Source organism: Neisseria sp. (assembly GCF_030527965.1).
In the GTDB taxonomy this organism is placed as follows: domain Bacteria; phylum Pseudomonadota; class Gammaproteobacteria; order Burkholderiales; family Neisseriaceae; genus Neisseria.
Map to the genome: position 1 here is coordinate 1 of NZ_JAUMZU010000016.1, position 57,671 is coordinate 57,671.

Below are 57,671 nucleotides of genomic sequence, written 5' to 3' on the forward strand. Positions count from 1 at the left end.
CACATAAACCACCACAAAATAATCAATCCCTTTGTTTAACAACAGCATTTTGTTTCTCAGAAATCAAATTTTTCACATACTACCTTTCTCTTCAAATTTGTCTTTATCAAAGAATTAAGAAATTGATTTTTTCGCTTACAAGCCGTTTTATTGGTATGATGCGCTGAAATTTTATTTCCATTTAATTTTATAGGCGTAAAAATGTCTGTTTATACTAGTGTTTCCGATGATGAGATGCGCGACTTGCTGGCACTTTATGATTTAGGCGATTTTATTTCTTTACAGGGAATCGCCCAAGGTGTGACGAACAGTAATTATTTTGTAACCACTTCGACAGGCCGTTTTGTTTTAACGGTTTTTGAAGTATTGAAACCGGATGAGTTGCCTTTTTTCTTACTATTGAAACAGCATTTGAGCAACCTAGGGGTTGCCTGCCCGACACCGCTTCGACGTAAAGACGGTCGATTTGACTCGGTTGTTGCGGGAAAGCCTGCCTGTATTGTTAGCTGCTTAAACGGAGGGGATACAAGCTGGCCAACGGAAAAACAATGTTACAACACGGGTGCGATGTTGGCTCAGATGCATCTGGCCGGCCAGTCTTTTCCTATGCACATGGAAAACCCGCGCTACGCTTCATGGTGGAAGACATCTGCCAAACAATTGCTACCTGTATTAGATGCACACGATGCGGAATTATTGCAATCTGAAATCGCGTATCTTGATGCTTGCCCAAACGACCATTTGCCACGCGGGATTATCCATGCGGATTTATTTAAAGACAATGTATTATTAAATGGCGATGAAGTGGCAGGGTTTATTGATTTTTACTATGCCTGCGACGGTAATTTCATGTATGACTTGGCTATTGCGATTAACGATTGGGCTCGAACTGCAGACAATGTTATCGATAAGAAATTGAAATCTGCTTTTTTAAACGGGTATGAAAGCATCCGGACGATTACTAACGAAGAGCGTGCTTATTTTCCGACTGCCCAACGGGCAGGTTGTGTTCGTTTTTGGGTGTCCCGTTTATTGGATTTCCACTTTCCTCATGAAGGAGAAATGACTTTCATTAAGGATCCGAATGTTTTCCGTAACCTTTTATTATCGATACATTGAATAATAAATAGGCCTGCCTGAACATTTTTCAGACAGGCCTATTTAATAGAAAAGGCTGAACTAATGTGCCGCACCGCCACCTGAAGCAAAAGGCGGTTTAGCCAGCCAAACTATGACGATTAGCCCTAAAAATAGTAAAGCCCCAGCCCAAAATATTTCATTCGAGCTAATGATAAAACTTTGTTGGGAGATGGAGCGGGTCAAGCTGGCATAGGCTTGCTCTTGCGTCATACCAGCTTTCATCATATTGCTTATTGCCGCCTGGCTCGCATCAGAATAAGGATTCACATATTCGGTTAAACGGGTGTGATGTAGTGCTTCGCGCCGTTCCCATAACGTAGTTGAAATCGACGTACCAACACCGCCTGCCAGAACACGCAAAAAATTTGACAAGCTGCTGGCAGAAGCCACCATATAACCTTGCATTCGCGACAATGTAATGGTGGTTAACGGCATGAAAAACATGGCCACACCAAGCCCTTGCCAAAACTGCGGCCATAATGCGTTTTGAAAATCCATACCGGCATAAAAATCGGTCCGCCACATGAAGCAACTAGCAAAAACGATAAAGCTGATGGTAACCAGAATCCTCATATCAAGCCGCCCTCCGAATCTACCGATAACGGGAGACAACAATACCGGCAAAATACCAACGGGCGCCGCCGCCAGCCCAGCCCAAGTTGCGGTGTAGCCCATTTGAGTTTGCAGCACCATGGTCAGCAATACCAAAGTGCCCATATACACCATAAAACCGAGCGAAGTGGTAATTACCCCTACTGTAAAGTTTCTGTCTTTAAACAGAGTCAAATCAACGACCGGATTTCGTTCTCCCAACTCCCATACGACGAAATAAGACAGACACACCACAGCTACTATCGCTAAAACAATAATCTCAGAGGACGCAAACCAATCTAATTCCTTCCCCCGATCCAACATCATTTGCAACGCACCGACGCCAAAAACCAAAAGCACCAATCCGATTTTGTCGATTGGTTGCCGTCTGATTTCTGTTTCACGGTCTTTTAGAATGCGCCAAGAAATGAACACGGCGGCGATACCGATAGGAATATTGATAAAGAAAATCCAACCCCAATGCCAGTTATCCGAAATCCAGCCGCCTAAAATAGGGCCGAAAATCGGCGCCACCACCACCATAATACTCCACAACGCCAATGCCTGCGTACGCTTTGTAGGCTGGTAACAGGCCATAAGCAAGCTTTGTGACAAAGGAATCATCGGCCCTGCCAGCAAGCCCTGCAATATGCGGAAAAAGATAAGCATTTCCAAGCTATGCGACATTCCGCACAGCCACGACGTAACGACAAAACCAACCACCGCCCCAACAAACACCCTTACTTCGCCGAAGCGCCTCGCTGCAAATCCCGTCAAAGGCACGGAAATCGCGTTAGCCACTGCAAACGAAGTAATCACCCACGTTCCTTGCGTTGTAGCCGCACCCAAATCACCGGCGATAACCGGCACCGCGACATTGGCAATCGTAGAATCCAATACTTCCATAAAAACGGCCAGCGACAGGGAAAGCGTGATTAAAACCAGCTTAAGGCCTTGCAAAGGGGGATAATTCATAAGAATAACAGCCTGAATGTTTTCAGACAGGCATTAATTAGGTTTACCCTCATGCCTGTCTGAAAATTTATTTTGAATACTTTTCGAACACCTGATTGATCAATGTTTGCACCGGAGCCCAATCAACCGCATCACTTTCCGGCTCCTCTTGACTCTTACGTGCTGCCGTTGCCATCAGCGGCCCGCTGCTGTCGATGGTGCTGACTTGAACATTCATTGACAAACCCACACGCAAAGGATTGTTCGCCAACTCTTTAGGCAACAAGCTGATACGCACCGGCACACGTTGCACGACTTTAATCCAGTTGCCGGTGGCATTTTGCGCAGGCAATAAAGAAAACGCACTGCCGGTACCGGCAGAAAGACCCATCACTTTGCCATGATAAACCACTTTTTTACCATACACGTCTGAAGTCATGGTTACCGGCTGCCCGATGCGCATCTTGCTCAATTGCACTTCCTTGAAGTTGGCATCCACCCACAAATCATTAACCGGCACCACCGCCATCAAAGGCGTACCCGCCGCAACCAACTGGCCTACCTGCACATTGCGCTTAGCCACCTGACCATCAACCGGCGCCCGAATTTGAGTGCGCTGCAAATTCAACCAAGCGTCTTTAATGTGGCTAACAGCCGTTTGCACCGCCGGTTGTTGCCGCAGCGGAATATTCTTACCCAAAGCCGCCTGAGCCGATTCACGCTCTGCCTCCACCGCCTTCAAAGCCGCCCGAGCCTGAACCACCGCAGCCCTTGCGTGACTTAATTCTTCACCTGACACAGCATCGGTTCCGGCCAATGATTCGCGACGACGCAAATCAACTTGTGCTTTAGCCAAATCAGCTTTACGAGCCAAGACTTCCGCTTTACTCTGAGTGCTTACCGCCGTTTGCTGTTTATTCTGGCGAATGGCTTGGATTAACTCGTTTTGAGCCCGTTCGTAAGCAAGCTGGTAATCGCTATCGTCAAGCGTGACCAAAACATGCCCTTTTTTCACGATTTCCGTATCATCCACCGTAACTTTGCGTACCGTTCCGGCCACTTGGGGCGTAATCTGCACCGAATACCCCGCCACATAAGCATCATCGGTAGATTGCTCATGTTGCCAAACCAGAAAATACATCACGGCAAACCCTAAAGCCACCACAATAAACAACAAAGTCAACAGGGTCAGGTTACGCTTGCGACGACTGGGCATCTTTCTAATTTGCTTTGCTTTCTCTATCGGTAAGGCTTCGTTTTCTGCATTACTCATTGGTATTACCCGTTATATTCATTTTATCTGTTAACCGAGCAGATTTTCAGACAGGCTATAGAATGCCTGTCTGAAAACGCCGAATCATCGTACTATTCTTCAAAACCACCGCCAAGCTGCGCATGCAGATTGCTCCACGCAACCAATACCTGCATCTGTTTATCGGAAAGCGCCGATTGCTGGGCCAACACGCCATCCTGCTTCTGATAATAAGCCATTTTGTTTTCCAAACCGGCTGTTACCCGCCTTAATGCGCTGGCCGAAATCTTACGGCCGATTTCTGCAACCTGTTGCGCCATAGCATATTGCGTTTTCAAACTTTGATAATCACTAATCGCATCAGCTGCCATTCTCATCGCGTCCAACACCGTTTGGTCATACACCGCCACCTGCTCGTCAAATTCGGCACGCCGCTTCGCCAGCTGCGAACGCAACGCCCCCCCAGTAAAAATAGGCAGATTAACCGAAGGCAGCGCACCCAGCATACCAGAATTACTGCGCACCAGATTGAACGCATCAATATGCGACAAGCCGGCCAAGAACTTCAACTCGACATTCGGATAAAAATCAGCTTTAGCCGCCCGAATATTCTGACTGCGCATATTCAGCAATTCCCGCTGGGCCGCAATATCAGGACGCTTACCCAATAAGTCAGCCTTCAAACCATCAACCCGAACATTCGGCACCTCCGGCATAAGCAAAGGCTTTTTACCATCCAGAGCATTCGGCATTTGACCAATCAACACCGCCAAACCGTGCCGTACACGCTCCGCTTCCTGATCCAACTTCTGTTTCGCCAACATCAATTGCTGGCCGGCTTGTTGCTGCGCATAAACAGCAGAAGGCGCCAGAATCTGGGCTCGGATGCGGTCTTGCAATAATTTCTCGATTTGTTTTGAATTATCAATACGCTGGTTCAGAATATCTTGTTGCGAACACATATTCTGCCAAGCAAAATATTGAGCCACCACCGCATTGGCCAATAAAATTTCCGTTTGCCTTGCTTCATAATGAACAGCGTTCTGCCGCCCCAACGCCGCCTCTATCTGTGCTTTGTTTTTACCCCAAAAATCAAACGACCACTTCGCCTGCACTGCAGCCTGAGCCAACAATAAGCTACGGTCAGACTGAGCAAAACTGGACGGAGGCCGCTTGGAAAGCAAAGTACCGACGCCATTTGCACCGATACCCACTTGTGCTTTATCCGCAGCATCCAATATGCCCAATTCCGCCTGAATCTGATCAAAACGCGCCTGTGCGTTGCGCAATGAAGGAGCATTTTTCAAAGCCAGCTCAACATACCGATTCAACTGCGCATCTTTCAGAGCCAACCACCAGTTTTCACGGGCGGCAAAAGTCTGCCCCTCAGGAAGCGGATGCACGGAAGGGCTGGCCAACGGCACCTCTGCAAGCGGTTTGGCGCAACCGGCCAGCAAACATAAGACGATTATCCCCAAACTGGATTTTATATTGCTTACTTTCATCTCAAACCTATAAGAAAAGCTGCTGCTACGATACTATCATAACAACAGCCTTTCATCCAAAATACTGCCGGATGCAAATTATACACCCAAACTGGTCAGAACTTTGCCTAATAATAACTGCAATTGATCAAATTCTTCATTACTGAAGTCTTTCCATAAAGGGGCATAACCTTTATTCATATAAGGTTGTACTTCTTTAATGAAATCTTCGCCCGCTTTAGTTAGTTTCAATACAATCTGACGGCGGTCTTTTTCATTCATACTCCGCTCAATCCAGCCGCGTCCGACCATTTCATCAGATAGGCGCGTCGCACTCGTCCGAGTCAAATCCATCAGATCACTCAGCCTTGAAGGTAAAATTTCATGATTAGGACTGATGTATACGGATAAAATAGCAAACCATAGGTTTTCATTAATGCCGTATTCTTTCAACAGTTCGTTTTGGCGGCTGCTCAAACGATCCGATGTAATGCGCAGCAGACGCATGATATGCGCTTCACGCTCGGAAAAATCAGGCAATTGCTCGGATAATTTCTTTAAGGCTTTAACCAGCCCGGTTTGGGAAAAACTCATGATAATGCTCTCGTCTTGTATCGGTATGAAATAATATGCTAAGCGTGTTTATATTTTGAATTTCACGCCTGACTTTATTGATGTAGCGATACTAACTACTGTATATTATTTTTGCCAATAATCACGACATACGGCCTTAGTTTTCTATCAAACGGTTTACTTTTTTTTAACAAAACCTTTAATCTTATTTATATATCCGCTTATCGAAAACCACCTGACTTACTCATTCTGATTATCCTGTTTCAAACAAACCTGCCGGCTCGGTTTGGTAAAAATAATTCCTTGCAAAATCTATTGGTTAATCTAAAATACAGCCCTTCCCTGTGGTTCGCAAACTCCCACATTAAAAAACTAAGGAATCAAAAATGACCCGACAAATCGACGAATTGGGCGGCATTACCTTACTAGGCAGCCAGAAAACCCAATACCCCAACGGCTACACGCCTGCCATTTTGGAAGTATTCAACAATAAACATCCGGAAAATGATTATTTCGTTAAATTCACCTGTCCTGAATTTACCAGCCTCTGCCCCATAACCGGCCAACCCGATTTTGCCACTATCCATATCCGTTATATTCCCGATGTCAAAATGGTGGAAAGCAAATCGCTAAAACTCTATCTTTTTGGTTTCCGCAATCACGGCGACTTTCATGAAGACTGTATCAACATCATCATGAAAGACCTGATTGCCTTAATGCAGCCTAAATATATCGAAGTTTTCGGCGAATTCACGCCGCGCGGCGGCATAGCCATTCATCCGTTTGCCAATTATGGCAAGCCCGGTTCACGGTTCGAAGAGCTGGCACAAACCCGCTTATTCAACCACGACATGCAATAACCGAAGGAAAAATATGTATGAATTTTCTCTTGCGCAACAGCGCAAGGCATTGCAATGGCTGGCTCTTTTTCACATCGGCATCATTGCCATCAGTAATTATCTGGTGCAATTTCCATTTACTATTACCTTACCAAACGGCTATGAAATTCACTCTACTTGGGGCGCCCTAACTTTCCCTTTCATTTTTCTGACCACCGATCTGACAGTACGGATTTTCGGCCAGCGCTTGGCTCGCCGCATTATTTTCTGGGTAATGCTTCCCGCATTATTGTTGTCGTATGTCGTTTCGGTTGTTTTTCAAAATGGCACTTGGACCGGCTGGCAGGCCTTATTGTTATTCAATTTATTCGTCTTTCGTATTGCTTTAGCCAGCTTCTCGGCCTATGCCGTCGGCCAACTGCTGGATATTTTCGTATTCAACAAACTGCGCCGTTTAAAAGCTTGGTGGTGCGCACCGACCGCTTCCATGTTTGCAGGCAATGCGATTGATACGCTGCTGTTTTTTGCTGTTGCCTTTTATGCCAGCGACGACCCCTTTATGGCCGCCAATTGGCCGCAAATCGCCTTTGTCGATTATCTGTTCAAACTGGTGATTTGCATCCTGCTCTTCTTACCCGCATACGGTTTCATCTTGAACCTATTGGTTAAGAAACTAACCACACTACACCCGTCGCCAGCGTCAAACCCAACCGTTTTCCGTGAAAAATGAATCGGCATAAACGATTACACTCAAAAAGCACAATGCCTATCTGAAAATAATTTCAGACAGGCATTGTCAAGAAAAAACCTGTTTGAACTCAAACAGGTTTTGCTTTTATAGAAATCGTAGTGTTTTACTCGTCAGCACCGGTATAAGGGCGAACGCTTACGGTTCTGCGGTTTAATCGGCCTTTAACGGCGAATTCTACATAACCATCTACTTTTGCAAACAGAGTGTGGTCTTTACCCATACCCACATTGTTGCCTGCATGAAATTTGGTGCCGCGTTGGCGCACAATAATGGAACCTGCGGGAATCAACTCGTTACCGTAGGCTTTAACGCCCAAGCGTTTGGCTTCTGAATCGCGACCGTTTTTAGAGCTACCGCCAGCTTTTTTAGTTGCCATGTGTGTTTACTCCTTAAAGATTAAAAATTAAGCAATGGCCACAATTTCAATTTGAGTGAAATTCTGACGGTGGCCTTGGCGTTTTTGGTAGTGTTTGCGGCGACGCATTTTGAAAATGCGGATTTTTTCGCCACGACCGTGTGCAACCACTTTAGCCGTTACTTTTGCGCCTTCAATAAAAGGAGCGCCTACTTTTACAGATTCGCCGTCAGCAATCATCAAAACTTCGGTCAGTTCGATTTGGCTGTCGAGTTCGGCTGGTATCTGTTCTACTTTCAATTTTTCGCCAACGGAAACTTTATATTGTTTGCCGCCGGTTTTTACGACCGCGTACATACTCAACTCCATGAGATTTTAAATGAAAAATACTGCGCTAAAACACAGAACCAGAAATTTTATTCTTATTGACAGATTTTGTCAAAGATTTATTTGAAATCCGCAAGATAAGCCTCTTTAATGCAATCGGGGAAGGTTGCTGATATAATTGCGCGCTGTATTTGAATACTGCCGAAACCCTGTGCTGCGGGGTCAATGCCGAAACCGAAAACTCATCATGCTCGAAAACCTGCCTTATTTCCAAAAAAATCTTGAGTCCGACTTAAGCCGCGTCAACGTTGTTATCAACCGGGCGGTACAGTCGGAAGTGGCGCTGATTTCACAAATCGGCACCTACATTATCAGCGCCGGAGGCAAGCGCCTGCGTCCGATTATTACCATTTTGGCAGGGAAATGCTTGGGCTACGACCATGATAAGCTCTATTCACTCGCAGCCATGGTGGAATTTATCCATACTTCCACTTTGCTTCATGACGATGTGGTAGACGAAAGCGAATTGCGCCGCGGCCGAAAAACCGCCAATAATCTTTTCGGCAATGCCGCTGCTGTATTGGTAGGCGACTTTCTGTATACAAGAGCCTTTCAGCTGATGGTCGGCTCCGGCAGCATGAAAATATTGGAAGTGATGGCAGACGCAACCAATATCATCGCGGAAGGCGAAGTCATGCAATTGATGAATATCGGCAACACCGATATTACCGAAGCAGAATATGTTCAGGTCATCCAATATAAAACCGCCAAATTATTCGAAGCCGCCGCTCAAGTAGGCGCGATTCTGGCCGGTGCATCTGCCGAACAGGAGCAAGCACTGAAAGATTATGGCATGTATATCGGTACTGCTTTTCAAATTGTCGACGACATTCTGGATTATTCGGGTGACACGGCTGAGATTGGCAAAAATGTGGGCGACGATCTGGCTGAAGGCAAACCAACGTTGCCGCTCATCTACCTGATGCGGCAAGGCAGCGCGGAAGCAGCGGCAGACATACGCAACGCACTGCAACACGCAGACCGCAGTTATTTTGAAAAAATTCATGATTACGTTGTTCATTCCGATGCATTGGCTTATTGTGCCGAGCAGGCTCGCATTGCGGTCAACCAAGCCACTGCCTGCCTTGACCAATTGGCTGACAACGAAGTAACTCGAGCCATGCGTGCTTTAGCTGAAGAATCTCTGGCACGCATCTCTTAATACGCTTTCTCTCGCCGTAGTTCAACGGATAGAACGTATGCCTCCTAAGCGTAAAATACAGGTTCGATTCCTGTCGGCGAGGCCATTATGTACAAGGCTGTCTGAAAAAGTTCAGACAGCCTTTATTATCCATTCAAACAAAAGTAAGGAGAAACCAGCCTATGCAACACCTGTTAGCCCAATTGGTCGAACTGGAAACCGAGCTGCATCATCACAGCATTTTATGCCCGGTTGAGCGCCTGCACGCGCTGTTACACCCTCAATTTCACGAAATCGGCCAGTCCGGCAACCCTTACTCGCGGGAAACTGTTATCAATTATCTGTCAGGCTGCACCGAGGCACCGCCCACCCGTTCGTTTCACCATGCCTTGCAACCGCTCGGACCCCGACAAGCTCTACTAACCTACCTGTCCGCTCTCACTGATGCCACGGGCCAAACCGCCTACACTTGGCGCTCATCCATCTGGATAAACGATAACGAAAACTGGCAACTGCTTTATCATCAAGGCACGCCGGCCTCCGTTGCGTCTATCGAAACCCTGCGCACACAAGGAAAGCTAAGCGAATAAATGCTGATAAGCGCTGAAAACCAACACGGTTATAAAGTTTAACAACAAAATAAAATGCCTGTCTGAAAACAAAGCAAACACATTTTCAGACAGGCATTTCTTAAAACAACACTTCGCTGAAACTTACCCTTGACCGAAACGACTGTTTAAAGCTTCAGGCGAAAATAAATATTCTCCGTCGGCAGTAACCAACACCGGTACACCTACCGACTCCGTCCCCCTTCGCGAGGCATAAGCATCCGCCGTATCGCGCATTTGCAGAAAACGCTTCAGGTTGCTCATACTCTGCGTGATGTCGATTGCCTCATACTCCACGCCGACCTCTTGCAAAGCAACATCAAACGCCGGCGTATCCGGGCACAAACTGCTGAAAAAATAAAAATTCGTCATATTTTAATCCTCCCGATTAACCGGCTGAAACGGCAGATAAACATCGAAACGGACACTCTTGCCGGTATATTGATAAGCAGGCTGTTCTCCATTCAGAAACAGACCCAAACGCGGACGTTTCACCACCACCCGTTTCCGAGCGATTTCACGTGCCGTACACAGCAAGGCTGCCTCGTCATCAGCCAACCCAACCAAATCATGAAAATAAGCCATTTCTTTTTTCACGGCGGCAGACTTTTGCCGTTCCGGATACATTGGGTCCAAATACACTACATCCGGAGCGCCATATTCTCTAGCCGCAGCGGGCATCAGTTCAATTGCATTTCCGGCCTGCAAAAAAATGTTCGCCACAATATCGGCCGTTTCATCTTCTTTTGCCGCCCGCGCCAAACCGTCGGCCAACAAGCAAGCCACAACGGGATTACTTTCAAATACCCTCACTCGCAACCCCAGCGAGGCCAACACAAAAGCATCCCGCCCCAATCCGCCCGTAGCATCCCACACCACAGGCGAGGTCGTATGAGCAACAGCCCGCGCCAACAATTCGCCGCCACCTTTAGTTCGCCGATAATGAGCCACGCCCTCGGTAAAATCGACCCGTACCCGCCCTTTCTCACCAACCTTGCACAAAGCCAGCCCTTTCGCATCAGCCAACACATATTGTCCTTGTTGGGGCGGCTCTTTTTGTCGCGACAGGCCGAAAGACTCCGCACGCCGTACGAGCGACTCTTCTGCATCAGTTAAACAAATCAAAGGAATCATCCATTTTCCTTTTACCCTTATAGCAAAACATCATCGAATATTTTTCAGACAAGCTAAAGCAAATCAAGCAAGCCACAATGCCTGTCTGAAAAATATTGACGACCCAATTTAATTTATCCGCCACAATAAACGGCCATCCCGTTTCTGGCATGGCCGTCAGCATATCACCGTATTAACGCTTACTCGATAGACAAACGTTCCATCCGGTAACGCATCGAACGGAAACTGATGCCAAGCAATTTAGCCGCTTGCGTACGATTGAAACGCGTTTCCTGCAAAGCCTGCAAAATAATACTGCGCTCCACTTCATCCAGATAATCCTGAATCTGAGTCTGCCCCGTTACAAAAACAGGCGTATCGGGTCGGATTTCACGCGCATCGGAAGCTGCCTGAACAGCAGCAGGTTTCGTTTCCGAAACACCGTCTCCTCCTCCACCGGCAAACGACTTGAATACCGCTGCTTCTTCGCTGTCTTCCTCTGCCGGCAAATCGACGCGCGCCACACCGGTTGGTGCGTGTATCTGCAAATCATCCACCTGGATAATATTACCCACCGTCAACGCCACCGCACGCTCCAAAATATTTTCCAGCTCCCGGAAGTTACCGGGATAGCTGTAGCTCAACAGCGCATCCTGTGCTTTGGGGCTCAGTTTATAAGTTATCTCCCCAATACGGTGTTTGTTTAAAAGACGGAAAATCAGCGGCCCTAAATCTTCGCGCATCTCCCGTAGCGGCGGCATATGCAAAGTAACCACATTCAAACGGTAATATAAGTCTTGGCGGAAAGCACCGGTTTCCACCAACGCTTCCAGATTCTTATGTGTGGCGCATACGATACGCACGTCCACATGAGTTTCCTGCGCATCACCAATACGGCGCACCGCTTTTTCCTGTATTGCACGTAATAATTTTACCTGCATACCCAAAGGCAAATCTGCCACTTCGTCTAGAAAAAGCGTCCCGCCGTGAGCATGTTGGAAAAAACCCATGCGGTCGGAATCAGCGCCGGTAAAACTGCCTTTTTTATAACCGAAAAATTCACTTTCCATCAGATTTTCAGGAATCGCACCGCAGTTGACCGCGATAAACGGATGCTCCCTGCGCGCCGACAACTCATGAATGCTTCGCGCCGCTTGTTCTTTACCACTACCCGATTCGCCGGAAATATAAACCGGCACACCGCTACCCGACAGACGTCGGATTAAATGCCGTACTTCCACCATCTGCGGAGAAGTACCCAATAAGCGAGGCATGTCAGGATCACCGCTAACGTCTTGTTCCTGCATTTCACGCTCACGCTGCATTGCCCTCGATTCAGTGGTACTGAGCAAACGCTGGCGCAAAGATTTCATTCCCTGAGTGACTTCAGCCGGTTTACCTATCGCAGCCGAAGTCCCTTTCCTTGAGGAAGATGGCGTTCCGCTGGAAGAAGCCGCACGCGGAAACGGGCGGGAAGCCGGCGTTGCAGTCGCTGGCTTAGGTGGCGGGAGTGATGATGAAGAAGAAGGGGCTGGAGTCGGCGTTGCTTGGGAAATCGATACCGGTTCATTTACCTTGACCGCCGACTTCACCAAAGAACGCAATTGCGACAGCGTAATGGGTTTTTGCAAATAATCAAACGCCCCCGACTTCAACGCCTCAACTGCCTGATCCGCATTACCGAAAGCCGTAATCACCGCCACCGGGGTATCCAGCATCAACTCGTTAATGTATTGCACCACTTCCAAGCCGGAACCGTCGGGCATACGCATATCAGTGAGAACTAAAGAATAATCTTTGCTGCTCAATTTTGATTTGGCATCAGGCACACCCACAGCAGTATCGACAGACAAACCCATTTTCATCAGGGTCATTTCCATCAAATCTCGAATGTCCGCCTCGTCATCAACCACTAATACAGGTTTTTGCAGATTATGCTTCATCATTGCTCTCGTCCCTAGGTAAAATCAATTCGAAACCGTTCATTTCAGGATGATAATGCAGCTGCCCCAAGTTGGCATGCGCCAGCTCACGCGCCACATAAAGCCCCAAACCGGTACCGGTTTTTTCCGTAGTGAAAAACGGTTCGAACAAATGATTGCGCACTTCCGCCGATACGCCGGATCCATTGTCTGACACCACAATGGAAATATGCATTTTCCCACTCGGCCTGATCAGCACCACGATGGCTTGTTTATCTTTCCGGCTGTGCCGCCATGCGTTGTTACACAGATTCCACATAATCTGCTGCAAATGCATCGAGTCGGCTACGACGGACAAATTATTACCGTCCATATTCATACGCACGCAACCGATGGCATCCGGATTATTCAGCGTAAACTCCTGCTTGAATGCCAGCCAGAATTTCATCATATTGATGTTTTCACGGCTAATGTTGTCTTTTTTATTAAGCGAGGTAACGTCTTCCAGCATCTTATCGATTCGGCGGATATTACCGTCGATAATATCGTGTAATTTGGTATTCGCAGGATCTTGCATACTTTCCTGCAGCAAATCATTAGCGTGTCGGATAGCAGACATCGGATTGCGGATTTCATGCGCCAGATTGGCGGTAAGCTGACCTAAAGAAGCCAACTTAGTTGCCATAGCTTCCGCAGCAACTTCCCGTAAAGAACGGATAAACAGCATCAGCAATTCAGTTTTTTCGTTGCGCTGCACCAAAGGAACAGCTCGCACGCGCATGGAATGCTGGTGCAAATGAATGTCGGTTTCAAAGCTTTTTTCTGGCGCATGCTGCCATTGTCGGATTAAATCGCTGAAAATAATCTCATGACTGTCAATAGCCAAACTTGGAAAGTAAGTTTTCGCTTGAGCGTTAAACAACCAAATCCGCTGATCCACATCAAGCACCACCACCGCTTCCTGAACTCGGTTCAGAACCAACTTATTCAATCCGCTGACCCGATTGAATGCCTGCTTATGCTTATCAGCCGAATCGGTTGCCACTTTTATCCGATCAACCGACAAAGCAGTCAACCCTGCCACCAAATAGCTCGCACCGATTAAAAACAAACCGACGATAGACGACCGAACATCCATGCCATCCCATTGATTATCGAACAGATTGAGAATAACCTGATCACGCAGTAGCAAACAGAAGATAATCAACAGAGCCGCATAAGAAGCATAGAGAATGGGATAGCGCCCATGGCTCAACAAACAAGAAGTGGCGACAAACGGCAAAACCAATGCACCGAATCCCATACCGATACCGCCGGTCATATACACCAGCAGCATAATCATGGAAATATCGGCTACCGCACCGGCATTGGGCAACGATGTATTCTGACGCTGCCATTCCGGTTTAAGCAACGTCAGTATCACGATACCACCATAAATGGCTGCCCACGTGTAAAACTCCACCGGTTGGAACAGATTGCCAAGCTTGCCGTTTCCAACGTGGAAATAATCAGAAACCACTTGCAGCACCAGTAACGAAACAATGATCGTCACCCTTGCCAGATTAATCAAAACCGGCAAACGCCCCATCTGCTGCTCCCAATTCTTCCGGGAATATAGCTGCGCCTTTGCGTAACTCATATGTATTCTCTAAAATTTGATTGCGGCTAACCAACCGCTTTGTAAGTTTATTTTTATCCGGAATAACTTGTTTTTAAATATTATTCCCCGACGCTGACGATACTACCGGACACATCCAACAGCTTTCCTTTTCGTCCACGTTTATTTTCAATATCCTTCATGCGCAAGCGCTCCGTTTTTTCCCCACCTCGTTTGCCTTTGATACGCACTGTAACCTCAGGGCTACCAACCACCGCCGTAATAACGAGCGGAACGCCATCGGCCAGATTCATCAATTGCAAGCCGCGGCCTTTGGCCATTACTTTCAATTCACCCAACTCAAAAGCCAGCAATCGATTGTCTGCCGATGCCAAGACAACCTTACAATCGGGATTAATCAACGATACGGCAAAAACAGGAATCGGCGGCAATACGCACTCTCCCGACTCCACTGACATAACGACTTTACCCGCTTTAATCCGGCTAATCATATCGCCGAGTTTGGCAATGAAGCCATAACCGCCGCTATTGCTCAGCAGATAATGTTGTTCAGGCAGGCCTGTCAACATCGCCACAACTTTAGCGCCGGATTGCAACTCTATCAAAGAGCTGACTGGAACACCGTCTCCCCGTCCACCGGGAATTTCCGCCGCATCCAGTGTATAAGTACGTCCCTGCGAATCCAATACCACCACCGGCCAAACGGTTCGGCTCTCCAACACCTGCTTTAAGCTGTCGCCTTCTTTGAACACGGTCTGACTCAAATCCAGATTATGGCCGGCACGGCTGCGTATCCAGCCTTTTTCCGACAAAATCAATGTAATCGGCTCATCCGCCGTGGTTTGCTTGGCCGCGGCACGCTCGGCTTCTTTAACCAAGGTTCTACGGCTATCGCCGAATTGTTTCATATCGGAACGCATTTCCTGAATGATGAGCTTGCGTTTAGCGCCCTCATCTCCTAGCAAATGGTTCAGGTTATCCCGCTCCTCCTTCAGCCCTGCCAACTCTTGTTCCAGTTTGAAGCCTTCCAAACGAGCCAATTGGCGCAAGCGGATTTCCAGAATGTCTTCTGCTTGTATTTCAGACAGGCCGAAAGCAGCCATCAAGTCCGCTTTCGGTTCGTCGGATTCACGGATAACACGGATAACTTCATCGATATGCAAAAAGGCAATCATGCGTCCGTCAAGGATATGGATGCGCTTTTCCACTTGAACCAAGCGATATTGCAAACGGCGCGTTACCGTTGCTACTCGAAAATCCAACCATTCGCGCAAAATGGTTTTCAAGTCTTTCTGAGCCGGACGGTTATCCATTCCCATCATGACCAGATTGACCGGTACATTGCCTTCCAAGCCCGTACGTGCCATCAGTGTATTCATAAAACCGACCGGATCAATACGGCTCGATTTGGGTTCAAACACCAATCGAACCGGGTGTTCACCATCACTCTCGTCACGCACTTTATCCAACAAATCCAACATGAGCTTTTTGATATTAAGCTGTTCTTGGCTGAGTTGCTTTTTGCCCGACTTCGGTTTGGGATTGGTCTGCTCCTCGATTTCGGCCAAAATTTTCTGGGCGCCGGTATTGGGCGGCAATTCGGTTACAATCGCCCGCCATTGACCGCGTGCCAATTTTTCGATTTCATAACGCGCACGTACGCGCACGCTACCCTTACCGGTTTCATAGATATGCAGCAAATCACTTTTCGGCGTGATAATCTGCCCACCACCTGCAAAATCGGGACCTTGTATATATTCCATGAGTTCCGATGTCTGCATGGTAGGCTTTTTCAAGAGGGCTATCGCCGCTTCGGTTACTTCACTCAAATTATGTGGTGGAATTTCGGTAGCCATCCCCACTGCAATACCTGAAGCACCGTTAAGCAAAACAAATGGCAACCGCGCGGGCAATACGATGGGTTCATCGAACGCGCCGTCATAATTGAGTACAAAATCTACGGTACCCATATTGATTTCCGACAACAACAATTCGGCAATCGGCGTTAAACGCGCTTCGGTATAGCGCATCGCTGCTGCCCCGTCACCGTCACGCGAACCGAAATTGCCGACACCGTCGATTAAAGGGTAACGCAAGGTAAAATCCTGCGCCATGCGCACCATGGCATCGTAAGCCGAAGCATCGCCGTGCGGATGGTATTTACCAAGAATTTCCCCCACAACCCGGGCTGATTTGACAGGCTTAGCCCCGGAAGCCAATCCCATGTCTTTCATTGCATAAAGTATGCGCCGCTGGACCGGCTTCTGCCCGTCGCCCACATCCGGCAACGCACGCCCTTTAACCACGCTCATGGCATATTCGAGATATGCGCGTTCGGCATATTGGCCTAAGCGCAAATAGTCGTTACCGCTTATCACGGAGGCGTCTGGCAGATCATTCATACGGATAATTTATGTATTGGTTTCAAAGGCAAAATATTGTTTATTGTAATGCAATTTAGCTTATTTTGCCGAATTTAAACGGTAGCACGCTGTTTTTTGCAAGCTGGTTTGTTGGTTCCGTGCCTATTTTAAATAGTTATAATATAATTACCAATGATTTATATTAAGAATGTTACTGAAACTGCTTGTCATGAAAAATTACAACAAGCTACATTCCTATAACGAGTAATGTAGCAAAATGTGAACATATGATAACATCATATAAAGATATACAAAACAATCTATCGGCAAATTAAACCGTTTTATCGAATTTCTTATGCAGTCTGTTTCATATTTCCCCATACAACCACTGCCGGCAGGCAGCCTTGACATTATCGGCGACGTACACGGCGAATTCAGCGCCCTGCAAACCTTACTGGCTCACTTAGGCTACCGTGCCAACGGCAGCCATCCGGCAGGCCGGCGTTTGGTTTTTGTCGGTGACTTATGTGACCGAGGCCCCGACAGCCCGGCCACGTTGGCTTGGTTCAGACAGGCTTGTGAAGCCGGCGGTGCGCTCATGGTGCTTGGCAACCATGAATTAAACTTATTGGCGCAAGAGCCGAAAGACGGCTCCGGCTGGTTTTTCTCCGAACGCGAAACCAAAGACGGCCTGCTTTACGCACCGTGGCATCGCATGTCTGAAGAAGCCAAACCGGCATTAACGGATTGGCTGGCAACCATGCCTTTAGTATTACAGCGTGATGATTTACGCATCGTTCATGCGGCTTGGCTGCCGCAGGCCGTTGAGCAAGTTCAGACAGGCATGGCAACCGACGAAAGCTTAATTGATGCTTATCAGCGCTGGGACAACGAATTGAATCAATCCTTGCACAGCGCCGATTGGTATGCAGCCTATCTACGCGAACAAGCCGATTATGCAGGCTTGCTGGATAATCCGCAGCAAACACCACCGCCTATGCCAGCCACAGCTCAATTTGAATACCAGCGCAGCCGCTTGCATCCGGTACGCGCGCTGACCAGCGGAGTGGAAACGCTTGCCAAACAACCTTTTTACGCCGGTGCTCGCTGGCGGTTTACCGAGCGTGCGGCTTGGTGGGATAACTATACGGACGATATTCCGGTGGTTATTGGTCATTACTGGCGCCACTGGCAACCTCAGCCTTCAAGCCTGATGCCCGAGCCTGCCAACGCATGGTTCGGCGCGCGGCATAATGTGTTCTGCGTTGATTACTCTGTTGGTGCGCGCTGGCGCGACCGCCGTGCCGAACCACCGGTATCGCCGTCACAATCGCACTTCCGCCTCGCTGCATTGCGCTGGCCGGAAAAGGTTTTGATGTTTGACAACGGCGAAACCGTTGCAACCATTTAAACCGTTTAAAGTTTAAACCGTTTAAAGTGCAAAATGCCTGTCTGAATATTTTCAGACAGGCATTTTTTAAGCACCACCTTGCGTATCGTAAAGTTTCGCCGCTACTTATTCCACAACGATTTTCGGGAAACGGCCGCTGAAATCGCGCCCTTTGCCGGCAATGGCCAGCGCAACTTGCCAAGCAGCGTCGGTGTAGATTTTGGCAATTTCAGGATGATTTTCCTGCAACGCCAGCGCGCGGCCTTCGTCCATCGCTTCGCGCACCGGCAGCGCCAACGGCAACTGCCCCAGTAACGGCACGCTCAGCTTCTGCGCCAACATCTTGCCGCCGTCGCTGCCGAATACCGCTTCGCTATGGCCGCAGTTGCTGCATATGTGAACCGACATGTTTTCCAGCACGCCGAAAATCGGAATATTCACCTTCTGAAACATATCCACGGCCTTACGGGCGTCAATCAACGCAATATCCTGCGGTGTCGTTACCACAACCGAGCCGGTTACCGGGATTTTCTGCGACAAGGTCAGCTGCACGTCGCCCGTACCCGGTGGCAAATCGATAAAAAGATAATCCACATTATCCCATTCGCTTTGAAACAAAAGCTGCTGCAAAGCCTGCGACAGCATCGGCCCGCGCCATACGACTGCTTGATCCGTATCCACCAAAAAGCCAATCGACATCACCTGCACCCCACCGTCGGCCACCACCGGAATCAGCTTCTGATTGGCCTGATCCGGCTTGATGCCGGCTACACCGAGCATCGTCGGCTGGCTCGGGCCGTACAAATCCGCATCCAACACACCAACCCGCGCGCCCATCCTCGCCATGGCTACCGCCAGATTGGCAGCCGTCGTCGACTTGCCCACGCCGCCTTTACCCGAAGCAATCGCAATGATGTTTTTCACGCCTTTTATGGTGGCTACGCCCGGCTGAACCTTATGCGTGGCGATTTCCGTTTTAATCTGCAAATGCAAAGTCTGTGCCACACCCGCCTGCGACAAAGCCTGCCTGATGGCGGTCGCCAATTCGTTGCCGATATGCGCTGCCGGAAAATCGAATTTCAGAACCAAATGCAGGCCATCTTCCGCTTCTTCAATGCTTTCCAATGCCTTGCAGCCGCCCAGCGTCAATTCGCAATCGGGTATGGCAATCGGTTCCAGAATAGAATGCAATGTTTGATGATTCATTATTTTTCAACCTTATCTCAATGTGTGTACTATTATTGTGGTAGGATTGTACACCTGACCATAGCGGCTGACGAAGCAAATCATTCGATTAACCTCGCTTCTTTCAGACAGGCATCTATCTGCCTGCATCAATCAATAAAAGCCGCCCGGCTTACTCACAATAAAAAATCAAACCAATAAATACAAAAATTGTCTATTTCAGAGAGTCGACATCATGAAACCATTCATTTATCTCGCCATCAGCGGCGCTTTGTTTGCCGCCATGCCTGCCCTCGCCGCTTCCTGTCTCATCCACGATCCCGCCGGCCTGCCCATCAATGTACGCTCAAGCCCCGACGGCAGCGTGCTCGGCAATCTTAAAAACGGCACCCGCGTACAAAGCGACCTTTCACGCGTCGGCAGTTGGGTGTATATTTCTTGGGACAAACCCGCACTGAACAGCTCATACAGCGGTTGGATTTACCGATCGTTTTTACGCTGCGGATAATTTCTCGAAAGGAACCTATCATGCGAATGCTGCATACCATGCTGCGCGTTGGCAACCTTGAAAAATCGCTGGCCTTCTACCAAGAAGTATTAGGCATGACGCTTCTACGCAAAAGCGACTACCCCGACGGTCGCTTCACATTGGCATTTGTCGGCTATGGCGATGAAAAAGACCATACCGTGCTCGAGCTGACCCATAACTGGGATACCGAGCAATACGATTTGGGCAATGCTTACGGCCACATCGCCATCGAAGTGAGCGACGCTTATGCAGCCTGCGATGCCGTACGCGCCAAAGGCGGCAAAGTGGTGCGCGAAGCCGGCCCGATGAAACACGGCACCACCGTTATCGCTTTTGTGGAAGACCCCGACGGCTACAAAATCGAATTCATCCAAAAAGGCAGCGGCAACGACACCGTAAAATACAGTTGAATCGATTCATCGGCAAGCAACAAAAAACCTGTCTGAAAACATTCAGACAGGCTTTTTTTCAGACAGGCATTACCAATAGCCCAACATCTTCCACCAAATACCGCCGATCACCACAAACACAACGATATTAACAACGCTCATGATAAAACCTGCTTTCCACCATTCGCCCAAAGTCGTATAACCCGAGCCGAAAATCACCGGCGACGTTCCCGTTGCATAGTGCGTCAGCGTCATCATCAGGCTGGAAACAGCGGCCATTATCAGGGCAAACGCCATCGGCGGTGCATGCAATGCCAAACCTGCGCCGTAAAATGCGCCGAACATCGCAGTGATGTGAGCAGTAGTGCTGGCAAACATATAATGCGCATAAAGATAAGCCAGCATCAACAACGCGCAAGCGCCCATCCAACCCAAGCCCATCTGCGAAATCAAATTTTCCAGCGTGCCCGAAAACCAAGTAATCAGGCCGAGCTTATTCAGGAAGGTAGCCATCATCACCAAGGCCGAAAACCAAGTAATCGTATCCCACGCTCCTTTTTCCTTCAGAACGTCGTCCCAGCTCAGCACGCCGCTCAACAGCAGCAAAGTCAGCCCGATAAACGCAGTTGTCGTCGCATCCACCGCGGCAGCCGGGCCGAATATCATTTTCGGCACCCCCGCCCATAAAAACAGCAAAACGGCAAACACGCCCAGCATGATTTTTTCCGCTTTACTCATCGGCCCCAATTTCGCCAGTTCGTCTTTAGCAAACTGAGCCGCATTGGGCGTGTTTTTCACTTCGGGCGGAAAAAAGAAATACAAAACCAACGGCATCAAAATCATAGCCGCCAAGCCCGGCAGCAACATCGCTAAAGCCCAAGTACCCCAAGAAAGATGAATCTTAGCGCCCGTAGACGAAGCAATCAGATCAACCACCAAAGGATTAGGCGCGGTTGCCGTGATAAACATGGCCGAAGTAATCGGATTGCTGTGGTAATTCACCAAAGCCAGATACTTGCCCATACGGTTTTGCGTATTCTTTTCGGGGTCGGAATCATAGCTGGAAGCAATCGCCTTCATCACCGGGTGAATAATGCCGCCGCCACGCGCCGTATTGCTCGGCGTAACCGGCGCCAGCAGCAATTCGGAAAGCGCAAGGCTGTAACCTATGCCCAACGTTTTCTTGCCGAATATCGAAATAAACAAATAACCGATGCGCGCACCCAAACCTGTTTTCAGAATGCCGCGCGAAATCATAATCGCCACACCAATCAGCCAAATCAATGGGTTGCCAAAGCTGCTCAGCGCATCTTTCATCGCATCGGCGGGCTTGGGCGACGTAACGCCGGTCAGCGCCACCAGCATGATGGCAATCATCGCCAGCGCGCCGATGGGCATAGCCTTGCCGATAATCGCCGCAATCACGCCGACAAACATCGCCAGCAAATGCCACGCCTCAGGCGTAACACCGGCAGGCACGGGAATAACAAACCAAATCACCAAGGCAACAGCCAGCGCCACGGCGGTTGGAATCGGCTTAAAACCCAGCTTATCCATGATAACCATCCTCTATTTGTTAAGAAATTCATGAGTAATTTTAACGGCATTTTATTTCAAAGAGAATGATATGACACAAATAAAACAACCCTCTTCTCACCAAAGCCCTGTCTGAAAAATGCTTATGCCAAACGCAATACACACCAGCCCGTCCGTCCCGTCATAGAAAGCACCAAGCCTGTCTGAAAACAATCCGGTTTCAGACAGGCATTCTGTTTATTCGTTACAACCAAAACAATCAAACTATCCTTTCACAATAATTAAGCCCGCTTGCACACATTTTGTTTCACGCTCTTTTTACTCTACGAGAACATCAAAAAAGCCATTGCAGCCGATTATGAAAAAATATCACCATAGAAAACATCATAGATACCCAATAAAACCGCTCAAAACGGTATAATGCCTGTCTGAAAAACGAGAAAGCAGAATTACCTGCAAGCAATGCGTATTGACTGCGTGAATCCCTTCGTTTTTCAAATGCATAGATACAAGCACCAATTATCGTCTATGCCGGAAAACAAACCGCTGTTACTTAACTCAATACAGCATGTGGTTTGAAATCACAAACTTCAAATCATCCAATTCTCAACCTCAAATGAAAAGAGTAAAAAAATGAAGCTTACAGACAAACAAGTTCGCATCTTATCCATCGTTGCCACCGCCGCCGCCGTGGGCATGTATGTATCCTACATTCCACAGATACAAAACAATCTGAACGGCCAGCCCGGATCATGGTTGCAACCCTTAGTGGCCGCCATCAACTGCGTATTGTGGGTTGTTTACGCCCTATTTAAGAAAAACCGCGACATCCCCGTTGCCTTGGCCAACGCCCCCGGTATCTTTCTGGGCCTGATTACCTTCCTGACCAGTTTTTAAACCCAAACCATCCCGCCCGATAAGGGCGGGCGCATTATCATGAGAAGCATTGGCTCCCGGCAGCCAATATATCAATAGCCCAACCACCGAAAGGAGATGCCATGCGCGAATACCGTTTTGTTTTAGCCAACGTATTTGCCGAAAGCCATTTCGGTGGTAACCCACTCGCCATATTTCCCGAAGCGGCCGGCTTAAGCGACACCGAGATGCAACACATCGCCTGCCAATTCAACTTGAGCGAAACCGTATTCGCATTTCCTTCGGTCAATGCCGCGGCAAACCTGCGCATCTTCACACCCGCCACCGAACTGCCGTTTGCAGGCCATCCCGTTTTAGGGTGCGCATTCGTCTTGCAACAAGAGAAAAGCCTGTCTGAAAATTTCACGCTCAACACCCGCGCCAAACCTGTGCAACTGAGCAGCGCCAACAACACCATAACCCTACAGCTCAAAGGCTACAAAGCAAAACAAAGCAAAGCCAGCCACGCCGCCTTAGCTGCTGCCAGCGGCATCTCCGAAACGCAGATTGCCCCAACTGCCTACTGGCTTGATAGCGGCTCGCCGCAACTACTGCTGCAAGTTAATGACCACCAAGCACTGCAAAAGGCCAAGCCCGATTATTCCAATCTGCATTCTCTCTGCACAAACGACGGAGAAAAGACCGTGCTGTATTTATGGCATGAACAGGGCCACACCGTTCACGCCCGCATGTTTTACACCCAAAACGGCACCCTGCTGGAAGATAGCGGCACCGGTTCCGCCTGCGCCAACCTCGGCGCCTACATGATTGAACAAAACCGCTTCCCGATAACACTGGATATCCGGCAAGGCGAGCAAACCGGCCGTCTCAACCACTTGCACCTGCGTGTAGACGAAGCCAAACAGATTTATGTCGGCGGCCAAGTTATTGAAGTGGGCACAGGCGTGTTCAGGCTGCCGTGAAACAAAAAGCCTGTCTGAAAACACGACACCCCATTTTCAGACAGGCATCTTCCGCCAGCAGCAAGGCGGATACTTTAAAATTCGGTTATAGCAAAGCGACCAAATGCTAACCCGTTAAGCGAATCAAATTAATAGCAACACAAAAGAAAGATTACCAATGCCCAAACGTACCGACCTAAAATCCATCTTAATCATTGGTGCCGGCCCGATTGTTATCGGCCAAGCCTGCGAGTTCGACTATTCCGGCGCACAAGCCTGCAAAGCGTTGCGCGAGGAAGGCTATAAAGTTATTCTGGTCAATTCCAACCCTGCCACCATCATGACCGACCCCGATATGGCCGATGTGACCTACATCGAGCCGATTATGTGGCAGACAGTTGAAAAAATCATCGCCAAAGAGCGCCCCGACGCAGTGCTGCCAACCATGGGCGGCCAAACCGCGCTGAACTGCGCGCTGGATTTGGCACGCAACGGCGTTTTGGCAAAATACAATGTCGAGCTGATTGGCGCGACGGAAGACGCGATTGACAAAGCCGAAGACCGTGGCCGTTTTAAAGAAGCGATGGCCAAAATCGGCCTGCATTGCCCGAAATCCTTTGTCTGCCATACCATGAACGAAGCCTTGGCAGCGCAAGAACAAGTAGGATTCCCCACGCTGATTCGCCCTTCCTTTACTATGGGCGGTTCCGGCGGCGGCATCGCGTATAACAAAGACGAATTTCTGGCCATCTGCGAACGCGGCTTCGATGCCTCGCCCACGCACGAATTGCTGATTGAACAATCTGTTTTAGGTTGGAAAGAATATGAAATGGAGGTGGTGCGCGATAAAAACGACAACTGCATCATCATCTGTTCGATTGAAAACTTCGACCCGATGGGCGTGCATACCGGCGATTCGATTACCGTCGCCCCCGCCCAAACGCTGACCGATAAAGAATACCAAATCATGCGCAACGCCTCGCTGGCCGTCTTGCGCGAAATCGGAGTCGACACCGGCGGCTCGAACGTGCAGTTTGCGGTTAATCCCGCCAACGGCGAAATGATTGTGATTGAGATGAATCCGCGCGTAAGCCGCTCTTCCGCGCTGGCTTCCAAAGCAACCGGTTTCCCGATTGCCAAAGTGGCGGCCAAACTAGCGGTCGGTTTCACGCTCGACGAATTGCGCAACGACATCACCGGCGGCCGCACGCCAGCATCGTTCGAGCCGAGCATTGATTATGTGGTTACCAAAATCCCGCGCTTTGCTTTTGAAAAATTCCCTGCTGCCGACGACCGTTTGACCACACAAATGAAATCGGTCGGTGAAGTGATGGCGATGGGGCGCACCATTCAAGAATCAATGCAAAAAGCCTTGCGCGGTTTGGAAACCGGCTTGTGCGGCTTCAACCCGAAAACCGAAGACAAAGCGGAAATCCGCCGCGAGCTGGCCAACCCGGGGCCCGACCGCATTCTATTTGTTGCAGATGCCTTCCGCACCGGTTTTACCATTGCTGAAATCCATGAAATCTGCGCCATCGATCCGTGGTTTCTGGCGCAAATCGAAGACATCGTCAAGGAAGAGCAATTCGTTGCAAACAGTAAGTTGGCAGACTTAGACTACGCCGCACTGCGCCGTTTGAAGCGCAAAGGCTTTTCAGACAAGCGTTTGGCTCAACTATTAAGCCTGTCTGAAAAAACCGTGCGCGAACATCGCTATGCGCTCAACCTGCATCCCGTGTATAAACGCGTCGATACCTGTGCTGCCGAGTTCCAATCCGACACAGCCTATCTCTACTCCACCTACGAAGAAGAATGCGAAGCCAGACCGTCTGAGAACAAAAAAGTCATGATTTTGGGTGGCGGCCCGAACCGAATCGGCCAAGGCATCGAATTCGACTACTGCTGCGTTCACGCCTCGCTTGCGCTGCGCGAATCAGGGTTTGAAACCATCATGGTCAACTGTAATCCCGAAACCGTTTCCACCGATTTCGATACCAGCGACCGCCTCTATTTCGAACCGTTGACACTGGAAGACGTGCTGGAAATCGTGCGCACCGAAAATCCGTGGGGTGTTATCGTCCATTACGGCGGCCAAACACCGCTAAAACTAGCCAATGCCTTGGTGGAAAACGGCGTCAACATCATCGGCACCTCAGCCGACAGCATCGATGCCGCGGAAGACCGCGAGCGCTTCCAAAAAGTGCTGAACGACCTAGGCCTGCGCCAACCACCCAACCGCACAGCCCGTGCCGAAGAAGAAGCCTTGATTCTGGCCGAAGAAATCGGCTATCCGCTGGTTGTTCGCCCTTCTTATGTACTCGGCGGCCGCGCGATGCAGGTTGTCCATTCGGCTGAGCAACTAAAAACCTACATGCGTGAAGCCGTGCAGGTTTCCAACGACAGCCCCGTATTGCTCGATTTCTTCCTTAACAATGCAATTGAAGTAGATGTGGATTGCGTTTCAGACGGCAAAGATGTCGTTATCGGCGGCATCATGCAGCACGTCGAACAAGCAGGCATTCACTCCGGCGACTCAGGCTGCTCACTGCCACCCTACTCGTTGAGCCAAGAAATCCAAGACGAAATCCGCCGCCAAACCAAAGCAATGGCTTATGCGTTGAATGTCGTCGGCCTGATGAACGTACAATTCGCCGTGCAAGACGGCGTGGTGTTTGTACTGGAAGTCAACCCACGCGCCAGCCGTACCGTGCCGTTTGTTTCCAAAGCCACTTCCGTGCCTCTGGCCAAAGTCGGTGCACGCGCTATGGCCGGCATCAACTTGAAAGAGCAAGGCGTCGAAAAAGAAGTAATTCCGGATTTTTACGCCGTTAAAGAAGCTGTCTTCCCCTTCATCAAATTCCCCGGAGTCGACACCATCTTAGGACCTGAGATGCGCTCGACCGGCGAAGTGATGGGGGTGGGCAAAACCTTCGGCGAAGCCTATCTGAAAGCCCAGCTCGGTGCCGGAGAACGCATGCCGGCACACGGAAAAATCTTTCTAGCCGTACGCAATGAAGACAAACCGCTGGTCGTACAAACCGCGAAAAACTTCATCAGCCTCGGCTATGAAATCGTCGCCACCCACGGCACAGCCGCCTACCTGAAAGCACAAGGCATTGAAACAGCCGTCATCAACAAAGTGCTGGAAGGCCGGCCACATATTGTCGACGCCATCAAAAACAGCGAAATTGCACTGGTGGTGAACACCGTCAGCAGCGACGTGCGATCTATAACCGACAGCCATTCCATCCGCCGAACCGCCCTAACGGCCCGTGTACCTCAATACACCACCATAGCAGGCGGAGAAGCCATGAGTGAAGGCGTAAAAAGCATGAATGCACTGGGGGTCTACAGCGTTCAAGAATTACACAGTCACTTGAAGCAAAATCCGTAACCGGCTGGATTAATCCAAAATTCTTAACAACCACTCTGACTAAAAAGCCTAATCTCATTTAGAGGTTAGGCTTTTTTATAAATCGCTCCTCATCAATAAAAAACTCAAACAATTTAAATATCCTTCAATAAAACTACGCCTTGTAAATTGAATATTTTTTCAATTTACAAGGCGTAGTTTTATGCCCAAGAATAGCTACTTGAGATACAAATTACCATATATCTAGTCAGAACAGCTCTCTCCAAGAGATCCGACGCACACGAGCAATATCTTTCAACGAATTGATAACCAAATCATAAGACCCACTATCCCCCGTAAAGCTACCTATCCTTTTTTCCGTATCATTTGCTTCCGCTGCATCTCCTGTACGTACATTAAGATAGCTGGCATTCGGAGAAATCAACCCTTTTATCTCAAAGATACCGGCCTGTTTGTCGGTGCTGTTAAACAAACCATCACCATTGGTATCAAACAGAGCAGATTTTGTATATAGCCCACCATCTGTTAAATCAACAGATATTTGACTGGTTGTACCAGAATTTTTACAACTATTAGAGTCAATTACCCTGCGAACTGCCACGAATTCAGCAACTTTCCCTTTACGAATTGAAACACCAGAAGTAACAACCTGACCAGGTAATAGCTTTAATTTCCATCCCTGGTTGGAAGACTGTAACTGATGTTTAGTGATAGACCATGCTGCTGTCTTATCTGTGTTTACCACAGCTTTATCCGTAAGTTGCTCCAATAATCCAGCATCCCCTTGAATGGTTTCACCTTTATCAAAGAATCCATAAGCATAATTTTGTTGTGTAGCGTTCAATCCAGAATCATTAAGATACTGCCCTGTTCCCGCTATCACATAAAGATGGTCATTAACTACTTGGGCATATGGTGCAGCTGTAATCGGCCGGTCTTTTACCGTAGGCTCATAAAGTTTGGATGACTTCCACTCATTCTTAGCTGTATCGTAATCTACTCGCCACAGATTGCCATCTAAATCGCCTGCATACAATTTATCCGGAACACCATCATTATTTTTATCATAAACAAATACCTCACCAACACCCGAAGACCCTAAATCAATTTTCCAATAGTTAGTATCTTTTATCCAAGGAGAAGAAGATGGTTTACTTAAATCTAATACAAAAATATATCCTTTATTAGAAGGCGCGTTGTAACCTCCGCTAATAATAGCAATCGGTTTGCCATCGGAAGCTTTAGCCAAACTGGCTTTGCCCACAGTCAATCCCAAATCAGCATCATCTGCATTAGAAAACTCCCACAGCACATTATTTACCCCTGGCGAGCTCAAATCTGTAACATCCATTGCATAAACCGCTGCACCGCCTCGACCAGCAGTACCGACAAGCACAGATTTAGCCGTAGACCCAAAACACATCTCTTTAGTCACAGGCGTTCCGTCATTCAGATAAGCATGAGTAGCGCCGTCTTTTGCATAATCAGCCAACTTAGGCAATGCGGTAGAAACCATATAGGCCATTTTCTCATTGCCATCTTTATCTAAAATATGCAACATGCCATCATTCGCCGCTGCGGCATAAAAATTATCACGGTTATTGATAGGCCGGGCATAAGTACAGCCTGCTGGCTGTTTATCTGATTTTAAAATAGAACGAACAGTAGGACTTACAATAGTTCCCATGATATTTGTTCGGGTGCGTAAACCTTGTCCTTCCAGACTAGGATCACCTAAAGCATAACGAATAGCGTTGGGGTCATATTGTTTCAAATTATCGGCATTAAAACGTACAATTTTTTTATAATTATCAATTGCATAGACGTTTCGATTGTTAAAATTGCTACCATGAAATACCTTAGTCATCAATGATGCTGCATGCCAAAGCGGGGTATATTCGAAACTATTCGTTGCTTTATTGTAGGTCAATCTATTAGCAACCACGTCTCCTGACAATTTCTGGGCATCAAAAGAAGAACTCAATACAATAGAAGAACCGCCATCCCCTAATTTAATTACTTCGTTCGCTTGAGTTGTCAAACCGATCGACGCCTGAGATGGGTTAGTATAACGATCAGTGCTTTTGAAGGCCTTTTGCAAGGCTGTGATCATATTATCCGGATTATTACCCAATGCAAAATTGCGAGGCATTCCTTTAGGGAAATTCCTTGCATCACTGCTACTACCCTCTGCATCATCCGTCCATTGTGAGCGATCTACTATATTTGTTACAAATTTCCCATTCACATAATTATCAAATCCGCCATATTTGGCAGCCAAATAATAGCTATTCCCACCATTTGCTTTCGAATTACCACCCTCCAGCACATCAATCATAAAGTTATTGCCGTATTGCTCGCCGGGTAAATCCGAACGGATGTCATGAGTGCGTGCCCAATAAGCCAAACCGGCCATACCCGCAGGGGATTTCTGGCTCCCCCTATTATTACTCCATGTTGAAGAACCGAGCTGCTCCATATCCAGTACCTTTTCTAAAGCAGCTTGGGTAGGAATATCATCTATGGGTGTCGATGTGGGGCTCGTTCCGGAATAAGAAAAATTCGGCAAATTAAAATCTTGGTGAGTATTGGTATCACCGATAAAAATAATCGTATTCTGTCGGCATTGTGGCTCTAAGCTGCCTTCAGAAAAGCCGCTTTTCAAAGGATCATCCCAATCATAAATGGCGGGGAAACCATCTTTCATTGCTGGGGTAATTGAAGAGGGTTGATATACCGGCCCTTTATTGCGCAAATAACGCAAAGCAGTATAATAAAGCTCAGACGCAGGATCCTCGGTTTTATAGCCAGATGAGTCTCCGAATTTATTCAGATAATTGATTGCTCCGCTATTTCCTTCTGGGGCCTTTTCCGGATTAGGTTCAATCTGCCCTGTCTTAGAATCCCATTCAGGACTTGAGACGCTTTGAGAGGATTTTTCCGGTTGTATCAAATATTTCATCTTACTACGTAATACACCGCCATCCACTGAACTATCAGCAGTATTAAGATAACCGAAAGTTGCAACGCGCATGCCGTTCCGTGCATACTTCTGCAATAACCCTTCGGGTTTAGAATGACCTCCATCATAAGCTTGGCAAGATTCTTCCAATCCTTGAAACGAATCGCATACTTTGACCACCACAGGTAAAAAATGGTTAGGGAGACTACCGCCCGCATTTTTTGCATCAATAAGCTTCTGGACATAAGTTCTTGTAGTGGCATCACCAATTCCACTGATACTTGTAGGAATTGCCGACATATCTAGATAAGCATAGTAATTGGGCTTACCTTCTAACTTCAATTTACGAACAGGAATAGTAGAAAACCCCATATTTAAGAAATAGATATTATTATCTTCAAAAGAGGCATTCGCGTTAACGGGAATATTCGTATATTCCCCAATACCGCCTATTTCTTTAAAACCGGCAGCTCTGGGCAAACCTTTTCCATTCAACCCTGCGATGACATCGGCAGCCAACAAATTGACATAATTTGTCGGTAAGAATTTCTTAATAACATCCAAATTACCTTCAACTCGAATACCGCGAACCCGCATCAGATCACTTAAACGACCATTTTGATTGTATACAACTTTTGCACGACGCAGAAAAGTTTCGGATGCCGTATCGCCTTGTCGATAATTTGATTCCGTAGATTCGATGCCTAATGCCCGATTGCCACCTGTCATTGCCTGACGGAAAACATCCAATGCCGACATGGTCAACCAGTTCATCACGCTTCCACTGAACTCATTCAAACCATTACACATGCCAGAAAACGTTGCATCTGAGGTTGCCTTTGAAGACGGTGTAAAGTAACCGTTAGTTGCATCTCCTACAAAACGATAACATTTGGTATTGTCAAAATAGCCTTTATACGATTCTTTAAAATCCTGAGCAGATACTCTTAACATTGATTTACCATCAATAAGATATTTAGAATCGGAATAGGCGGGGCCTGCCGTAGGATATTCTACGGATAGAGCCAAAACAACGTTGGGGGCATATTTTATAGAGACACCGGCTAACGGGCTTTGATCTATTGAGATTGATCCCGATGAGGCCAATTCAGAAGACATCATTAAAATAGATGCTGTAAGAATACTTAAAGGCACATTGTGTGCCATTTTTCTATATTTTGATGACATATTCATTTCCCCTGAAATGTCTGATAATTAGGATATTTAAAGTGTTGGATGTATATAAATCTTTTCTATACTAGCAGCCTTTTGATTTTAATCCTAGAAACTTTATATAAAATCACAATACATAAAGTTAAAATTTCAGCACCTGCGCAACATTCCATAAGCATACATTCATAATATTCTTACCGCCCTTATGATATTTATGAAAATGATAAAACGCATAACCCGCTGTTTCAGGCAGCGGGTTATGCGTTTTTCGGTTTTGAGTATTTGAGAAAAGGGAATTATCAGCTGATAGGCATCCTCCAAAACGCAGATCGGTTGAAATAAGGGAATAACAGATGTTTAAGTGTTTAATGGCTCCCAGTGGATGACTGGGGAGTGTTTTTATTATACAAGAACGATAATAATTATCAATATATAAACTTGACAAAATTACTATGCTTTTAAATAAACAATTGATATATATGGGAATATAAATAATTACAATTAAGTGATAGCTTCTTTGTATGCAGCAGATTGGCCGGATTTAAGCAATATATCAATACATTAGCAAATTCAGTATAATTCCTCCGTTATAGTCAAGAAGCCGCCAACCGGCAGCTCTGTTTTGACTCCCTATTCTATGCCTGGAAAAAACATGCAAAAAACCTACGAAACCGTTGTGCGCGATTTGCTCTCAGTTAATCATCTTTCTCCCGAAAGTTTGGCGGCAAACCTTAGTGTCATCGGTGCCAATCAAGTGGACTACGCCGATATTTACTGCCAGCGCACTGCTTTTGAAAGCTGGCATCTGGAAGAAGGTATTGTGAAATCGGGCAGCTTCCAGATTGATCAAGGTGTGGGAGTGAGAGCCGTTTCAGGTGAAAAAACGGCTTTTGCCTATGCAGATGGTTTAAATTCAGAAAGTATCGCTCGTTCGGCAAATGCCGTTCGAGCCATCGGTGCGACAGGAGGCCATGGGCAAACGCGGGTTCTTACGCCTACTTACGAAAAACCTGTACACGAAGCTGTTAATCCGATACATAGTTTGGACTCGGCATTGAAAGTGGCCTTATTGAATAAAATCGAAACGCTGGCTAAAGCTGCTGATCCGCGCATTGTACAGGTTATGGCGGGCTTAACTTGCGAATACGATATGATTTATATTGCCCGTTTGGATGGCAAACATGCCGCTGATATCCGCCCTTTGGTACGGTTGAGCGTATCCGTTATTGCCAAGCAAGGCGAGCGACGAGAAATGGGCAGCTCCGGCGGTGGCGGACGTTTTGATTTGGCTCACTTCGATGACGAACTGATTCGTCGTTATGTCGATACTGCGGTACAACAGGCTTTGGTTAATTTGGAAGCTCGGGCTGCTCCGGCAGGCGCTATGAAAGTGGTGCTCGGCAGCGGCTGGCCTGGCGTGTTGTTGCACGAAGCGGTCGGGCACGGCTTGGAAGGTGATTTTAATCGTAAAAAAACCAGCGCGTTTTCCGGCAGAATTGGCGAACGAGTTGCAGCCAAAGGCGTTAATGTGATTGACCAAGGTGATATTACGAATAGGCGAGGCTCGCTGAATATCGACGATGAAGGCAACCAAACTCAGCGTAATATTTTGATTGAAGACGGCATTTTGGTTGGCTATCTGCAAGACGAAACCAATGCCCGCCTGATGGGTGTGCCGGTTACCGGCAATGGTCGCAGGGAAAGCTATTCCGCTGCGCCTATGCCACGTATGACAAACACATTCATGGAAAATGGCTCTTACCACCCTGAAGAAATCATTGCTTCGCTGGATAAAGGCATTTACGCCGTTAATTTTGGCGGCGGTCAAGTAGACATCACCAGCGGCAAATTCGTATTCAGCGCTTCGGAAGCTTGGTGGGTGGAAAACGGCAAACTGCAATATCCGGTTAAAGGCGCCACCATTATCGGCAACGGCCCTGAAGTTTTGAAACACGTGAGCATGATAGGTAATGATATGGCATTAGATACCGGTATCGGCGTGTGCGGCAAAGAAGGCCAGAGCGTACCGGTAGGCGTCGGCCAGCCAACGTTACGAATTGATGCCGGCCTAACGGTAGGCGGCAGCGAAATCTAGCGCAAATTTGTGGCCGCTTCTCTCTATAAAGATAAAGCCTAACCGCCATGACAAATTAAAAGGTGGTTAGGCTTTTTTACGGATAAGAGTGAAATGATTCCGACCATTTTTTAAATGCCTGTCTGAAATATTTTCAGACAGGCATTCATCATTCAAAATCCTCTTAATCGAAGCGGATAATATACTTCAACTCCCCTCCCGATGAACGCGTGCCTACACGGGCCACGGCTTGCAGGGAACGAGAGAGCTGGTAAATCAGCTTGACCGACTGGCTGGCACTAGTAATGCCGTAATCGTAGCCCAAATACAGCTCGCTGGTCAGCTGCTTGCCGAAAGTGAGGATTTGTTCGGCGGGGTTCAATTCGCCTGTTTGCGCATTGCGGGTGCGCTGGCTGGTTAAGCCGAAATTATCAACCAAGCCGATTTTGTCGTTGACCTTACCGGCAAGGAAGGCGCCGGCGGCAGTGGCCAAGGCGGCTTCATCACTGTCATTGCCGCTGCTGGCCCGATTGAGAATTAGCCAGGAAAGTTTGTCTTTCTCGCTCATCGCTTCGTCTGCCACTAAGCTCACACGTGGTTTACTAAGACTGCCGAGCACTTCCACCCCTGCACCAACCGGCGATAAATTGCGGGTGGCACGGATATTGAGATTAGGGTCGTCCAACGGGCCGACGAAAGAAATCTTGCCTTTGGTAATATTCAAATCCTGCCCGTAGGCTTTGTATTTGCCTTTTACCACATTGACCGTGCCCACGCCCTGCACACTTTCACCCGGCTTGGCGATCAACACCAGCTGGCCACCCAGCGTCACATCCAACCCTTCCCCGCTGAAGCGGAAACGGTCGTTCAAATCCAGAGTCAGATTCATGTTAACCGGCGTAGCGGCTGCGGCTTTTTCCTTCGTTTCCCCAACCACCACCACATCATCATCCAAAGAAGGCATGCTGGAATCTTGAAAACCAAAATGACCATTATCGGCTTTCAACAGACCTGTCAGAGTAACGCCAGAAGCATTGTTATACAAAAGCTTGGTATTGCCGCTAATGGTCAGACGCCGGTTTGGTTTATCCAATATCTGATATTGATTGAATACCGCAGTTATATCCACATCAGGCGCACTGTTGGCGGCTAAACTGATATCGCCGCTGAGCGTGGCCGTACCGCCGCGGCGGAAAGACAAGCTGTCTATCTGCCAGCGCTGACCAGAGAGGCGCGAACGCAACGTGCCGTTGTCTAAAATAACGCCTTGCGAGTGGTTGCGGTAATAAAGCCCGTCGCCGTTAAGGGTTCCGTTGAATTGCGGCTCGCCTAGCCTGCCTGAAATCAATGCTTCGCCAATCAAACGGCCTTTAAGCACTTGACCGACCGGCATCAAATGGCGGAAGGCTTCCAAATCTGGCGCATTCAAGCTGATTTTGCCGTTAATCGGAGCCTGCGTAATTACGTTGCCGAAATTCTGACTGATGGCCAGATTGCCGGCGATATTGCCATATCGGGTTGTTCCCTGCACTATGTTGTCAATCCGTCCGTTTTGAAAACGGGTTTGCAATACCAACGTACTCAATCCCAATGCCTGCTTACGATACGGAATGATAATGTCGCCGCTCTGGCGCCGCACATTGATATAGCCGCGCATATTTTGTGCGTAAACCACATCCCAGTCGCCGCTCAACACCAGATTATGTTCGACCGGCGGCGTGTAGAAATTGTGCAGCTGGGCCATATTCAGATTATCAGCGCTGCCTTTGGTGGTAATACCTTGTTTTTTATCCCAAATGAAATTCTGAAGATTAAGGCTGCCGCCCATAGCGCTCCATCTGGCGGCGCTTAAACTGACGCGTTCGGCACCTGCCTCCAGATTAAGACGGTTTTGTAACTTAAGATTGAAAGCGCCATTAATATCAAGTGCATCGACATAGCCTTTCCATTGATTCTTCTCGTTTAAACCGCCATCGGCGGAAAGCAGCAGATGGTAGGGTTTACCATCGAGTCGCATACTGCCGTTGCCTTTGATGCTATGGTTTTTTCCAGTGCCGTTTACCGTCAATTGCACATTATCAATACGAGTCGGCTCTTTTTCGCCCGGAATTACAATTTGCTTACCGTCGGCCTTGATGTTAAAAGGGCGATTGATGTCAGGCGACCCTTTTACTTGGAAATCCAAGTGATTAATCTGCACGGCTTTCTGAATGCGCAGATTTTCCGCGCGACCGGCTATATCGGCTTCCAACCGCTTCGGATCGCCTGCTAGCGTTCCTTTTGCCACTAGCAACCCACCCATGCCGAAACCAAAGCGAGCCAAATCAGGTGCGTTCACATCCAGCGTCAGCCGGTCGCCCTGTTTGCCGAAGCTGCCGTTGGCAAACAAACGATTGCTTCCCAATTGAATATTCGATGCGATTTTACTTAAATGGTTTTTATCATATATCACATCGGCCTTGCCACTAAGCACAACATTGGATAGCATGCTCTGGCCGAAATGCAGATTGCCCGCAATATAGTTTTCAGACAGCCTGCCGTTAACTTTGAAATCTCCGTTAATACTGCCGGCAGGCAAGTCGGCATACAGACGGGCGGGGTTGAAATTCTTACTGGTCAGTTCAAACGCCAGATTCTGCTTATCGAATAATGCTAAATTACCTTTACCGCTGATTTCGCCGCCGTTTTCAGGTTTAATGCTAAGGCTTTTCAAATCCACGCTGCGCTGGCCGTTTTTTACGTCAGAGACCAGCGCTACTTCACCCTGAGCCGCGGTTTTACCTACGGTTAAATCAAGCAATGCCTGCGGATTACTATAATCGCCGCGCAGTTTCAGCTTGCCGTTAATCGGCTCGGCAAAGCTTTGTTTAATGAGGTCGGCCAGCACCACTTGCTGAATATCGGCATCCAGATTAAACGTTTGTTTCTCGGTATCCGTATTACCGGAGAATACAAACTTGCCTTTTTTCAACAATTCGGCATCCGCATTCTCCAACAACAACACACCATGCTGATTAACGGTAAAATCGGCTAACAAGGAACGAACCGGTATACCGCCCGCATCGGCCTCCGCCGCACTCCGGTTGGCCAAATCAATCGAACCTTCCAATGCGATACCGTTTAGATCGGAAGGCACGACGGTTGCATCAAAATCAAAATGCGCTTGCGGCGCGCTGGCAAAGAAGGCCTGTGGGTTGATGTTTTCGCCTTTCACTTGCACATTGTTGATGATTTCGTCCAACCCTTTGCCAAACGGGCTGATATGTGTGTTGACAGTCAATTTGATGTCATTTGCCCGAGCACCTGATTCAGCCGTATCTTGTTTGCCGACCACCGTTCTCATATCGGTATCCAAATTGATGGATTTGAGGCTGCCGTTAATCAGAATGCGGTTTTTAATGGCGATATTTTCAAGCGCACCTTCGCTGTGAATACTGCCATTTAAAGCGAAAGGCGATGCAGTTGCCAGTTTGATTGAACCGACGGCATCACTCCATGGGCTTTTCAACGACAAGATATTCAACGCATGCTGCTTATGATCGTAAAGATAGCTGAGCTGTACCTGACGCACTAAAACAGTTTTATTTTTGCCGCTGGTAATTTGACCGGTTTCCAAACTATCGATGGCAGCTTCAATCGGCAAACTAACGCTTCCCGGCATTTTAGTTTCGGTTTTTGGCGTAGGCGGCGTAGGTTTGCCTTGAATATGGATATCACCTGCGGCCAAGCGGCGGATGTGCAGTTTTTTATCTCGCAATTCGCCCGGCTGCCAATCGAATACAAAACTGGTGATGTCGATGTCGGCGCCGGTGGTTTCCACACGCCAGCCTTCGCCGCTAAAACCTTTGATCAGCGTGCCTTTCAGTGTTTTAGAAGTAATATTGACGCCGAACCAAGCGGGAATTTTATAAAGACCGAAGCGTAGCCCGGATTCGGTTGCCACCAACCAGGTAATGACGCCGCCCAGAACCAAAACTGCCAGCACGAAAAACAACAAAATGGCTTTCAACCATTTTTTACCGCGCTTTTTCGGCGCAGGCGGTTTTTCAGACAGGCTTTGATTCAAAGAAGAAGGATTTGGGGCTTGGATTTCTTGCGTCATTAGAAACGGGTTCCTAAACTGATATGCCAGCGAATTTTTTTATCTTGGTGGCCGTAGGCAATGTCAAACGAGAACGGAGCAACCGGGCTGAACCAGCGCACGCCCACGCCGGTGCCGTGTTTCAGGCCCATTGACTTGAAGTTTTTCGCCGTATCGCCCATATCATGGAACACGGCAGCGGCAAAATCTTTGCCGATCGGATATTGGTATTCAAAACTGGCCACCGCCAGCGCCCGCTCGGGCAACACCGAACCGTTAGGGCCGGCCAGACCGATGCTGTCGAGTTCATAACCGCGCACCGAGCCTGAACCACCGGTACGGAATTGCAGCGAAGAAGGCACGTCTTTATCCTCTTTCGCATAAACATAACCAACCTGCCCGCGCAAAACGAAGGTGCCGTATTTTTTCTCCTCCGGCGTAAAATAATAGCCGGCAGAAGCCACCGCGCGCTGCACGGAAGTGGAGGAAAACAAGCCGCCCAATGTGGTGCCGATTTTGCCATCGAGATAATAGCCGTTGGCCGGACGCAGCAATGTTTCGATATTCTGGCGTTTCCAAGAAGCCGTAACCATGGTTACGGCGCTGCGGCCCAAATCGTAATCCGTATCGGGCACCTTTCGGCTTTCCGTGATGTACTCCACACCTAGGCGCGACTCAATGTTATTGCGATCACGCACATACCATACGCCCGAGCTTAAGCTGTTCTTTTCAAGGTTTTGGGTTGTAGATCGGTTATATGCGAGGTTGGTCGTCCAGTATTTGCCTTGGCTGTTGCGCGGCTGGCTGATACCTGCCGCCAACGTGGTTTCGTATTTATCGTAATCAAACACGGTGGAACCGGTATAGCCGTGGTTGAACAGGTTGTAATGATCGTAACCCACTTTAAAGCCGGGGCCGTATTCCGAATCGTAGCGCAAACCCATTTCCAGTTTCTGCCGTTTAACCTCGCTTACGTTTACCTTAACCGGCACATGATCGTCTTTCATGTTGTCAAAATCTGGATAAACCGACGCGCCGGAATAATGGCTGTCTTGCTCAAGCGCCTGTTGGTAATCAAGCAGCTTGCCCAAATCATACGGGCTGCCCGGGCTGAATTGCGCCAAGCCGCGCACCACGCTTTCAGGATAACGTTTTGTTCCGCTAACATCGATTTCGCCAAAATAAACCGGCTGTTTACTGTCGACTTCGATACTCAGATCCGCTTTATTGGTATTCGGATTAATCAAAGCTTCCGTTTTGGCAAGCTGCGCCAGCGGGTATTTTTTACGCGTTACGGCGGCCAAAGCCGCACTTTTGCTACTACTCCAATCCGATTGGTCAAACGGCGCGCCGACCGGTAATGCCCAGTTGGCCAAGGCATTTTTATAATACACACCCAATTCGTTATCAGACACCACACTGCCGGTAAGCGAAACGTGCACGTTATCAATCTTGGTTTGCGGCCCTTCCACTACATTGACACGATAGCCGTTGCCCTGCGGCGATACGTTAACCTTGCCGTTGAAATAACCTTTGGTTTTCAACATGGTTTGCACATCATTCGGCGCGTCTTCCACCAGAAAACCCACCTGCTCCTGATCCAACACCTCTTGCTGCTGCTCGGTAATCAGCGGCAGATGCTCTTCCAGCATTTGCTTGACTTCTTCATTATCGGTATGGATTTCCACCGGATATTTCGGATCCAGCTTCTTATTTTTCGTACCCGAAGATTCGTCGCTACTGGCTACCGGTATGGCGACATAATCCGATGCCTTCGGCTCGGCAAGGGTTTCTGCATAGGCTTGACGGCAGGATAATGCCAATAAGGTAAGGGTAAGGGCGGTGTGCGGTTTCATGAATCTTGATCTGGTTACAGGCCGTTTCGGCGCATTATCTTACGGAAGAGCATGAATTCTAACATTATTTCAATACTCTGTTGACATACAGTCTATATCACAAACAGAACATGCCTGTCTGAAAATGGATTTCCACTTATCTGCCGAACGGTTCTGAAGCACGTTGAAAGCAAGATAAGTAATGTTAACATATTGATTTAAAATTATCCCGATTCATTCATATTATTATGATTCTAAAATGAAATTATCGGGTATTATGGTCGTTAAGATGCGAATTTTAAATGCCTGTCTGAAATCTTTCAGACAGGCATTCTCGGTTAAGCCGGTTGGCAAACGCAAAATGCGCTTATTCGGTAACGGTATGAAGAATCAATTTTTCCGCATTGGCCAGTGAATTTTCCACATCGCTAAACTGAATGTTGCTGCCGCCGATAAAAGCACGGGTATCATTATAAACCACTTTCACCACACCATCGGTTTCGGTAATCAAAACACGCATAGGCAGCCGCAAGGCAAATTCGGGATCTTTTATCATCAAGGGCGTACCGGCTTTGGGCGCACCGAAAATAATCACTTTGGCGGGCTGCATTTGCAAGCCGTTTTTCCGAGCGGCGGCTTGATGGTCGATAATCGTGAAAATCGTCATCCCTTTGGCACGCATGGTGCTTTCCAAACGGTTGACGGTATCATCAAAGCTGTATTTGCTGTTAACAGTATGAGTCGGTTTCATGGTTTGCTGGCTTTCACTTGAGGCTTGCTCGGCTGCATGACGGTGATGCGGCATCTGGGCGCAAGCAGCCAAAGTCGTTGCAATCAATAGGGGGAGAAGTCGTTTCATATTTTTATCCTTGATTTACGGTTAAGCAGAATTAGTGGATACCTTTATCAAGCAAATCTTGGTAACCGCCTCGATTGATAACATGAGTATAGCCGAGTTTTTTCAAAGTTTGCAGCGCCACTTCCGAACGGCGGCCGCTACGGCAGTATAGATTGAGCGGGGCATTTTTATCAGGGCTAATGCGGCTGATTTCAGAAGCGATTCGATCAACAGGAATATTCTGCGCGCCCTCAATATGCCCTTGCTGAAATTCTTCCGGCGATCTTACATCTATCCAAAGGCCTTGGGCTTTCTTGACAGCTTGCACGGAGTGGCTGCCCACCTGCTGCGACTGGGCCGCTTGGGCTGCCGCCGGAGTCATCAACGACGCAATAGTCAAAATGCCTAGTAAATATGGTTTCACGCTCTGTTTCCTTGTTTTAACTGAATAAACGGACTTTACGGACTTTTCAAGCAGCAGTTTAACGGCGAGCTGCTTAAAAAAGCAAACCTGATTAGCATGTTTTAATCACATCAAAGCGGCTTGGCCGCACTTTTCAGACAAGCATATCAATATGCCGCTTGCTTTACGGATAATGATGTTTTATTTACAATGCCACCTCAACCTTAACATTCAGGCACGGCTATCGGCAGCGTGCCTCCATCGTGCCCGCTGGCACATCATCAATATTGAAGGAGCGGTTATGGCTACCGGAAATCCTGTTATCGATGCGGTCAACCGCGTCAGCCTGGTCAAGCAAATTATCATCGGTTTGTTGTTTGGTATTTTTTTGGGTTATCTGACCAATAAAGATGTAGGTGTTCTGCCTGATTCGGCTGTGCCCATACTATCGATTCTCGGCAGCATGTTTGTCGGCGCACTCAAAGCCGTTGCACCGATTTTGGTATTCGTTTTGGTTACGGCTGCCATCGCAAGCCATCAGAAAGGCCGGGAAGCACATGTAAAGCCGATTTTAGTGCTTTATTTGATTGGCACGTTCAGCGCAGCTTTGGTTGCGATTGTCGCCAGCTTCATGTTTCCAAGCGAACTGATATTGGCTCAAAAAGAAGTTTCAACCGCCCCTCCGGCCGGTATCGGCGAAGTATTGAAAACCCTGTTGCTGAATCTGGTAGCCAACCCGATTAGCGCCATTGCCGATGCCAACTACATCGGCATCTTGATGTGGGCGCTGCTGTTGGGTTTTGCCCTGCGGCACGCCGTAGAGAGCACCCGCATTTTAATCGCCGATTTAGCCGCCGCCATTTCCAAAATCGTCGGCTGGGTTATCCGGTTTGCACCGCTGGGCATTTTCGGCTTGGTAGCTGAAATGGTGGCCACATCCGGCGTCAAAGGGCTGATCAGCTATCTGCATGTATTGGCCGTATTGGTTTTGTGCATGTTGTTTGTTACCTTTGTCGTCAACCCGGTGATTGTCTGGTGGAAAATCCGCAGCAATCCTTTCCCTCTGGTATTAACCTGCCTACGCGAAAGCGGTATCACAGCTTTCTTTACCCGCTCATCGGCTGCCAACATTCCTGTTAATATGGCTTTGTGCAAAAAGCTGAATCTTCACGAAGACACTTATTCAGTATCCATTCCCTTGGGAGCCACCATCAATATGGCCGGCGCAGCCATTACCATTACCGTGCTGTCTCTTGCCGCTGCTCACACCCAAAACGTTCAGATTGACTTTATGACCGCACTACTACTCAGCCTGACCGCAACCATCAGCGCTTGCGGCGCTTCCGGCGTAGCGGGCGGTTCGCTGTTACTGATTCCACTGGCATGCAACCTTTTGGGTATTTCCAACGACGTTGCAATGCAAGTGGTCGGCGTTGGATTTACCATCGGCGTCATACAAGACTCGTGCGAAACTGCGCTTAATTCTTCTACCGACGTTCTCTTTACCGCCGCTGCCGACATTGGCCGCCAACGTACCGGGCACCTCTAAGCCCCTCTTATTTAGCTTTTCCGCCTTCATTTGAAAAACAATAATGCCTGTCTGAAAACCATTTTTCAGACAGGCATTATTGTTAGTAGGCAAGATATCAGGAAATCGTGATAACACAGTGTAGAATATAAATTACATAGTTACTCTTATCTCACTACCACCAACAGCATCATTCCAACTTAATTCTCTTCCAATTCAAACGGCCTTTCGCCAAATTAAAAAGCAGCACAGCCCGCCAATGATAAAACGCCCCTAGGGCAAGCAGCATAATAAAAGCAACCTACCAAGCTTGAACCACCCGCTCCGCTTCCGCCAAGCGCTCCACCGTACCAACATCAAGCCAAAGCCCCGCCAGAGCTTCGCCCGTTACCGCCATATTAGCCATTGCACCACGCAACAATGGTGCCAGTTTGGCAGGCTGACGAGCCACCGTATGCTCAAACAATTTCGGGTCATACACGCCAATTCCGCTAAACGTCATCCGCTGCCCTTCCGCTGCTTCAGAAAACACGTCTCCACTTTCAAGTAAAGAAAAATCCCCTTTCGAATTATGCACAGGATTAGGCACCAGCCAAAGATGAGCCAGCTTACCCGTTTGGCGCAGCCGATCCGCTTGCGCAATAGCAACGGAAAAATCCATATCCGTCAACACATCACCGTTCACCACCAAAAAAGGCGAGTTGCCCAAAAGCGGTAACGCCGTTGCAATCCCACCGGCCGTCTCCAGCCCTTGCGCCCCCTCAGGCGAATAAGCAATCGACACACCATATGCCGAACCATCTTCTAACGCTTCCTCAATCTGGCTACCCAACCAAGCATGGTTGATGACGACCTCCGTAATACCGGCGGCACGCAAACGGCGTAAATGCCAGCCAATCAACGGCTCACGCCCCACTTTCAACAAAGGTTTCGGCATACTGTCGGTCAGCGGACGCATCCGCTCCCCTCTTCCTGCCGCCAAAATCATCGCTTTCATAATCATTTCCGCATCAACCAAACCGCCCGATTTTACCGCAAACCCTACCCAAGTTAAAAATATTTGACAAACCACTATCGGCTGACTAAAATGCGCAAATTATTTGGGTCGTTAGCTCAGCTGGTAGAGCAGCGGACTTTTAATCCGTTGGTCGAGCGTTCGAATCGCTCACGACCCACCAAGTTTTCTTTGCCTAAACAATTGTTTAGGCCTTTTCTTTTTTGATTTTTCACTTCGTCTAAATTTGAGTGTGACCAATTTGTGACTAAATCAACATCAATTTCATCCAATAAAGCAGCATGATTCTGCAAGTGATCAGGCGCCAAATGAGCGTATTTCTGTACCATTTCAACGCTCTCCCAACCGCCCATTTCTTTTAATGCCAGCAGTGGCACACCTCTTTGAACCAACCAACTCGCCCATGTATGACGCAGATCATGCCAACGAAAATCATGAATGCCAGCTTGTTCTAACGCCTTCTTCCAAATACGCGAGCTGATGCTTTTTACCGGCCCACCTTTGGAATGTACAAAAACAAATTGTTTGTGCTTCCCCATCTGCTTTGAAAGTACATCAATCGCCGTTTGATTTAAAGCAACGCCAATAGCATGTCCTGCTTTAGCTTCATCAGGATAAATCCATGCTACCTTTCTGTTTAAATCTACCTGCTCCCACTTCAAAGCAAGCACGTTCCGTTGACGCAAACCCGTAGACAAGCTAAAAACAGCCATTACTGCCAAATATTCCGGCAAAACCTCAATCAGCTTTTCCGCTTCTTCCGGTCTGAGCCAGCGAATACGCCGTTTAGGTTCACGGTATGCCGAAATCTTCGGTGCGGTATCTAACCACCTCCACTCATCACGGGCTTTGTTTAAAATAGCTCGAATCAAGGCAATATAACGGTTTTTGGTACTATTGCCGCAACCCAGTCTATTAACGACCGACATAATAAAATCTCGGGTCATATGATGCAGATAAACACCGCGCAATTTACCTAACTGCCGTAAACGGCTTATATCGTCATCAATGCTTTTTTTCTCGGCACTCATCTCCTCTATCCATCGGACGGCCGCTTCATCCCACAGCCGTTTCGGTTTCTCACCCATTTGCTCTTGTTGCCACAACTCATATTTTAGTTTGTCGTGCAACCTTTGGGCTTCCTGCTTGTCTTTCGTGCCAGCAGATTGTCTAATTCTGCGACCGCTTTTGAGCCGGATATCAATCTGGAAATATCCATTTTTTCGTTTATAGATTGGCATTTTTGTTCACTCCTGTGTTCGAGTGATGCCTGCACGGCATCATTTTCAAGATGGTTCAAAAATACGTCAAGGGCAGATTGGGTAATGCAGTATTTCCGTCCCGGTTTAGATGCAACCAATACCCCTTGCCGGATATATTGCCGGATGGTTTCCGGGTGGCATTGGCAATATTTAGCAGCGGCATTCACGTCATAGGTTTTCATCAGGTTTTCCTTATGATACGTTTTCATAAACAGGGAATGGTGCCGTTTCCATATCAAGCGCCAGTCGCTGAACTGCCTGATAGCGCTTAATTTTCGGTGACAATACCAGATAGGCCGTTTCGGATACATAAAAAAGCAGAAAATAATCATTGCCTGCTTCGGTATGTATCGGCTTTAACCGGTAATGCGGATACCGTTCATCGGGTGGCATAAAGGTCAGTCCAACCTTTATCGTACTAAACGGATTACGCGCTTCAATCAACATGACTTATCTCCTTCCCACCATAATAAAAACCAACCTGACAGGCTGCATGATAAAAAGCCGTGCTTTTATCAGGATTTTTTAATACAGTCATATAAGCACGATTGGCCCGCTCTACATCCCGCTTAAACATTTCCACTCTGCTCAACGGCCAATCGGCAAAGCCATCCGGTGCACGGGCAATCATTGCTTCAAAACCACCACTCAATAAGTGATTCAGATACAGCATATCTATCTTCATTTTTGTTTCCTCTCCATTTTCAGACAGGCTTTTGCAACCACCATAAAATAAAGATACCGGCAACCCAGATACCAGCTGCAATCAGTAAGGCCGTCATAATTAAACGATTCAGACGGTCAACCAACCGGCCGTTGACCTGATTGACATCGGCTGCAATACGTTTATGTACGGCGGCATACAGTTTCGGTTCCGCATCTTCCATCTGTCGATTAGCCTGTTGTAACAAGTCGGCCAGCAGTTGTTCGCGGTAGGCTTCCAGCTTGGCAGCAGCCTGCGTGATATTGGCCTCATGTTCTGCCAGCTCTAGCATGAATTCTTTACGCTTTTCTTCCTGCTGTTTATCAAACGAAGCAAAAGCAGACTTTAACGCCTGCTCCTGCATCAACAGTACGGCAACAACAGGATCGTCTGCCGTCAGCCGCACACCGGTCAGCCGAAAGGTTTCGGCAATGATGTGATTAACCTTGCTCATCGGAGGCATCCGCATTAGCTAAAATCGGCAAATGTGCCAGCTGGGTAAACAGGTCGCGTTTCACGGTACGCAGACGCTGGCGCGGCATTAAGCCAAACTCGGTTGATTCGTCTACTTCAGCAAAGGTCAGATTTCGGCTGGTCATCTCTTTAATGTCTTTGCCAAAGGTATCAGGATTACGCCCTACTATATGGACAATGCCAATAATCCGTTTTTTATACTCTTTATAAACCTGAAAATCTGTAAAGGGTTTACCATTACTATCCTCAATCTGCCCTTGAAACTCATTCAGCCAGACAGCAATTTCCGCATCAACATCACGGGCGGTCTGAACCAGACCGATACCGCAATCTCTTAAAGACTGGCCGCCCATTATCGGCACATGAACAATCAGACGAACCCCCGATTCACGCAACAAAGCAGGGACCTGATTCTCTGCCAGATAAGACATCAATGGCACAAAAGTGGCCGCGCCGTTATCCACTACACCAAAACCATCCAACTCGATCAATTTTTCAATCAAGCCGTCAAAGTTCCGTGTATCAATATTATTATCCTTAGTTAAAAGGCTAACAATTTCTGGTTTTAGCGCTGCAAACCGACTGAAAGTTTGATTAACTGGATCGGTATCAAAGCAATAAACCGGTTGATTGGAAACTTGTGCCAGATACTGAGCTAAAATAGCCGCCGATAATGATTTACCAACCCCGCCCTTACCCTGAGCAATCATATGAACTTCTTTCATAAAAATACCTTTCTTTAAAAATGCTTTTCGCATAAAAAAGCCCACTGTCTTTCAGACAGGCTTTCTTATATAAAAAGCCCTGCGGAGTAACCCGCAGGGAAACTGTGCAACATAGTAAGGAATGAAACACAGAAGTGATCTAAGTTACTTCACATCCACCCAACGGCCGCCTTTTTTCTCTTCTCCGACATATTTCACTTTATCGGCTACCGTCGTCCAACCATGCTCAAAATAAGCACGGCAATAGTCCGGCCTCTCGTTGCGGATATAAGGAACTCGTCTCGTGGTATAAACACGATCTTTAATCCGACCGGTTTTATCCGACACCTGCTCTATATAAAAAGCACTGTTGGCTCGGTTGAGGTCAGCGGCATCACACCGGCCCGCACCATTAACCAACGCATTAACCAATGCAGGCATGTTTTCTTCCTCATTGGCAGGGCACAGTTTTAAGAAGTTACGACGGGCCTTTAAGGTCTTATGCAGCTTTTTATGCTTAATCTCAAAATATCGGCGGATGGAAGGTTCACACTCAGATGGCCGGTCTCCACTGGATAAGCACAAAGTCGCCTCACAGGCTAGTTTGGCATCGCCGGTCAGCAGGTCTTCTGCCTGTACGGTAGGGGAAAATAAAAGAGCCGCCATTAAGGCAGCCGGAATACAGTATCGTCGCATATTGCATTACTCCATAAAATTAAGGATAATCGCCATACCGCTATGGAAGATTATTCTTTCAACAAAAGGCCGCTTTGGAAACAAAGCGGTTTTTCATTGCCATTGGACGGCCTGCACCAAATAGCCGCCGTTTTCAGCTTGTACGATATTGACGCATGCCGTCGGGTCATGATTCAGCATAAACAGGTCTACCTGTTTCGATGCTGCCGCCAAAGTCTCGAATACACCGATAACCGATACCGGCATAGGCTTGCGTGTTAATAAAATATTGAACATCATGTTCTCCTTTCCGTTTTACAGAAATAAAAATAGACCGTTAAACGGTCTGTTGAAAAAGTAGATTTATCTTTCAATGGGAGCTATTCCCGTGTTTTAATCCAGATAATTAGCCGAACAAGGATGATTGAGACAACAAGATACATGAACGCTAAAATAGGATTCAGTATTTTGTCTCGTTCGACTTTTTCCTTATCAGCCCGTTGTTTTTCTTCCTCTGCCTGAATCTGTTCCCGCACCAGTTTTGCCTGTTGTTGGATATAAGGATCAGTAGAATTTTTGGCCTGTTCTAAAATGGTAATACGTTCGCGGGCGATTTGTTGCCGTGCAAGTTGTTTCTCTTCCTCATTAGAGCAGGCGCAAACCGTGCCGGCCAGCGAAATAATCAGGATAAGATGGGAGACTTTCATCCTATATCCTCCTTTTTAATAAACAAAGTTACTTTTACAAATAGATAAGCTATAATTAACACCTGCACAGAAGCCCGCTTCTTTCTAAAGCGGGCTTGAATTCAGATGCAACTAAAGACAGCGTGCGAGGCTGTCTGAAAATGTGTATTGATGACACATATTGGGTTTAAATACCCTTATCTGCCCGTATAAGGCAGTCTCAAAAAAAATCAAACTGTATTTGGAGCGTGATCCGTAGATGATTGCTCCACATCAGGGATACGCCCTGATTGAAAGATACGTTCAACTGCCGCCTGTTACCGGACGCCACTGCGCTACCCGGATGCGCGGCATTTTCTTTAGGCAGATTGAATGCTGCCTGCAACCGTTTTCCGACTTACCTGAAGAATTAAGGCTTTCTACTTTAAAAAGGATTAATTCTTTTCGTACTTGTTGCCTATCTGAAAAAACTATAAACCAACACTAAAGGCCGGTTGCTGCGTGTCTGATTGTTAAAGAACTCTGAAATCTCGTATTTGTTATTTTAAGATAACTTAAATTTTAAGGCAAGATATTTTTTAAGAATTCTTAAATTTTTAGGTTGAGGCTATAAAAAACCACCATGATTTAAATGGTGGTTCAAAGACTTCAGAGAACTTATCGTTTTCGTCGAAATATTCGATGCTCAATCATTGTTCCAATAATTTCTACATTGTGTGATTGAGATGAGATACTTGCGTAATTTTCATTTAAAGGTAAGAGAGAAAAATTTTCAATACCTTCTTCTTTAAAATTTTCCTTGTATTTTCTAAAGAATACTTCATCAGAGTTTTTAGCTAGTACAAATTCTCCAGGGGAAGGTTTCAAAGTAGGATCGATAACGATAATATCGCCTTCTATGAAATTTGGTTCCATAGAATCTCCTATCACCTTAAAAGCAAATGTATTACGGGAAATATTAGTATTTGTCATGATATATTCAACCTCTTTTTCTATAGATATTTTAAAGGGTTGCTTACCATTCCATTTTTTCAACTGTTCGTAGTCGATAATGGGTATCCTAGCATTATCAATCTCTACGACATCTACATTTGTCCCTTCTCCTTTTAATAACCAAGAGAAATCACAACCAAATAAAACAGATAATTCATATAAATTTTCTGCATTCGGTTTGGTTGTATTTGATTCCCATTGAGAAACCGCCACGTGGGAAACATCTTTTAATTTCCGAGCTAAATCTTTTTGAGTTAATTTAAGGGCTCTTCGCTTTTGGCGAATCCTCTGACCTATTGTAGTTTGTTCCATATCTCTCTTGTCCAATATAAATTTAAGTTATCTTAACTGAACTTGATTTAAGTTTTCTTTATACTTATAATTTAAGAATTCTTAATATTGGTGAGAAAAATGCGTAAAGTAGACGTTTTAAAATATTACGGTACGAGAACAGCTATTGCCAAAGCCTTACGGATTAGCCCTTCTGCAATTACACAATGGCCAGATATTATTCCTGAGAAACAAGCATATAAATTAGAAAGAATTACCAAAGGAGGGTTAACTGTAGATATAAACCTCTATAAAAAACAAGGTAAACAAAAATAAATGCTCATCGCAGACATCCGCCACCACCTTGATAACCAATTCTTCCAAATCCATTGGGAGTTTTTGGCGTTGTGTGGATCCAATTTACAGGCAGCGGGATTGTTGGGCGATCTATTCTGGTGGTCTCAGGTAGCCGACAAAGAACCCGAACGTCAAGGATGGCTGTATAAATCGGCAGTAGACCTGAACAATGAATTAAACCTAACACGCCGCGGCTATGAAAAAGCCCGCAAGTGCCTGTTAGAGCTCGGCGTCATTGAATATCGCCGCGCAGGTGCGCACGGCAAGATGCACTGGCGCCTCAACCGTAAGGTACTACTGCAAAAAATCTGTGACTTAAAGAATATAGCTTTCCCTTCAGAAATCCGTCATCAAATAGATGCAGACGGCTTTCATTTGGATAGCTGGGTGCCGCCAGACTTATGGAATGCCTATCTGAAAATGCGGCAGGAAAAAGACGGGAAACTGCTCGGCCCAGCTCAAAAGAAAAGACTACTCAAAAAACTCAAAGAACTACATCACCAGAAGCGGGATTTACGCCCGATTATGGAACGTGCCATTATCAGCGGCTGGAACAGTTTTTTCCCACTTGAAAATCATCCTCCTCAAACAGCTAATTTAATATCCGCAAAGGTGGAAGCAGAAGCCATGACGGCCCAGCTCAAACAGCAAATGGCCGACAGGGAAGAAAAACCGCCGGACAAAGACAGAAATCCTGATAATCCGGGCAGAAAGGCCATTTTAGATAAAGTCAAACACAAAAAACAGTAAACAGCAGGCTGTTGGGGCAAGTGTATTCAAAATCCGCCCTAACAGCCTTTTTTGCGTCTTATTCCGCCTTTCAGGCGCCCCAAACGCATGGGAAAGGCGTTTTTTTCTATCAATGGCAACCAAAGCCTGTCTGAAAACCAGCCAACCTCACTTTTTCCACTAAAAAAAGCCCTTTTTTTGCTTTAAAAATAGCCTTTTAAAATCATATCTTTGTACATTTAAGACAAAGTACAATGTCCGTTAAAGACAAAGCTCTTAGTACAAGCCGTACAACCTATATACAGAGAAAACAACAGAGACCACGTCATAAAATATAACGGCCGACGGCCGTTGTGTGTTTTGATGATTTTTTAATCAAGATAGCGTTATGCTTAGGAAACCGACGTTTAGCGGATATTTAAAAGACTTATGCAGAGGGATATAGACAGGTTTTGTGGATAAATGCGTTTGCATCGAAATAAATTAGACCCACATAGGTTATTTGGCGCCAGCTGAAAAAATTTCTTCATCTGAAACCGTTTTCTGCCAGTTGAATTTACCCTTCTGCCTACCCGACGCGTTAACATTTTCCCCGGCTGGTTGATGTCCCTTATTTAAATCATGGTTTATATGATTAGTATTCAGATATTGTTGAACAAACCGGTTTAAAGTTGGGCGGCTTACGGATAATCCTTTTTTCTCTTTCAGGTAGACAATAATCTGCTTCTCTGAATAGCCGTTATCTTTAAGAGTACGGATATCGGTTAAATATCTATCCAATTTTGAGCTTTTCCCCGCGGGTTTATTGGCTGCCATAAATTCTTCGAGATCGTTCATTTCATCTATCTTTTAAATCATATTGAATCTTATTGTATCATATAATTTAAAAAATATAATCAAAATAAAATAGCATATGGAAGAATTTAAGTAATAAAAAATAAAATAAAAAATCATATTGATTCAACATTGAAAAATTATTTTCAATAAGTAATTAAAAGTAAAAAAATAGATATATAAAGAATCATTTTTTTGATGCAAAAAACATCATTTAGTGTTTCATTTTTACAAGAAAACGGTTTTTTCCTCGTTCGCGCGTACATCTCCCTCTGCTTATCACGAAAAATCTCCCATTTAACACCCAAATTAAACTAAACGCAGGATAGGCAACAGGTGCCAAAAACACCGCTAACGGTGTTATTCCGCTCAAAGCGGAAACGCCGCGAAGCGACTGCCCCCTAGGGTTGTAAATAGTTTCTTAGTTAATTATCTAGCAGAAAGGAATCCTCATGGGACTGGATATGTACGGCTATACCATGCGCGCCGAATTTGTCGGTGATAGACAAGTTGACGTTAAGCCTCGAACAGACAAAGAACGGGAACAGGCACAAATGGAAGTAATCGCCTATTGGTGGAAGTTCAACCATTTACACGGCTGGATGGAGAAGCTGTATCGGGAGAAAGGAGGAACGGCAGAGCATTTCAATTTATGCACGGTCAGGCTGGATATGGACGATTTAGCACGACTGGAGCAGGCATTGAATAACGACGAACTCGAATATACCGAAGGTTTCTTTTTTGGCGGAAAGGAAATCTATCCTGAAAACATTGAGGATACGCGGCAATTTATCGCCAATGCCCGAGATGCTATCGGTAAAGGGTTGACCGTTTTCTACAATTCTTGGTGGTAACCGTTACGGCCATGCGGTTTGCTTGGCCGCATGGCCGATTAAGGAGAAACAGAGATGAGAGACGTCAATCAGAGAATGATTAAGCTGTTTGAGGCGTTAGATTCGGCTTTTCCTGTCGCGGAGGTATTCAGGGATTTTGTAGAGGTAAGCGCTATTGTGTTGATTAATCAATACGCTTTTGATGCTGAATGGGAGCAACGCGAGCAGCGTTATCATGAAATCCAACAGAAGTATGAAGAGGCCGATTTTTCCCGCCTGTCTGAATTGCTGAGCATATTGATGCTGGCTATCTATGAAGCGAAAGAAAGCGGCCTTTTTGTCGATATTTTAGGCAGCCTTTATATGGGTTTAGGTTTGGGTAAATCCGCTAGCGGCCAGTTTTTTACCCCTTATGAAATAAGCAAACTGATGACCGCGCTGGTTGCGCCATATTTAGAGGAGGAACTAGCGAAAAAACCGTTTATCAGCGTCATGGAACCGTCCTGCGGCAGCGGTACAAATTTCATTGCTTTTGCCGAACGGGTCGCCGGGCACGGTTACAGCCCGACCCGCAACATGGCAGCGGTCGGGGTGGATTTGGATATTTTGTGCGTTTGGATGTGTTTTATCCAATGTCAGCTTTACCGCATACCGGCCAAAATCGTACACGGAAATAGCTTAACGCATGAATGCTGGTCGGCTTGGTGTACTTTGGATTGGTTCGCCGGTGGTTTTGGCGAAGCGATGAAACAGCGTTGCCAGCCAACCGAACAGGAGGATGGGAAAACAGCGCTCACTTTGGAAGAGCAATTGGTTTTATTTTGAAGTTTTACAGATGCTTGAATATTTAACGAAGGAGAAGGAAATGACGAAGAAAAGCCCTATTAAAGAAAACAGAAACGATGCCGTAAACCAGAATCAGACAGTTAGACGGCAAATGGTAGAGGATTCAGGATTAGTCTTTAACGAGCTGAATGAAATCATAACGGCCGCTTTAAAGGGAGATGTTCAGCCTTTAACAGTATTGAATACCGAAGCGCTTACCAATCTGCTGGGGATGGAAAACGTGTCTAATGTTGAGGTCAGCATCAGAAATGGTTGCGTAAGAGCAACACATTTTATGGGTTCGGACGGGCAGTTTATTTATGATATAGGGATAGATAATGAAGAAATCCAATGGGAAATAGATGAGTTCAGAGCGGTTTATCCGACGACGTGGTGGACGATAGAACAAGTTGTTTTTAACTGATAGGCAAGGCTGCCTGTAAAGGCAATATGGGCAGCCTGCTAAAACAAAGTGCCATTGGCAGAGAGAAAATTCGATGTTACAGCCCCCGCAGCAGCCCCGTTTCCCCTATCGGAAAAACGCCCCACGCCCCCAAGGCCGAACTTGACCATGTCGCCCGTTCCAGCACCTGCGGCAGCTTACACAGGCGCCAAGCCCAAGCTCGACTTGCCCCCTCCTGCGGGAATTATTATTCATTGTTATCTCGGATTGATACTTGCACAGTAGCACTACCACTCAAAATCAGTCACTTCCGGCACATTAAATAAATCGGCAGGTAAAGATTCGGCAAAGAAGGGAATGAGAGATTGCATCACTAATATGTAGGAAATCGGAGCGTTGTTTACACTTTTTTGAGTCTGTTGCTTTTCTTTTTGCTGAAAATGATTCTTTAGGCATTTTCAGCCATTATCAAGAACCATGCGGCTTTGCCGTGCCTACCGGCATTCTTGACAAGGACTGAAAACCCCTAAAACTGGTCTTCATGCAAAAGCGAAAAGTGTAAACAACGCGGTAATTTCTAACACTAGAATATGACCATTACAGAGTTTTCTAGCGTAACAGGAATCTCATATCGTTCGGCGATGAATTACTTAAATGAGAGGCGTGATCCAAATGTAGATGCCTTAGTGAAAATTCATAACGGGCTTGAAATCAGCATAACTTGGTTGCTTACTGAAAATGGAACAATGTTTCAAGCAGCAATACAGGAAAGTAAAATTTCAGCACAAGAAGAAAAATTGATTGCGGACTATCGTGCGATGTCTGAAAACTTAAAAGATGCTTTTTCGATTAAAAACCAGTTGCTTTCTGATATGGAAAGAGTTAAAATAACAAAACATTGAGACGGTTGCAGGTCATTATCTGCAAATAAACATATAATATTTCATATTGAGGTGTCATAACCAGTTATGATTAGTAAAAAAATAGTGGATAGCTAACAATTAGGTACCATATAAACCTATTATATGATAATATATATTTTTATAGTGAAGCGATGCAAGCTTGTTGCATTTTTTTAACAAAAATTGATTCAGCATATCCACGAAGCCATCTATCTAAAAATAGATGGCTTTTTTATGGAGTTCATATGAGTATCACAAAATTATTTGATTTTGCAGTATGCCCTAAATATAACGATGCTATTAAATATTTAGCAGAAAATATAGCAGATAAAGAATGTTGGGATTTTAATTCAACAGAAAAAGGATACAAGATTTTAAAGAACTATATAGATTATACATTTAGAAAATTATATTCAGAAAGCAAAATTATCTTTAGTAATGATAACAAGTTTGCTTGTTTTAATACTGGATTAAACACTCCTTATTTGGAAGATATATTTATGTTTTTTGAAAAAAATAGAAATATAAATACTAGAACTTCATACGATTGGTGTTTTAAAGCTTTTATTAAGGAAAGTGATAATAGAATTTTAACAAATTTCACTCAAAAACCTCCTAGGGCAAATTATTTTGAAAAGCCTGAAAATCTAATCTTTAATGCTTCTTTAGAAATCATACCAGACTTAGATCACATTATCAGCGATAATTTAGAAAGATTCCCAACAGAACTTCAAGAAAATAAAGATGAGTTAAGAAGAAGATTAATTGGAGCTATTGATGAAGTTAAAAAGAAAGTAAGAACTAACTATAAAATAGCTATTCCACAGTATTTTAATGGTGAAATTCAGTTATTATTACCTTTAAATTTAACAAGTGGTTCCTCTAATCCAGATTTAGCGTTAGTTATATATAAAGCAGGAAACAACTACTCTGGAAGAACTTGTTTAACATTAAAAATGGCATATACTAACGCTAGACTTATTGTTAAGCCACAAAGTGAATGGTTGAAAGCAAACTAAATAACAATCCGCATGTAAAACATTCGAGTTGTTATTTGATGAAACCGTCACTTAATATTATATTTAAACCTAACACTTCCTTATTGGAAGTAAGATAAATCAATAGGCATAGAATCTTGAGCTTGCATCAGGACTCTATTTTAAGTTTTCGCTATTTTTATTTAAAAATCCACGAGTTTCCTTGTGATGTATTAACGGTATTTGAGGCATAAACGCTTTGAGCCGACTTGACTTTTCAAGTGGGCGATTTTTTACGTCTAGTGTTTAGTAAATGCTCAAATACCTTGTACTACACAAGGAAATTCACAATGGCTCAACATCACTTATTGGCAAGCAAGTCTAAAAACATAGCACTCAAAGATATTTTCCGTTTAACCGAAACCGAAGCCTTTCAGCTCCTCAAAGCAAAACGCTGGGGCAATCCTAATAACATTCGCGATGTCTGCTGTCTACATTGCGGTATTCGCCATCACGCCTATTTTCTCGAATCTCGTAAACGCTGGTGCTGCAAACATTGCCAACGTCACTTTTACATTACACCAATACCATTTTCGCTTTTCATAAACTCCCATTGATTGATATTCTTGCCGCCACTTTACTGATGGTAAATAGCTCAAAAGGCATTAGTGCCATTAATACTAGTCGTCATCTCAACCGACTAGAAGAACAGATGAAATACGATGAAATGCTACTGGCTGCGTAGATTGCAATAGCCTTAGAGATATTTCATCAAATTTAAATAGAAAGAGATAACTAGCTTACCAAGATACGGTTGAGTGGATTGGCTACATCTTAACAGCGAAAAATGGAGAAATTGTGTGAAAAATCGCATAGAATTCCAGGCAAAATAAATGTCTTTCACAAGATCATCTGTGAAAGGCATTCAATTTGAATTGCGGTTTTTAGTCAAATTTCGGACTTTGTGCAACTGCTACATAATGCCGAAATAGATACTATTTCAAATACGATTTATTTATAAAATTGATATGCAATATATCTTTGAGAACGAAAAGTTACCGACTAGAAATATTCTCAGATAAGGCATTTAAACCTGCTTTGAGAAGGCAGGAGGTTTTTAAAGAGCCAATTTTTAGTAGAAAATAACTACAGTTATGTTTTATTGAAAAACAAGAAAGGAAACGTCATGAGCACTAGAAATCAATCAGAAATAGAAAAGTATGCTCAAAAACAATTTGATATTGGTTTGAAATATTATAAGGCAAGCAATTTAAACGAGGCCATTAAAGCTTGGCTGAAGGTGCCGAAAAATGTACCGGAGACATATGCCAAGGCGCAATTCAATTTAGGGGTGACTTACCAAAAACAAGGCAAGCTTGACGAGGTCATCAATGCTTGGCTGAATGTGAAAGAAACGGAAAAGGAACCGGAGCTATATGCTCAGGCGCAAATCAATTTAGGGGTAGCTTATGATGAACAGGGTAAGTTAGACAAGGCCATCAATGCTTATCTAAATGTACCGAAAAATGTACCGGAGCTATATGCCCAGGCGCAATTCAATTTAGGTCTGACTTATGAGGAACAAGGCAATTTAGAGGAGGCCATCAATGCTTGGCTGAACGTACCTAAAAATGTACCGGAACCATATGCCTTCGCTCAATACAATCTTGGTGTGATTTATAGTGAAAAAAATGAGCCAGAAAAGACTATCAAAGCATATCAAAGCGTACCGGAAGACGTACCTGGATTATATGCTATGGCAAAATTCAATCAAGGTTCATTTTACCAAACTCAAAGTAAATTAGACGAAGCTATCAAAGCATGGGAAAGTGTATCAAGCAGAGTAATTGATCAATATTCTAAGGCTCAATTTAATTTAGGGTTGGCATACGAAGAAAAAGGCAAGTTAGACGAAGCCATCAATGCCTGGCTGAACGTGAAAGAAACGGAAAAGAAGTCGGAGCTATATGCTAAGGCGCAATTCAATTTAGCAGCAGTTTACGAGAAACAAAAAAGGTTAGATGACGCTATTGAAGCTTTGTTGAACGTAAAAAAAACAGAAAATGAATTTAATGACTTAGTGGAATTAAATTTAGGGAAACTGTATCTCAAGAACAATGAAGAAAGCAAGGCAGAAGAGGCTTTTAAGCGTAGCTCAGATAGTTTTTATCATCCATCTGAATGCGGAATTAAAATCATCAACTGCTCTCACTCTACAGTAGTTCGCACAAATTTAATTAAACTAATGGGTAATACAGAAGAAATATTGGAAAAGCTAAGCTTAATTCATACGTTTGAATCTCAAGTTGCACACTATACGCGTCGTCAAACTGCTTTTAAATTACTTGAATCGGGTAAAGATTCAAACGGATTAAATAAAGATAAAGCTTCCGCCTTTCGTTTGAGCACGATGCGGGGTGTTAATGATCCGGCGGAAGGAAAAGTATTAAGCCGTTACTTAGAACAACAGCACTTACCTAGCAACTTATATATGGGTTCGGAATTCGCCACTTTTGTCAGCTGCTTTACTTTTAATCACGATAGCCTAAATCAATTTAGGCTGTATGGTAAAGAAAATAACCAGGAAGCTTCTGGCATCAGTTTAATTTTCAATGTTCAAGATTTTTTTGAAGATAAGTTGGCTGGGATTGCATCGTTTATTAATCCGAATAAGGTTGATTCATTGACCAAAGAAGCATCAAATGGTTCAAAAGAAAAGCCATCAGATAACCTACCGAAAAGCGGGATAGAAGAGCAATCGAAAAAGGTTGGAGACAAAGGAACTGACGAGAAGCCTAAAGTGGATAAACTCGCTATATACCGTT

General features: G+C 46.1%; 51 protein-coding genes, 2 tRNA genes, 1 pseudogene and 1 riboswitch (1 of these 55 running past the window's edge). Of the genes and pseudogenes, 24 read left to right on the top strand and 30 right to left on the bottom strand.

Translation table 11 applies throughout. The annotated features are described in order from the left end of the window. The first annotated feature begins 201 nt into the window (after positions 1-201). A complete protein-coding gene (thrB, locus tag Q4A84_RS08145; protein WP_303088436.1) occupies positions 202-1,119 on the top strand; it encodes a homoserine kinase in 918 nt (305 codons plus the stop codon). A 60-nt stretch (positions 1,120-1,179) separates the two neighbouring features. Here the strand turns inward: thrB and Q4A84_RS08150 are convergent, their stop codons facing one another. From Q4A84_RS08150 to Q4A84_RS08165, 4 genes are all read right to left on the bottom strand, one after another. Continuing rightward, on the bottom strand, positions 1,180-2,706 hold the full coding sequence (locus Q4A84_RS08150) for a DHA2 family efflux MFS transporter permease subunit (protein ID WP_303088437.1): 1,527 nt from the start codon (positions 2,704-2,706) through the stop codon (positions 1,180-1,182). A gap of 67 nt (positions 2,707-2,773) precedes the next feature. Next, on the bottom strand, positions 2,774-3,901 hold the full coding sequence (locus Q4A84_RS08155) for an HlyD family efflux transporter periplasmic adaptor subunit (RefSeq protein WP_303088496.1): 1,128 nt from the start codon (positions 3,899-3,901) through the stop codon (positions 2,774-2,776). Between the two features lie 149 nt (positions 3,902-4,050). Next, positions 4,051-5,442, bottom strand: coding sequence for an efflux transporter outer membrane subunit (locus tag Q4A84_RS08160; RefSeq protein ID WP_303088438.1), 1,392 nt, complete (start codon positions 5,440-5,442; stop codon positions 4,051-4,053). A gap of 78 nt (positions 5,443-5,520) precedes the next feature. Continuing rightward, on the bottom strand, positions 5,521-6,015 hold the full coding sequence (locus Q4A84_RS08165) for a MarR family transcriptional regulator (RefSeq protein WP_303088439.1): 495 nt from the start codon (positions 6,013-6,015) through the stop codon (positions 5,521-5,523). A 317-nt stretch (positions 6,016-6,332) separates the two neighbouring features. Further along, positions 6,333-6,376, top strand: a riboswitch (PreQ1 riboswitch). Positions 6,377-6,380: 4 nt separating this feature from the next. Between Q4A84_RS08165 and queF the strand changes: the two genes are divergently transcribed. Beyond that, entirely contained in the window at positions 6,381-6,854 is a 474-nt protein-coding gene (gene queF, locus Q4A84_RS08170; protein WP_303088440.1) for a preQ(1) synthase, read from the top strand. 13 nt (positions 6,855-6,867) lie between these two features. Further along, positions 6,868-7,563, top strand: a complete 696-nt coding sequence (locus tag Q4A84_RS08175) for a 7-cyano-7-deazaguanine/7-aminomethyl-7-deazaguanine transporter (RefSeq protein WP_303088441.1) — start codon at positions 6,868-6,870, stop codon at positions 7,561-7,563. A 124-nt stretch (positions 7,564-7,687) separates the two neighbouring features. Here Q4A84_RS08175 and rpmA read toward each other — a convergent pair whose 3' ends face one another. Both rpmA and rplU read right to left on the bottom strand, forming a co-directional pair. Further along, complete coding sequence (rpmA, locus tag Q4A84_RS08180; RefSeq protein ID WP_303088442.1) at positions 7,688-7,960, bottom strand: 50S ribosomal protein L27; 273 nt, start codon at positions 7,958-7,960, stop codon at positions 7,688-7,690. A 27-nt stretch (positions 7,961-7,987) separates the two neighbouring features. Continuing rightward, positions 7,988-8,296, bottom strand: coding sequence for a 50S ribosomal protein L21 (gene rplU, locus Q4A84_RS08185; protein ID WP_107854342.1), 309 nt, complete (start codon positions 8,294-8,296; stop codon positions 7,988-7,990). A gap of 217 nt (positions 8,297-8,513) precedes the next feature. On the opposite strand from rplU, the gene Q4A84_RS08190 reads away from it, so the two are divergent. The 3 genes from Q4A84_RS08190 to Q4A84_RS08200 all read left to right on the top strand — a co-directional run bounded on the left by Q4A84_RS08190 (position 8,514) and on the right by Q4A84_RS08200 (position 10,057). Further along, positions 8,514-9,488, top strand: a complete 975-nt coding sequence (locus Q4A84_RS08190; protein ID WP_303088443.1) for a polyprenyl synthetase family protein — start codon at positions 8,514-8,516, stop codon at positions 9,486-9,488. Between the two features lie 10 nt (positions 9,489-9,498). Next, positions 9,499-9,573, top strand: a tRNA-Arg gene (locus Q4A84_RS08195). Between the two features lie 76 nt (positions 9,574-9,649). Next, the gene (locus Q4A84_RS08200) at positions 9,650-10,057 is read left to right on the top strand and encodes a DUF4440 domain-containing protein (RefSeq protein WP_303088444.1); all 408 of its coding nucleotides are present in this window, start codon (positions 9,650-9,652) and stop codon (positions 10,055-10,057) included. Between the two features lie 123 nt (positions 10,058-10,180). Here Q4A84_RS08200 and Q4A84_RS08205 read toward each other — a convergent pair whose 3' ends face one another. From Q4A84_RS08205 to parC, 5 genes are all read right to left on the bottom strand, one after another. Then, positions 10,181-10,447, bottom strand: a complete 267-nt coding sequence (locus tag Q4A84_RS08205) for a glutaredoxin (protein ID WP_303088445.1) — start codon at positions 10,445-10,447, stop codon at positions 10,181-10,183. Between the two features lie 3 nt (positions 10,448-10,450). Further along, entirely contained in the window at positions 10,451-11,206 is a 756-nt protein-coding gene (locus Q4A84_RS08210; RefSeq protein WP_303088497.1) for a class I SAM-dependent methyltransferase, read from the bottom strand. Positions 11,207-11,388: 182 nt separating this feature from the next. Beyond that, positions 11,389-13,134, bottom strand: a complete 1,746-nt coding sequence (locus Q4A84_RS08215) for a sigma-54 dependent transcriptional regulator (RefSeq protein ID WP_303088446.1) — start codon at positions 13,132-13,134, stop codon at positions 11,389-11,391. Then, positions 13,121-14,749 (bottom strand): nitrogen regulation protein NR(II), encoded by a 1,629-nt coding sequence (locus tag Q4A84_RS08220; RefSeq protein WP_303088447.1) that lies wholly within the window; start codon positions 14,747-14,749, stop codon positions 13,121-13,123. Before Q4A84_RS08220 ends, Q4A84_RS08215 begins: the two co-directional genes overlap by 14 nt. A gap of 80 nt (positions 14,750-14,829) precedes the next feature. Next, complete coding sequence (parC, locus tag Q4A84_RS08225) at positions 14,830-17,130, bottom strand: DNA topoisomerase IV subunit A (protein ID WP_303088448.1); 2,301 nt, start codon at positions 17,128-17,130, stop codon at positions 14,830-14,832. Between the two features lie 316 nt (positions 17,131-17,446). On the opposite strand from parC, the gene Q4A84_RS08230 reads away from it, so the two are divergent. Further along, complete coding sequence (locus Q4A84_RS08230; RefSeq protein ID WP_303088449.1) at positions 17,447-18,502, top strand: metallophosphoesterase; 1,056 nt, start codon at positions 17,447-17,449, stop codon at positions 18,500-18,502. Positions 18,503-18,607: 105 nt separating this feature from the next. Here the strand turns inward: Q4A84_RS08230 and apbC are convergent, their stop codons facing one another. Further along, complete coding sequence (gene apbC / locus Q4A84_RS08235; protein ID WP_303088450.1) at positions 18,608-19,687, bottom strand: iron-sulfur cluster carrier protein ApbC; 1,080 nt, start codon at positions 19,685-19,687, stop codon at positions 18,608-18,610. A 214-nt stretch (positions 19,688-19,901) separates the two neighbouring features. Here apbC and Q4A84_RS08240 point away from each other — a divergent pair, with 214 nt between their 5' ends. Together Q4A84_RS08240 and gloA are read left to right on the top strand one after the other, a co-directional pair. After that, positions 19,902-20,174, top strand: a complete 273-nt coding sequence (locus Q4A84_RS08240) for an SH3 domain-containing protein (RefSeq protein WP_303088451.1) — start codon at positions 19,902-19,904, stop codon at positions 20,172-20,174. 20 nt (positions 20,175-20,194) lie between these two features. Next, positions 20,195-20,605, top strand: coding sequence for a lactoylglutathione lyase (gloA, locus tag Q4A84_RS08245; protein ID WP_303088452.1), 411 nt, complete (start codon positions 20,195-20,197; stop codon positions 20,603-20,605). A 69-nt stretch (positions 20,606-20,674) separates the two neighbouring features. Here gloA and Q4A84_RS08250 read toward each other — a convergent pair whose 3' ends face one another. Further along, a complete protein-coding gene (locus Q4A84_RS08250) occupies positions 20,675-22,141 on the bottom strand; it encodes a DASS family sodium-coupled anion symporter (protein ID WP_303088453.1) in 1,467 nt (488 codons plus the stop codon). Between the two features lie 612 nt (positions 22,142-22,753). On the opposite strand from Q4A84_RS08250, the gene Q4A84_RS08255 reads away from it, so the two are divergent. The 3 genes from Q4A84_RS08255 (at position 22,754) to carB (ending at position 27,331) form a co-directional block, all read left to right on the top strand. Continuing rightward, the gene (locus Q4A84_RS08255) at positions 22,754-23,017 is read left to right on the top strand and encodes a SemiSWEET family transporter (protein ID WP_303088454.1); all 264 of its coding nucleotides are present in this window, start codon (positions 22,754-22,756) and stop codon (positions 23,015-23,017) included. A 101-nt stretch (positions 23,018-23,118) separates the two neighbouring features. Next, the gene (locus Q4A84_RS08260) at positions 23,119-23,958 is read left to right on the top strand and encodes a PhzF family phenazine biosynthesis protein (protein ID WP_303088455.1); all 840 of its coding nucleotides are present in this window, start codon (positions 23,119-23,121) and stop codon (positions 23,956-23,958) included. A 157-nt stretch (positions 23,959-24,115) separates the two neighbouring features. Further along, entirely contained in the window at positions 24,116-27,331 is a 3,216-nt protein-coding gene (carB, locus tag Q4A84_RS08265) for a carbamoyl-phosphate synthase large subunit (protein WP_303088456.1), read from the top strand. A 226-nt stretch (positions 27,332-27,557) separates the two neighbouring features. Here carB and Q4A84_RS08270 read toward each other — a convergent pair whose 3' ends face one another. Further along, on the bottom strand, positions 27,558-31,460 hold the full coding sequence (locus Q4A84_RS08270) for a pilus assembly protein (RefSeq protein ID WP_303088457.1): 3,903 nt from the start codon (positions 31,458-31,460) through the stop codon (positions 27,558-27,560). A 637-nt stretch (positions 31,461-32,097) separates the two neighbouring features. On the opposite strand from Q4A84_RS08270, the gene tldD reads away from it, so the two are divergent. Next, positions 32,098-33,540, top strand: coding sequence for a metalloprotease TldD (tldD, locus tag Q4A84_RS08275; RefSeq protein ID WP_303088458.1), 1,443 nt, complete (start codon positions 32,098-32,100; stop codon positions 33,538-33,540). A 163-nt stretch (positions 33,541-33,703) separates the two neighbouring features. On the opposite strand, the gene Q4A84_RS08280 is transcribed toward tldD, so the two are convergent. From Q4A84_RS08280 to Q4A84_RS08295, 4 genes are all read right to left on the bottom strand, one after another. Then, positions 33,704-37,621: a translocation/assembly module TamB domain-containing protein gene (locus tag Q4A84_RS08280; RefSeq protein WP_303088459.1), complete on the bottom strand. Its 3,918-nt coding sequence runs from the start codon at positions 37,619-37,621 to the stop codon at positions 33,704-33,706. Beyond that, positions 37,621-39,456 (bottom strand): autotransporter assembly complex family protein, encoded by a 1,836-nt coding sequence (locus Q4A84_RS08285; protein WP_303088460.1) that lies wholly within the window; start codon positions 39,454-39,456, stop codon positions 37,621-37,623. The genes Q4A84_RS08280 and Q4A84_RS08285 overlap by 1 nt, the downstream gene beginning before the upstream one ends. A gap of 346 nt (positions 39,457-39,802) precedes the next feature. Beyond that, positions 39,803-40,294 (bottom strand): DUF302 domain-containing protein, encoded by a 492-nt coding sequence (locus tag Q4A84_RS08290; protein WP_303088461.1) that lies wholly within the window; start codon positions 40,292-40,294, stop codon positions 39,803-39,805. A 31-nt stretch (positions 40,295-40,325) separates the two neighbouring features. Further along, on the bottom strand, positions 40,326-40,673 hold the full coding sequence (locus Q4A84_RS08295) for a rhodanese-like domain-containing protein (protein WP_303088498.1): 348 nt from the start codon (positions 40,671-40,673) through the stop codon (positions 40,326-40,328). A gap of 304 nt (positions 40,674-40,977) precedes the next feature. Here Q4A84_RS08295 and sstT point away from each other — a divergent pair, with 304 nt between their 5' ends. Then, positions 40,978-42,225, top strand: a complete 1,248-nt coding sequence (gene sstT / locus Q4A84_RS08300) for a serine/threonine transporter SstT (RefSeq protein ID WP_303088499.1) — start codon at positions 40,978-40,980, stop codon at positions 42,223-42,225. 280 nt (positions 42,226-42,505) lie between these two features. Here sstT and murU read toward each other — a convergent pair whose 3' ends face one another. Further along, complete coding sequence (murU, locus tag Q4A84_RS08305; RefSeq protein ID WP_303088462.1) at positions 42,506-43,201, bottom strand: N-acetylmuramate alpha-1-phosphate uridylyltransferase MurU; 696 nt, start codon at positions 43,199-43,201, stop codon at positions 42,506-42,508. Positions 43,202-43,306: 105 nt separating this feature from the next. Between murU and Q4A84_RS08310 the strand changes: the two genes are divergently transcribed. Beyond that, positions 43,307-43,382 (top strand) — tRNA-Lys (locus Q4A84_RS08310). Here Q4A84_RS08310 and Q4A84_RS08315 read toward each other — a convergent pair. The 10 genes and pseudogenes from Q4A84_RS08315 to Q4A84_RS08360 all read right to left on the bottom strand — a co-directional run bounded on the left by Q4A84_RS08315 (position 43,370) and on the right by Q4A84_RS08360 (position 49,028). Next, positions 43,370-44,424, bottom strand: a pseudogene (locus Q4A84_RS08315) (tyrosine-type recombinase/integrase). The gene Q4A84_RS08310 and the pseudogene Q4A84_RS08315 overlap by 13 nt on opposite strands. Further along, entirely contained in the window at positions 44,334-44,663 is a 330-nt protein-coding gene (locus Q4A84_RS08320; RefSeq protein ID WP_303088463.1) for a helix-turn-helix domain-containing protein, read from the bottom strand. The pseudogene Q4A84_RS08315 and the gene Q4A84_RS08320 overlap by 91 nt, the downstream one beginning before the upstream one ends. A gap of 10 nt (positions 44,664-44,673) precedes the next feature. Next, complete coding sequence (locus Q4A84_RS08325; protein ID WP_303087831.1) at positions 44,674-44,928, bottom strand: toxin PIN; 255 nt, start codon at positions 44,926-44,928, stop codon at positions 44,674-44,676. Next, positions 44,918-45,166 carry a hypothetical protein gene (locus Q4A84_RS08330; protein ID WP_303088464.1) on the bottom strand — a complete coding sequence of 83 codons (249 nt, stop codon included), beginning with the start codon at positions 45,164-45,166 and terminating at the stop codon, positions 44,918-44,920. Before Q4A84_RS08330 ends, Q4A84_RS08325 begins: the two co-directional genes overlap by 11 nt. A gap of 19 nt (positions 45,167-45,185) precedes the next feature. Continuing rightward, complete coding sequence (locus tag Q4A84_RS08335; RefSeq protein ID WP_303088465.1) at positions 45,186-45,638, bottom strand: hypothetical protein; 453 nt, start codon at positions 45,636-45,638, stop codon at positions 45,186-45,188. Continuing rightward, a complete protein-coding gene (locus Q4A84_RS08340; protein WP_303088500.1) occupies positions 45,625-46,383 on the bottom strand; it encodes a conjugal transfer protein TraL in 759 nt (252 codons plus the stop codon). The genes Q4A84_RS08335 and Q4A84_RS08340 overlap by 14 nt, the downstream gene beginning before the upstream one ends. A gap of 144 nt (positions 46,384-46,527) precedes the next feature. Then, complete coding sequence (locus tag Q4A84_RS08345) at positions 46,528-47,058, bottom strand: TrbM/KikA/MpfK family conjugal transfer protein (RefSeq protein WP_303088466.1); 531 nt, start codon at positions 47,056-47,058, stop codon at positions 46,528-46,530. 93 nt (positions 47,059-47,151) lie between these two features. Next, entirely contained in the window at positions 47,152-47,337 is a 186-nt protein-coding gene (locus tag Q4A84_RS08350) for a hypothetical protein (RefSeq protein WP_303088467.1), read from the bottom strand. Positions 47,338-47,417: 80 nt separating this feature from the next. Next, positions 47,418-47,744: a hypothetical protein gene (locus tag Q4A84_RS08355; protein ID WP_303088468.1), complete on the bottom strand. Its 327-nt coding sequence runs from the start codon at positions 47,742-47,744 to the stop codon at positions 47,418-47,420. Positions 47,745-48,380: 636 nt separating this feature from the next. Beyond that, a complete protein-coding gene (locus Q4A84_RS08360; RefSeq protein ID WP_303088469.1) occupies positions 48,381-49,028 on the bottom strand; it encodes a LexA family transcriptional regulator in 648 nt (215 codons plus the stop codon). A 99-nt stretch (positions 49,029-49,127) separates the two neighbouring features. On the opposite strand from Q4A84_RS08360, the gene Q4A84_RS08365 reads away from it, so the two are divergent. Further along, positions 49,128-49,322 carry a Cro/CI family transcriptional regulator gene (locus Q4A84_RS08365; RefSeq protein ID WP_303088470.1) on the top strand — a complete coding sequence of 65 codons (195 nt, stop codon included), beginning with the start codon at positions 49,128-49,130 and terminating at the stop codon, positions 49,320-49,322. Then, a complete protein-coding gene (locus Q4A84_RS08370; protein ID WP_303088471.1) occupies positions 49,323-50,093 on the top strand; it encodes a hypothetical protein in 771 nt (256 codons plus the stop codon). A gap of 477 nt (positions 50,094-50,570) precedes the next feature. Here the strand turns inward: Q4A84_RS08370 and Q4A84_RS08375 are convergent, their stop codons facing one another. Further along, positions 50,571-50,909 carry a hypothetical protein gene (locus tag Q4A84_RS08375; protein ID WP_303088472.1) on the bottom strand — a complete coding sequence of 113 codons (339 nt, stop codon included), beginning with the start codon at positions 50,907-50,909 and terminating at the stop codon, positions 50,571-50,573. 449 nt (positions 50,910-51,358) lie between these two features. Between Q4A84_RS08375 and Q4A84_RS08380 the strand changes: the two genes are divergently transcribed. From Q4A84_RS08380 to Q4A84_RS08410, 7 genes are all read left to right on the top strand, one after another. Then, entirely contained in the window at positions 51,359-51,760 is a 402-nt protein-coding gene (locus Q4A84_RS08380) for a phosphoglycerate kinase (RefSeq protein WP_303088473.1), read from the top strand. 54 nt (positions 51,761-51,814) lie between these two features. After that, positions 51,815-52,564: an N-6 DNA methylase gene (locus Q4A84_RS08385; RefSeq protein ID WP_303088474.1), complete on the top strand. Its 750-nt coding sequence runs from the start codon at positions 51,815-51,817 to the stop codon at positions 52,562-52,564. A gap of 40 nt (positions 52,565-52,604) precedes the next feature. Next, positions 52,605-52,988 (top strand): hypothetical protein, encoded by a 384-nt coding sequence (locus Q4A84_RS08390; protein ID WP_303088475.1) that lies wholly within the window; start codon positions 52,605-52,607, stop codon positions 52,986-52,988. A gap of 569 nt (positions 52,989-53,557) precedes the next feature. Beyond that, positions 53,558-53,869 (top strand): helix-turn-helix domain-containing protein, encoded by a 312-nt coding sequence (locus tag Q4A84_RS08395; RefSeq protein WP_303088476.1) that lies wholly within the window; start codon positions 53,558-53,560, stop codon positions 53,867-53,869. Positions 53,870-54,114: 245 nt separating this feature from the next. Next, entirely contained in the window at positions 54,115-54,888 is a 774-nt protein-coding gene (locus Q4A84_RS08400; protein ID WP_303088477.1) for a DUF3825 domain-containing protein, read from the top strand. Between the two features lie 308 nt (positions 54,889-55,196). Beyond that, the gene (locus Q4A84_RS08405; protein ID WP_303088478.1) at positions 55,197-55,463 is read left to right on the top strand and encodes a transposase; all 267 of its coding nucleotides are present in this window, start codon (positions 55,197-55,199) and stop codon (positions 55,461-55,463) included. A gap of 569 nt (positions 55,464-56,032) precedes the next feature. Beyond that, positions 56,033-57,671, top strand: partial view of a tetratricopeptide repeat protein gene (locus Q4A84_RS08410; protein ID WP_303088479.1) — the 5' portion only. Its footprint extends 599 nt past the window's final position; only the first 1,639 of its 2,238 coding nucleotides appear in the window; it begins with the start codon at positions 56,033-56,035; its stop codon lies off the right edge, out of view.

Bases quoted from the DNA above. Each gene is read 5' to 3' on its own strand.
- thrB (WP_303088436.1), top strand. From the start codon at position 202: ATGTCTGTTTATACTAGTGTTTCCGATGATGAGATGCGCGACTTGCTG.
- Q4A84_RS08150 (WP_303088437.1), bottom strand. From the start codon at position 2,706: ATGAATTATCCCCCTTTGCAAGGCCTTAAGCTGGTTTTAATCACGCTT.
- Q4A84_RS08155 (WP_303088496.1), bottom strand. From the start codon at position 3,901: ATGCCCAGTCGTCGCAAGCGTAACCTGACCCTGTTGACTTTGTTGTTT.
- Q4A84_RS08160 (WP_303088438.1), bottom strand. From the start codon at position 5,442: ATGAAAGTAAGCAATATAAAATCCAGTTTGGGGATAATCGTCTTATGT.
- Q4A84_RS08165 (WP_303088439.1), bottom strand. From the start codon at position 6,015: ATGAGTTTTTCCCAAACCGGGCTGGTTAAAGCCTTAAAGAAATTATCC.
- queF (WP_303088440.1), top strand. From the start codon at position 6,381: ATGACCCGACAAATCGACGAATTGGGCGGCATTACCTTACTAGGCAGC.
- Q4A84_RS08175 (WP_303088441.1), top strand. From the start codon at position 6,868: ATGTATGAATTTTCTCTTGCGCAACAGCGCAAGGCATTGCAATGGCTG.
- rpmA (WP_303088442.1), bottom strand. From the start codon at position 7,960: ATGGCAACTAAAAAAGCTGGCGGTAGCTCTAAAAACGGTCGCGATTCA.
- rplU (WP_107854342.1), bottom strand. From the start codon at position 8,296: ATGTACGCGGTCGTAAAAACCGGCGGCAAACAATATAAAGTTTCCGTT.
- Q4A84_RS08190 (WP_303088443.1), top strand. From the start codon at position 8,514: ATGCTCGAAAACCTGCCTTATTTCCAAAAAAATCTTGAGTCCGACTTA.
- Q4A84_RS08200 (WP_303088444.1), top strand. From the start codon at position 9,650: ATGCAACACCTGTTAGCCCAATTGGTCGAACTGGAAACCGAGCTGCAT.
- Q4A84_RS08205 (WP_303088445.1), bottom strand. From the start codon at position 10,447: ATGACGAATTTTTATTTTTTCAGCAGTTTGTGCCCGGATACGCCGGCG.
- Q4A84_RS08215 (WP_303088446.1), bottom strand. From the start codon at position 13,134: ATGATGAAGCATAATCTGCAAAAACCTGTATTAGTGGTTGATGACGAG.
- Q4A84_RS08220 (WP_303088447.1), bottom strand. From the start codon at position 14,749: ATGAGTTACGCAAAGGCGCAGCTATATTCCCGGAAGAATTGGGAGCAG.
- parC (WP_303088448.1), bottom strand. From the start codon at position 17,130: ATGAATGATCTGCCAGACGCCTCCGTGATAAGCGGTAACGACTATTTG.
- Q4A84_RS08230 (WP_303088449.1), top strand. From the start codon at position 17,447: ATGCAGTCTGTTTCATATTTCCCCATACAACCACTGCCGGCAGGCAGC.
- apbC (WP_303088450.1), bottom strand. From the start codon at position 19,687: ATGAATCATCAAACATTGCATTCTATTCTGGAACCGATTGCCATACCC.
- Q4A84_RS08240 (WP_303088451.1), top strand. From the start codon at position 19,902: ATGAAACCATTCATTTATCTCGCCATCAGCGGCGCTTTGTTTGCCGCC.
- gloA (WP_303088452.1), top strand. From the start codon at position 20,195: ATGCGAATGCTGCATACCATGCTGCGCGTTGGCAACCTTGAAAAATCG.
- Q4A84_RS08250 (WP_303088453.1), bottom strand. From the start codon at position 22,141: ATGGATAAGCTGGGTTTTAAGCCGATTCCAACCGCCGTGGCGCTGGCT.
- Q4A84_RS08255 (WP_303088454.1), top strand. From the start codon at position 22,754: ATGAAGCTTACAGACAAACAAGTTCGCATCTTATCCATCGTTGCCACC.
- Q4A84_RS08260 (WP_303088455.1), top strand. From the start codon at position 23,119: ATGCGCGAATACCGTTTTGTTTTAGCCAACGTATTTGCCGAAAGCCAT.
- carB (WP_303088456.1), top strand. From the start codon at position 24,116: ATGCCCAAACGTACCGACCTAAAATCCATCTTAATCATTGGTGCCGGC.
- Q4A84_RS08270 (WP_303088457.1), bottom strand. From the start codon at position 31,460: ATGTCATCAAAATATAGAAAAATGGCACACAATGTGCCTTTAAGTATT.
- tldD (WP_303088458.1), top strand. From the start codon at position 32,098: ATGCAAAAAACCTACGAAACCGTTGTGCGCGATTTGCTCTCAGTTAAT.
- Q4A84_RS08280 (WP_303088459.1), bottom strand. From the start codon at position 37,621: ATGACGCAAGAAATCCAAGCCCCAAATCCTTCTTCTTTGAATCAAAGC.
- Q4A84_RS08285 (WP_303088460.1), bottom strand. From the start codon at position 39,456: ATGAAACCGCACACCGCCCTTACCCTTACCTTATTGGCATTATCCTGC.
- Q4A84_RS08290 (WP_303088461.1), bottom strand. From the start codon at position 40,294: ATGAAACGACTTCTCCCCCTATTGATTGCAACGACTTTGGCTGCTTGC.
- sstT (WP_303088499.1), top strand. From the start codon at position 40,978: ATGGCTACCGGAAATCCTGTTATCGATGCGGTCAACCGCGTCAGCCTG.
- murU (WP_303088462.1), bottom strand. From the start codon at position 43,201: ATGAAAGCGATGATTTTGGCGGCAGGAAGAGGGGAGCGGATGCGTCCG.
- Q4A84_RS08320 (WP_303088463.1), bottom strand. From the start codon at position 44,663: ATGAAAACCTATGACGTGAATGCCGCTGCTAAATATTGCCAATGCCAC.
- Q4A84_RS08325 (WP_303087831.1), bottom strand. From the start codon at position 44,928: ATGTTGATTGAAGCGCGTAATCCGTTTAGTACGATAAAGGTTGGACTG.
- Q4A84_RS08330 (WP_303088464.1), bottom strand. From the start codon at position 45,166: ATGAAGATAGATATGCTGTATCTGAATCACTTATTGAGTGGTGGTTTT.
- Q4A84_RS08335 (WP_303088465.1), bottom strand. From the start codon at position 45,638: ATGAGCAAGGTTAATCACATCATTGCCGAAACCTTTCGGCTGACCGGT.
- Q4A84_RS08340 (WP_303088500.1), bottom strand. From the start codon at position 46,383: ATGAAAGAAGTTCATATGATTGCTCAGGGTAAGGGCGGGGTTGGTAAA.
- Q4A84_RS08345 (WP_303088466.1), bottom strand. From the start codon at position 47,058: ATGCGACGATACTGTATTCCGGCTGCCTTAATGGCGGCTCTTTTATTT.
- Q4A84_RS08350 (WP_303088467.1), bottom strand. From the start codon at position 47,337: ATGATGTTCAATATTTTATTAACACGCAAGCCTATGCCGGTATCGGTT.
- Q4A84_RS08355 (WP_303088468.1), bottom strand. From the start codon at position 47,744: ATGAAAGTCTCCCATCTTATCCTGATTATTTCGCTGGCCGGCACGGTT.
- Q4A84_RS08360 (WP_303088469.1), bottom strand. From the start codon at position 49,028: ATGGAACAAACTACAATAGGTCAGAGGATTCGCCAAAAGCGAAGAGCC.
- Q4A84_RS08365 (WP_303088470.1), top strand. From the start codon at position 49,128: ATGCGTAAAGTAGACGTTTTAAAATATTACGGTACGAGAACAGCTATT.
- Q4A84_RS08370 (WP_303088471.1), top strand. From the start codon at position 49,323: ATGCTCATCGCAGACATCCGCCACCACCTTGATAACCAATTCTTCCAA.
- Q4A84_RS08375 (WP_303088472.1), bottom strand. From the start codon at position 50,909: ATGAACGATCTCGAAGAATTTATGGCAGCCAATAAACCCGCGGGGAAA.
- Q4A84_RS08380 (WP_303088473.1), top strand. From the start codon at position 51,359: ATGGGACTGGATATGTACGGCTATACCATGCGCGCCGAATTTGTCGGT.
- Q4A84_RS08385 (WP_303088474.1), top strand. From the start codon at position 51,815: ATGAGAGACGTCAATCAGAGAATGATTAAGCTGTTTGAGGCGTTAGAT.
- Q4A84_RS08390 (WP_303088475.1), top strand. From the start codon at position 52,605: ATGACGAAGAAAAGCCCTATTAAAGAAAACAGAAACGATGCCGTAAAC.
- Q4A84_RS08395 (WP_303088476.1), top strand. From the start codon at position 53,558: ATGACCATTACAGAGTTTTCTAGCGTAACAGGAATCTCATATCGTTCG.
- Q4A84_RS08400 (WP_303088477.1), top strand. From the start codon at position 54,115: ATGAGTATCACAAAATTATTTGATTTTGCAGTATGCCCTAAATATAAC.
- Q4A84_RS08405 (WP_303088478.1), top strand. From the start codon at position 55,197: ATGGCTCAACATCACTTATTGGCAAGCAAGTCTAAAAACATAGCACTC.